This window comes from Kaistella yananensis (assembly GCF_026107505.2).
Taxonomy (GTDB): Bacteria; Bacteroidota; Bacteroidia; order Flavobacteriales; family Weeksellaceae; genus Kaistella; species Kaistella yananensis.
In genome coordinates this window covers 1-57,671 of record NZ_JAPCHZ010000001.1, presented here as the reverse complement: position 1 = coordinate 57,671, position 57,671 = coordinate 1, and the positions used below count along the sequence as shown (strand labels likewise).

Annotated in this window: 52 protein-coding genes and 2 tRNA genes (1 of these 54 running past the window's edge); 25 read left to right on the top strand and 29 right to left on the bottom strand. The window is 39.2% G+C overall.

Features of this window, described 5'->3' with window-relative positions:
• The 9 genes from OK344_RS00270 to OK344_RS00230 form a co-directional block, all read left to right on the top strand.
• Nucleotides 1-1,670 carry the 3' portion of a SusC/RagA family TonB-linked outer membrane protein gene (locus OK344_RS00270; protein ID WP_265142911.1) on the top strand. Its footprint begins 1,246 nt before the window's first position, so the window shows 1,670 of its 2,916 coding nt (coding positions 1,247-2,916); its start codon lies beyond the left edge, outside the window; the stop codon is at nucleotides 1,668-1,670.
• 8 nt (nucleotides 1,671-1,678) lie between these two features.
• Nucleotides 1,679-3,277, top strand: coding sequence for a SusD/RagB family nutrient-binding outer membrane lipoprotein (locus OK344_RS00265; RefSeq protein ID WP_265142910.1), 1,599 nt, complete (start codon nucleotides 1,679-1,681; stop codon nucleotides 3,275-3,277).
• A gap of 80 nt (nucleotides 3,278-3,357) precedes the next feature.
• Nucleotides 3,358-5,136, top strand: coding sequence for an arginine--tRNA ligase (argS, locus tag OK344_RS00260; RefSeq protein ID WP_265142909.1), 1,779 nt, complete (start codon nucleotides 3,358-3,360; stop codon nucleotides 5,134-5,136).
• Nucleotides 5,136-6,179, top strand: coding sequence for an AMP-binding protein (locus tag OK344_RS00255; RefSeq protein ID WP_265142908.1), 1,044 nt, complete (start codon nucleotides 5,136-5,138; stop codon nucleotides 6,177-6,179). The genes argS and OK344_RS00255 overlap by 1 nt, the downstream gene beginning before the upstream one ends.
• A gap of 10 nt (nucleotides 6,180-6,189) precedes the next feature.
• Complete coding sequence (gene arfB / locus OK344_RS00250) at nucleotides 6,190-6,582, top strand: alternative ribosome rescue aminoacyl-tRNA hydrolase ArfB (RefSeq protein WP_265142907.1); 393 nt, start codon at nucleotides 6,190-6,192, stop codon at nucleotides 6,580-6,582.
• Between the two features lie 334 nt (nucleotides 6,583-6,916).
• Nucleotides 6,917-7,297, top strand: coding sequence for a GreA/GreB family elongation factor (locus tag OK344_RS00245; protein WP_088468680.1), 381 nt, complete (start codon nucleotides 6,917-6,919; stop codon nucleotides 7,295-7,297).
• A 157-nt stretch (nucleotides 7,298-7,454) separates the two neighbouring features.
• A complete protein-coding gene (locus tag OK344_RS00240) occupies nucleotides 7,455-8,429 on the top strand; it encodes a deoxyhypusine synthase family protein (RefSeq protein ID WP_218248468.1) in 975 nt (324 codons plus the stop codon).
• Between the two features lie 89 nt (nucleotides 8,430-8,518).
• Nucleotides 8,519-9,787, top strand: coding sequence for an S-adenosylmethionine:tRNA ribosyltransferase-isomerase (locus OK344_RS00235; RefSeq protein ID WP_265142906.1), 1,269 nt, complete (start codon nucleotides 8,519-8,521; stop codon nucleotides 9,785-9,787).
• 14 nt (nucleotides 9,788-9,801) lie between these two features.
• The gene (locus OK344_RS00230; RefSeq protein WP_265142905.1) at nucleotides 9,802-10,107 is read left to right on the top strand and encodes an MGMT family protein; all 306 of its coding nucleotides are present in this window, start codon (nucleotides 9,802-9,804) and stop codon (nucleotides 10,105-10,107) included.
• Between the two features lie 178 nt (nucleotides 10,108-10,285).
• On the opposite strand, the gene htpG is transcribed toward OK344_RS00230, so the two are convergent.
• Nucleotides 10,286-12,181: a molecular chaperone HtpG gene (gene htpG, locus OK344_RS00225; protein WP_265142904.1), complete on the bottom strand. Its 1,896-nt coding sequence runs from the start codon at nucleotides 12,179-12,181 to the stop codon at nucleotides 10,286-10,288.
• A gap of 141 nt (nucleotides 12,182-12,322) precedes the next feature.
• Entirely contained in the window at nucleotides 12,323-13,324 is a 1,002-nt protein-coding gene (gene recA, locus OK344_RS00220; RefSeq protein WP_088468150.1) for a recombinase RecA, read from the bottom strand.
• A 149-nt stretch (nucleotides 13,325-13,473) separates the two neighbouring features.
• Here recA and OK344_RS00215 point away from each other — a divergent pair.
• Nucleotides 13,474-13,544 (top strand) — tRNA-Gln (locus OK344_RS00215).
• 93 nt (nucleotides 13,545-13,637) lie between these two features.
• Here the strand turns inward: OK344_RS00215 and OK344_RS00210 are convergent.
• Both OK344_RS00210 and OK344_RS00205 read right to left on the bottom strand, forming a co-directional pair.
• Nucleotides 13,638-14,519, bottom strand: coding sequence for an SDR family oxidoreductase (locus tag OK344_RS00210; RefSeq protein ID WP_265142903.1), 882 nt, complete (start codon nucleotides 14,517-14,519; stop codon nucleotides 13,638-13,640).
• A gap of 143 nt (nucleotides 14,520-14,662) precedes the next feature.
• A complete protein-coding gene (locus OK344_RS00205) occupies nucleotides 14,663-16,000 on the bottom strand; it encodes a dihydroorotase (protein ID WP_265142901.1) in 1,338 nt (445 codons plus the stop codon).
• 140 nt (nucleotides 16,001-16,140) lie between these two features.
• Between OK344_RS00205 and OK344_RS00200 the strand changes: the two genes are divergently transcribed.
• The 9 genes from OK344_RS00200 to ribA all read left to right on the top strand — a co-directional run bounded on the left by OK344_RS00200 (nucleotide 16,141) and on the right by ribA (nucleotide 23,524).
• Nucleotides 16,141-17,598, top strand: coding sequence for a lipopolysaccharide biosynthesis protein (locus OK344_RS00200; RefSeq protein WP_265142900.1), 1,458 nt, complete (start codon nucleotides 16,141-16,143; stop codon nucleotides 17,596-17,598).
• A gap of 7 nt (nucleotides 17,599-17,605) precedes the next feature.
• Nucleotides 17,606-18,037: a dUTP diphosphatase gene (dut, locus tag OK344_RS00195; protein ID WP_265142899.1), complete on the top strand. Its 432-nt coding sequence runs from the start codon at nucleotides 17,606-17,608 to the stop codon at nucleotides 18,035-18,037.
• A gap of 65 nt (nucleotides 18,038-18,102) precedes the next feature.
• Nucleotides 18,103-19,122 (top strand): sugar phosphate nucleotidyltransferase, encoded by a 1,020-nt coding sequence (locus tag OK344_RS00190; RefSeq protein WP_265142898.1) that lies wholly within the window; start codon nucleotides 18,103-18,105, stop codon nucleotides 19,120-19,122.
• Nucleotides 19,123-19,224: 102 nt separating this feature from the next.
• Nucleotides 19,225-20,019, top strand: coding sequence for a lipoprotein insertase outer membrane protein LolB1 (gene lolB1 / locus OK344_RS00185; RefSeq protein ID WP_265142897.1), 795 nt, complete (start codon nucleotides 19,225-19,227; stop codon nucleotides 20,017-20,019).
• Nucleotides 20,016-21,599: a M23 family metallopeptidase gene (locus OK344_RS00180; RefSeq protein WP_265142896.1), complete on the top strand. Its 1,584-nt coding sequence runs from the start codon at nucleotides 20,016-20,018 to the stop codon at nucleotides 21,597-21,599. Before lolB1 ends, OK344_RS00180 begins: the two co-directional genes overlap by 4 nt.
• Nucleotides 21,600-21,632: 33 nt before the next feature.
• Nucleotides 21,633-21,836: a Sec-independent protein translocase subunit TatA/TatB gene (locus OK344_RS00175; protein WP_088468157.1), complete on the top strand. Its 204-nt coding sequence runs from the start codon at nucleotides 21,633-21,635 to the stop codon at nucleotides 21,834-21,836.
• An 8-nt stretch (nucleotides 21,837-21,844) separates the two neighbouring features.
• Entirely contained in the window at nucleotides 21,845-22,471 is a 627-nt protein-coding gene (locus OK344_RS00170; RefSeq protein WP_265142895.1) for a DUF4254 domain-containing protein, read from the top strand.
• Nucleotides 22,452-22,919, top strand: a complete 468-nt coding sequence (locus tag OK344_RS00165; RefSeq protein ID WP_265142894.1) for a hypothetical protein — start codon at nucleotides 22,452-22,454, stop codon at nucleotides 22,917-22,919. Before OK344_RS00170 ends, OK344_RS00165 begins: the two co-directional genes overlap by 20 nt.
• A gap of 5 nt (nucleotides 22,920-22,924) precedes the next feature.
• Complete coding sequence (gene ribA / locus OK344_RS00160; RefSeq protein WP_265142893.1) at nucleotides 22,925-23,524, top strand: GTP cyclohydrolase II; 600 nt, start codon at nucleotides 22,925-22,927, stop codon at nucleotides 23,522-23,524.
• Nucleotides 23,525-23,569: 45 nt separating this feature from the next.
• On the opposite strand, the gene deoD is transcribed toward ribA, so the two are convergent.
• Together deoD and OK344_RS00150 are read right to left on the bottom strand one after the other, a co-directional pair.
• Entirely contained in the window at nucleotides 23,570-24,286 is a 717-nt protein-coding gene (deoD, locus tag OK344_RS00155) for a purine-nucleoside phosphorylase (RefSeq protein WP_265142892.1), read from the bottom strand.
• A gap of 173 nt (nucleotides 24,287-24,459) precedes the next feature.
• Complete coding sequence (locus OK344_RS00150; protein WP_143332912.1) at nucleotides 24,460-24,963, bottom strand: hypothetical protein; 504 nt, start codon at nucleotides 24,961-24,963, stop codon at nucleotides 24,460-24,462.
• A 107-nt stretch (nucleotides 24,964-25,070) separates the two neighbouring features.
• Here OK344_RS00150 and OK344_RS00145 point away from each other — a divergent pair, with 107 nt between their 5' ends.
• The 4 genes from OK344_RS00145 (at nucleotide 25,071) to OK344_RS00130 (ending at nucleotide 31,050) form a co-directional block, all read left to right on the top strand.
• Entirely contained in the window at nucleotides 25,071-26,801 is a 1,731-nt protein-coding gene (locus OK344_RS00145; RefSeq protein ID WP_265142891.1) for a glycoside hydrolase family 3 protein, read from the top strand.
• 37 nt (nucleotides 26,802-26,838) lie between these two features.
• Entirely contained in the window at nucleotides 26,839-27,987 is a 1,149-nt protein-coding gene (bshA, locus tag OK344_RS00140; protein WP_265142890.1) for an N-acetyl-alpha-D-glucosaminyl L-malate synthase BshA, read from the top strand.
• A gap of 30 nt (nucleotides 27,988-28,017) precedes the next feature.
• Nucleotides 28,018-29,286: a DUF2851 family protein gene (locus OK344_RS00135; protein ID WP_265142889.1), complete on the top strand. Its 1,269-nt coding sequence runs from the start codon at nucleotides 28,018-28,020 to the stop codon at nucleotides 29,284-29,286.
• Nucleotides 29,287-29,361: 75 nt separating this feature from the next.
• Nucleotides 29,362-31,050, top strand: coding sequence for a putative transporter (locus OK344_RS00130; RefSeq protein ID WP_265142888.1), 1,689 nt, complete (start codon nucleotides 29,362-29,364; stop codon nucleotides 31,048-31,050).
• Nucleotides 31,051-31,098: 48 nt separating this feature from the next.
• Here OK344_RS00130 and yajC read toward each other — a convergent pair whose 3' ends face one another.
• The 3 genes from yajC to nusB are packed head-to-tail and all read right to left on the bottom strand — an operon-like array spanning nucleotide 31,099 to nucleotide 32,849.
• Entirely contained in the window at nucleotides 31,099-31,428 is a 330-nt protein-coding gene (gene yajC / locus OK344_RS00125) for a preprotein translocase subunit YajC (RefSeq protein WP_088468167.1), read from the bottom strand.
• 19 nt (nucleotides 31,429-31,447) lie between these two features.
• Nucleotides 31,448-31,933, bottom strand: coding sequence for a DUF1573 domain-containing protein (locus OK344_RS00120; protein ID WP_265142887.1), 486 nt, complete (start codon nucleotides 31,931-31,933; stop codon nucleotides 31,448-31,450).
• Between the two features lie 10 nt (nucleotides 31,934-31,943).
• On the bottom strand, nucleotides 31,944-32,849 hold the full coding sequence (nusB, locus tag OK344_RS00115; protein WP_265142886.1) for a transcription antitermination factor NusB: 906 nt from the start codon (nucleotides 32,847-32,849) through the stop codon (nucleotides 31,944-31,946).
• Between the two features lie 160 nt (nucleotides 32,850-33,009).
• Between nusB and OK344_RS00110 the strand changes: the two genes are divergently transcribed.
• Both OK344_RS00110 and OK344_RS00105 read left to right on the top strand, forming a co-directional pair.
• Nucleotides 33,010-34,671 (top strand): ABC transporter ATP-binding protein, encoded by a 1,662-nt coding sequence (locus OK344_RS00110; protein ID WP_265142885.1) that lies wholly within the window; start codon nucleotides 33,010-33,012, stop codon nucleotides 34,669-34,671.
• Nucleotides 34,672-34,784: 113 nt separating this feature from the next.
• The gene (locus tag OK344_RS00105; protein WP_088468170.1) at nucleotides 34,785-35,120 is read left to right on the top strand and encodes a DUF3276 family protein; all 336 of its coding nucleotides are present in this window, start codon (nucleotides 34,785-34,787) and stop codon (nucleotides 35,118-35,120) included.
• A gap of 129 nt (nucleotides 35,121-35,249) precedes the next feature.
• Here the strand turns inward: OK344_RS00105 and OK344_RS00100 are convergent.
• From OK344_RS00100 to OK344_RS00005, 20 genes are all read right to left on the bottom strand, one after another.
• Nucleotides 35,250-35,325, bottom strand: a tRNA-His gene (locus OK344_RS00100).
• 34 nt (nucleotides 35,326-35,359) lie between these two features.
• Nucleotides 35,360-36,079, bottom strand: coding sequence for a bacillithiol biosynthesis deacetylase BshB1 (gene bshB1 / locus OK344_RS00095; protein ID WP_265142884.1), 720 nt, complete (start codon nucleotides 36,077-36,079; stop codon nucleotides 35,360-35,362).
• A gap of 14 nt (nucleotides 36,080-36,093) precedes the next feature.
• Nucleotides 36,094-36,786 carry a hypothetical protein gene (locus OK344_RS00090; RefSeq protein ID WP_265142883.1) on the bottom strand — a complete coding sequence of 231 codons (693 nt, stop codon included), beginning with the start codon at nucleotides 36,784-36,786 and terminating at the stop codon, nucleotides 36,094-36,096.
• A complete protein-coding gene (rfbD, locus tag OK344_RS00085) occupies nucleotides 36,783-37,646 on the bottom strand; it encodes a dTDP-4-dehydrorhamnose reductase (RefSeq protein WP_265142882.1) in 864 nt (287 codons plus the stop codon). Before rfbD ends, OK344_RS00090 begins: the two co-directional genes overlap by 4 nt.
• Entirely contained in the window at nucleotides 37,643-38,131 is a 489-nt protein-coding gene (locus tag OK344_RS00080; protein ID WP_265142881.1) for an acyl-CoA thioesterase, read from the bottom strand. The genes rfbD and OK344_RS00080 overlap by 4 nt, the downstream gene beginning before the upstream one ends.
• A 62-nt stretch (nucleotides 38,132-38,193) precedes the next feature.
• Complete coding sequence (locus OK344_RS00075) at nucleotides 38,194-38,688, bottom strand: OmpH/Skp family outer membrane protein (protein ID WP_265142880.1); 495 nt, start codon at nucleotides 38,686-38,688, stop codon at nucleotides 38,194-38,196.
• A 33-nt stretch (nucleotides 38,689-38,721) separates the two neighbouring features.
• Nucleotides 38,722-39,363, bottom strand: coding sequence for an OmpH/Skp family outer membrane protein (locus OK344_RS00070; RefSeq protein ID WP_265142879.1), 642 nt, complete (start codon nucleotides 39,361-39,363; stop codon nucleotides 38,722-38,724).
• An 11-nt stretch (nucleotides 39,364-39,374) separates the two neighbouring features.
• On the bottom strand, nucleotides 39,375-41,912 hold the full coding sequence (bamA, locus tag OK344_RS00065) for an outer membrane protein assembly factor BamA (RefSeq protein WP_265142878.1): 2,538 nt from the start codon (nucleotides 41,910-41,912) through the stop codon (nucleotides 39,375-39,377).
• A 23-nt stretch (nucleotides 41,913-41,935) separates the two neighbouring features.
• Nucleotides 41,936-42,688, bottom strand: a complete 753-nt coding sequence (uppS, locus tag OK344_RS00060) for an undecaprenyl pyrophosphate synthase (RefSeq protein ID WP_088468177.1) — start codon at nucleotides 42,686-42,688, stop codon at nucleotides 41,936-41,938.
• A 4-nt stretch (nucleotides 42,689-42,692) separates the two neighbouring features.
• On the bottom strand, nucleotides 42,693-43,610 hold the full coding sequence (gene porG / locus OK344_RS00055) for a type IX secretion system protein PorG (RefSeq protein WP_265142877.1): 918 nt from the start codon (nucleotides 43,608-43,610) through the stop codon (nucleotides 42,693-42,695).
• Between the two features lie 156 nt (nucleotides 43,611-43,766).
• A complete protein-coding gene (locus OK344_RS00050) occupies nucleotides 43,767-46,256 on the bottom strand; it encodes an exopolysaccharide transport family protein (RefSeq protein WP_265142876.1) in 2,490 nt (829 codons plus the stop codon).
• Nucleotides 46,256-47,116: a polysaccharide biosynthesis/export family protein gene (locus OK344_RS00045; RefSeq protein ID WP_088468179.1), complete on the bottom strand. Its 861-nt coding sequence runs from the start codon at nucleotides 47,114-47,116 to the stop codon at nucleotides 46,256-46,258. The genes OK344_RS00050 and OK344_RS00045 overlap by 1 nt, the downstream gene beginning before the upstream one ends.
• Nucleotides 47,117-47,149: 33 nt before the next feature.
• Nucleotides 47,150-48,265: a glycosyltransferase family 4 protein gene (locus tag OK344_RS00040; RefSeq protein ID WP_088468180.1), complete on the bottom strand. Its 1,116-nt coding sequence runs from the start codon at nucleotides 48,263-48,265 to the stop codon at nucleotides 47,150-47,152.
• 6 nt (nucleotides 48,266-48,271) lie between these two features.
• On the bottom strand, nucleotides 48,272-49,402 hold the full coding sequence (locus OK344_RS00035) for an EpsG family protein (protein WP_265142873.1): 1,131 nt from the start codon (nucleotides 49,400-49,402) through the stop codon (nucleotides 48,272-48,274).
• 14 nt (nucleotides 49,403-49,416) lie between these two features.
• A complete protein-coding gene (locus OK344_RS00030) occupies nucleotides 49,417-50,406 on the bottom strand; it encodes a glycosyltransferase family 2 protein (RefSeq protein WP_265142872.1) in 990 nt (329 codons plus the stop codon).
• 9 nt (nucleotides 50,407-50,415) lie between these two features.
• Complete coding sequence (locus OK344_RS00025; RefSeq protein ID WP_265142871.1) at nucleotides 50,416-51,948, bottom strand: DUF8728 domain-containing protein; 1,533 nt, start codon at nucleotides 51,946-51,948, stop codon at nucleotides 50,416-50,418.
• Complete coding sequence (locus OK344_RS00020) at nucleotides 51,941-52,792, bottom strand: FkbM family methyltransferase (protein ID WP_265142870.1); 852 nt, start codon at nucleotides 52,790-52,792, stop codon at nucleotides 51,941-51,943. Before OK344_RS00020 ends, OK344_RS00025 begins: the two co-directional genes overlap by 8 nt.
• A 45-nt stretch (nucleotides 52,793-52,837) precedes the next feature.
• Nucleotides 52,838-53,914, bottom strand: a complete 1,077-nt coding sequence (locus OK344_RS00015) for a formimidoylglutamase (RefSeq protein WP_265142869.1) — start codon at nucleotides 53,912-53,914, stop codon at nucleotides 52,838-52,840.
• Nucleotides 53,915-53,998: 84 nt separating this feature from the next.
• Nucleotides 53,999-57,106, bottom strand: a complete 3,108-nt coding sequence (locus tag OK344_RS00010) for a T9SS type A sorting domain-containing protein (protein ID WP_265142868.1) — start codon at nucleotides 57,104-57,106, stop codon at nucleotides 53,999-54,001.
• 378 nt (nucleotides 57,107-57,484) lie between these two features.
• Nucleotides 57,485-57,671 (bottom strand): hypothetical protein (locus tag OK344_RS00005; protein WP_407936691.1); only part of this gene is annotated, 187 nt, incomplete at its 5' end.

Genomic DNA, 57,671 nt, shown 5'->3' with positions numbered 1-57,671 from the left:
ACAGGAGAAATCGATTTTTTGGTAATGTAGGTTTAACTTACAACATTACTAAAAACCTATATGCGACAGGAAATGTATATGGTGACACTTACGCTTTACAAGTACAGCAGAGAGTGGCAATTGGTTCACAGGCGCAGTCATCTTACCAAATCGTGCAGAGAAACTTTACGGAATTTAACTATGAAACAAGATTGCATTATGATACAAAATTCCTAGAAGATTTCACTCTAAATTCATTTGTAGGTGCTAACAGAAGAGAAAACAAATATTCTGCAATGTCAGGTCAAACTGTTGGAGGTCTGGTTGTACCTAACCTTTATAACCTAGGAAACGGATCTTCTCCCTCCACTGTAACCAATTATGAAGACAGAAGAAGAGTAAACTCCTTGTTTGGGTCTGTATCGTTAGGTTATCGTAACTTCTTTTTTGTTGACGCAACTTTAAGAAGGGATGATTATAGTACTGTATCAAAGGGGGATAACTACCCTTCAATAACAACAAGTTTTGTATTTTCTGATGTATTAAAAGCTGATTGGTTATCCTACGGTAAGTTAAGAGCTGGTTGGTCTAAAACAGCAAATGATACAGGACCATATCAATTAGATACTTATCTAGATACAAGACAGCCTTTCTATTACCCAAGATTTTCTTATCCTGACACCCAAAACAACCCAGAACTGATTCCTGAACAAAGAACGATTAAAGAGGTTGGATTAGAAATGAGCTTCTTTAAAAGAAGGTTCGGTTTTGACGTGACGTATTATGATTCAGTAACTGATGCATTATTAACTCCAGTACAGGTAGATCCCGGGACAGGGAATACTTCAATCTACAGAAATGCCGGGAGTATGCAGAATAAGGGCATTGAAGCTATCGTAAATTTAACTCCAATCAGAACTGACGATTTCTCTTGGGATATTGCCTGGAATTTTGCCAAAAACAATAACAAACTCTTATCATTATCAGGAGATAATAAAATTCTTCAGGTTGGTGCCGCGCCGTTTGGCTTAGCAACCATTCAAGCGGTGGTAGGCGAAACCTATGGCCAGATATATGGCTCAGATTACACTTATGACGCAGCTGGTAACAAGGTTATCGATGAAGATGGATTCTATGTTCCTTCAGAAGTAAAATCTTTAGGATCAATTATTCCAGAATACAATACGGGTCTAAGAAATACGTTAAAATATAAATCTCTTACCTTATCTGCTCTAATTGACAGACAGAAAGGTGGCAGTTACTACTCGATCTCTCACATGTTTGGAATGTATTCAGGTATGCTGGAAGAAACTGCTGCTAACGGAGTCCGCGAAAATGGAATTATTCTTCAAGGTGTTACTCAAAACGGTACACCAAATAACGTTTCCATCAGTGCACAGGAATGGGGTGAATCACACTATGGCACTGTGACCGCAATGAACGTATTCGATGCTAGTTATTGGAAGCTAAGAGAAGTTACCCTTTCTTATGCTTTACCAAAAACCTTCACCGGCCCTTTCCAGGGAATTACAGTTTCGGCATTTGGTCGTAATTTAGCAACTTGGGGACTAGCTTGGAAAGGATTTGATCCAGAAGCTGCTTCTTATTCTTCTGGAAATATACAGGGACTTGAAGGAGGCTCTGCTCCTTCAACAAGATCCTACGGATTAAATGTTCAATTTAAATTTTAATTAGAATTATGAAAAAAATAATATATAGCATATTGCTATTTTCGTCTGCAAGTTTTATGACACTTACAAGCTGCCGACAAAATTTTGACGAAATTAATACCAGCCCAAATAACCCGCTTACAGCCCCACCATCTGCAATTTTAAATTCTGCAACAAAAGAATTGATGGATGCTACTAGAGGAGTATTCTCTTCAGGAAGAATGTTTCTTCCTTGGGTACAACACTCAGCGCAGGTTAATTACACCGACGAAGATCGTTACAGATTCAGAGAAAACGTAAACCAGGCTTTATATCGAGATTACTACTTGGTAGCGCGTGACATTAAATTAATTCAGGATATGAACTCTAACCCTGAAACAGCCTCCGCCGCAAGTGCTTATGGATCAAATACGAATCAGATTGCAATGAGTCGAATTATGTTATCTTACATATTCTCTCAGTTAGCAGATACCTATGGAGACGTTCCTTACTACTCTTATGGTAATAAAGATGCAGATTTCCAAGCATTAGATGTATTAAAATATCCGAATCCTAAATTTGCTTCACAAGTCAAAATTTACACAGACCTTTTGAATGAGTTAAAGGGTGCGTCTGAAATGATTAATACTGCTCAGCCGGTATTTACAGGAACTTATGCAGCTGGGGACAGAGTATTTAATGGTAACTCTACCAGATGGAAAAAATTCGCAAACTCATTGAGGTTAAGAATCGCGACTAGAGTTAAAGGAGTAATTCCATCCGCTCAAACGCATATCAATGAAGCCATAGCAGCTGGTGTGATGACAAGTAATGCAGACAATGCAAAATTAACTTATCAGACTGTGGCTACTTTCGCTGCTCCGTTCTATGTAGGTTTCGTGGTGAATGCTAGATTAGACTTCCAGCCAGCTGATACTTTCGTAAAAGCATTGAAAGGTGAAAAAGGTCCTTTCGGTGTTGACCCTAGACTTCAGAAAATGATTGCGCCTAAAGGAACAAGTATAAGTGCTGTAGCAAACAACTCATATACACCATCTTCAAATCTAAATGACTACGTTGGGATGCCTTATGGTGTTACAAATCCTGAAGCTCCAAAACAGATTGAAAACAACAGAACGTCTAATTTTTCAAATGCTGTATTGAGAGCAGATGCTAGCCTTACATTTATGGAATATGCGGAGGTGGAATTCCTTTTGAGTGAAGCAAACAATTGGAACCAAACCAATTACCTGAATGGTATTAAAGCCTCTATGGAAAACTGGGGTGTTTCAACGTCAGACATTGCAACATATCTTTTAACTGTTCCGCCAGCGTCTGCTGAAAATGTAATCAGTCAAAAATGGATTGCTTTATACACTCAACCAATGGAAGCTTGGTCAGAATATAGAAGAACAGGTTACCCAGCATTTCTACTTAAACCAGGTCAAACTAACAACTATTTAGTACCAGATGAAAGCGGTAACATGACATATACGTTCGTCAGTCTAGTATCTGGACTTACGGATATACCTGCAAGAGTTACCTATCCTATTAATTTGGGAACTTTAAATCCAGAAAATTACGCAGCTGCACAAACTGCAATTGGAGGTGATAAAATGACAACCAAACTGATCTGGGATAAAAACTAATTAAACTTAGTTTATAATTCATATACCACTCTTCGGAGTGGTTTTTTTATTTCCGTATATTTGTCATTCAAAATTGTAACATGTATATTAAAGATATCATTGAAGATAAAATCGCGGAGGTTATTCAATCGGTTTTTCAGATTGATGATGTGAATCATCCGAATTCCATCAAGCTTGAAGTGCAGCAAAACAAATCGGAGTTTGAAGGCGACTTTACAATCGTGACCTTCCCTCTCGTGAAGGTTTTAAAGAAAAGTCCGGATCTCATCGCAATGGAACTGGGTGATGCTCTTTCCACGCAATCCGATCTTGTGGAAAGCTACAATGTGGTCAAAGGTTTCCTAAATCTTACCATTAAGAAAAGTTTCTTTTTAGAGAATTTTAAATCTACCAAAGAAAACTTCGATCAAGTAGCTCCAAAGAACGAAACCGTCATGGTGGAATATTCTTCTCCCAATACCAACAAACCACTTCACTTAGGCCACATCCGAAACAATTTATTAGGATATTCTGTCGCACAAATCCTTAAAGAAGACGGTTACGATGTGATCAAAACCCAAATCATCAACGACCGCGGAATCCACATCTGCAAATCGATGCTCGCGTGGAAGAAATACGGCAATGGAGAAACGCCGGAATCTACCGCCACTAAGGGCGATAAATTTGTCGGGAACTATTATGTAGAATTTGATAAAAATTATAAAAAAGAAATTGCTGAACTCGTTACACAGGGTTACGACGAAGATGCCGCAAAGAAACAGGCACCGATTATCTTAGAAGCTCAGAAAATGCTTTTAGACTGGGAAAAAGGCAACGAAGAGGTACGAAATCTCTGGAGCGAAATGAATACCTGGGTTTACGAAGGTTTTGGGCAGACCTATAAAAGACTGGGCGTCGATTTTGACCAGGTTCAATACGAGAGCAACACGTATCTGTTAGGGAAAGACCTCATCCAGGAAGGTTTGCTGAAAGGTGTCCTGTACCGAAAAGATGATGGCTCCATTTGGTGTGATTTAACCGACGAAGGTCTTGATCATAAATTATTACTGCGGTCCGACGGAACTTCGGTGTATATGACCCAGGATTTGGGTACAGCAGTTCAGCGTTTCAAAGAAAATAATATCCAGAAACTTATCTATACCGTAGGAAACGAGCAGGATTATCATTTCGATGTGCTGTTCAAAATCCTGAAGAAATTGGGCTATAGCTGGGCTGAAAACCTTTACCACCTTTCTTACGGAATGGTAGAACTTCCGGAAGGAAAAATGAAATCCCGGGAAGGTACCGTAGTTGATGCTGATGATCTGATGCAGGAAATGGTAGATACCGCCAAAGAAAAAGCTGAAGAACTTGGAAAACTCGAAAACCTTACGGAAGAAGAGAAAGAAAAATCCTACGAAACCGTTGGTTTAGGCGCACTGAAATACTTCATGCTGAAAGTAGATCCGAAGAAAAAAATGCTTTTCAATCCAAAAGAAAGTATAGATTTCAACGGTAATACCGGGCCTTTTATTCAGTACACTTACGCAAGAATCCAGTCGCTGCTCGCTAAGGCAGATTATCAGGAGCAACAGATTTCAGATTATGAAATCAATGATTCTGAAAAGGATTTGATTATGAACATCTTCAACTTCAAAGAGGTAGTTTCTAAAGCTGCGGAAACACTCTCGCCGGCGTTGGTTGCCAATTACATCTACGAACTGGTAAAATCTTACAACTCTTTTTATCAGAACAATCCGATTCTAAAACAGGACGATGCTGTTGCGAAGCAGTTCCGCCTTGAACTTTCAGCTTTAACCGGAAAAACCATTAAAAAAGGACTCGCACTTCTCGGAATCGGAACTGTCGACAGAATGTAATGATCATCGATTTTACTGAAAATATAAATCCGGAATCACTTTCTCCCCAAACTGAATTTGAGGAAAAAGTGATTTCCTTTTTGAAGGAATGGCAGTCGGATTCAACCAAAGTTCCGGTTCAGACTTCCGGTTCTACAGGAATTCCCAAGGTTTTTGAGATTGAAAAAAGCAAAATGCTGAATTCCGCCAGAATGACCTGTAACTTTCTGAACCTTAAAGAAGGAGACGCTGCCCTACTCTGCCTGCCGGTAGAATATATTTCGGGCAAAATGATGGTCGTACGCGCGCTGGAAAGAAAACTGAAACTATCTGTTGCAACCCCAGCGGCAAAACCTGTACAAAACCTGGATGTCACTATTGACTTCTGTGCAATGTCACCTTTGCAGGTTGAAAACTCTTTACACAAAATACATTTCATTAAAAACCTGATCATTGGCGGCGCTCAGGTTTCTCAAAGTTTAAAAAATAAAATCTCCCAAAGTCTGAAAGACAAAAATACCGAAACTACGGTTTACGAAACTTACGGCATGAGCGAAACGCTTTCCCACATTGGTTTAAAACAGATTTACCCAGTTTCTGAAGAATATTTTTCGGTTTTCAAAGGAATCGAAATTGCTTTGGACGAACGTAGATGTTTAAAGATTTCAGCACCGGCACTTCATCCGGAAATTCTGCAGACCAATGATTTGGTCGAACTTAAAGACGACAGGCACTTTAAATTTCTGGGACGGATTGATAATGTCATCAATTCCGGCGGACTGAAGATTCATCTGGAAGAACTTGAAAGCCTGCTGCACAGATATATCGCCCGGGAAGTTGCATTTTTAGGAGTAAATGATGAAAAACTGGGACAGAAATTGGTTTTGGTCATTGAAGGTAAGCAAACTAAAGATCTTACATCGCAGCTCGATGAAGCGCTGAAAGAAACCGAAAAAACATTTTCTAAAAACCATCTTCCGAAAACCATTCATTTTATTCCGGTATTCCCTCGAATTCCAAACGGTAAGCTGAACCGCAAAGAATTGCTACATTTGCTGCAATAATTTCTCCCTCATGAAAAACTTCACAAAGGAACTCACCTATAAAACCTCCCGCAGCAGCGGCGCAGGCGGACAGAACGTGAATAAAGTGGAGACCGCGGTTACGGTGATGTGGAACCCCTCAGAAACTGCGCATTTTTCTGCTGAAGAAATTGAACTTATTTCGCAAAAGCTGAAGAACAGAATTAATCTGGAAGGCATCTTACAACTCACGGTATCCGAAAGCAGAACGCAGCTTCAGAACAAAAAAATTGCCACAGAAAAGGTTATAGAGCTTGTAAATAAAGCACTTATAAAACCAAAAATCCGTAAACCTACCAAGCCTTCAAAACGACAGGTCGAAAAGAGAATTCAGACAAAGAAACAACTTTCAGAAAAAAAGGAAAACCGCAAATTCCGGTTTTAGGCAAAACGTTAATTTATGCTAAACAGTTGTTTAGTAAATACTTATTTCTTAAATTTGTAAAAATCAATTTATAAATACATGGTCACATCATTCTTTTTATCCGAAACCGGAATATCCAGACTTTTGCTGTCCTTGCTTTATTTGCATACTGATCCGTTCTTGAAAAGTTCCAAAGATTTCATCAATTAATCCCTGTCAGATCCAAGACAGGGCATTTCAGCATTTTTACTATTAATTTTTGATGTGTTTTCACAGGCAGAATATCTCCTGATATTTTCGGCCTGCATTGGATTGTATTAAACACGTCATCCAATTCAAAAAAATATAAAAAAAAATGACACAGAACATTATCTTAACAACAGGAATATACGATGCGATTAAAGATCACCTCAGAAGAAAAAAAGTAACCCCAAATGAAGAAGTAAGACTTACCTCGGAACTTAGGAATGCCGTGCAGGTAAGAAGAAGAGAACTTCCGGAAGATGTAGTAACGGTAGACCGAAAAGTAACGGTAAAAGACCATACTTTAAACAAAGAAGAAGAATATATCTTTGTAGGAGTTGCACAGGCAAGACCGAAAAAAAACAAACACTCTATTCTTTCCGACATGGCTCTGGCGACAATGGGATATAAAGTGGGTGATATCGTAGAATATCCTTTTAAAGACGGCGAAAGAAGAATTGAAATTCTGAAAGTTGAAAACTGGGAAGGCTAATTTACAATCCCAACCTTTACCATGATTTACATAAAAGTACAGCCTTTGCCCGCTGTACTTTTTTCTTTTCAAACAAAGGAGGTCGAATAAGTTTAAAATAGCTATTTCAAAATAAGTTCAGTCCTAAAATATTATCTTTGCAAAAACAATTAAAGAAATGAATAAACCGATTACAGAATTTTTAGAAAAATATTATCTGCATTTTAATGCAGCCGCTTTGGTTGATGCTTCCAAAGGCTATGTAGCGCATTTAAAAGACGGCGGAAAAATGATGATTACCTTGGCTGGTGCAATGTCAACCGCAGAGCTGGGCAAAATTTTGGCCGAGATGATCCGTCAGGATAAAGTTGATATTATTTCGTGTACCGGTGCTAACCTGGAAGAGGATGTAATGAATCTTGTTGCGCACTCTCACTACAAAAGAGTTCCTAACTACAGAGATTTAACGCCCGAACAGGAAAGAGAACTTCTTGATCAGCATTTTAACCGGGTAACCGACACCTGTATTCCTGAAGAAGAAGCGTTCCGCCGTTTGCAGACGCATTTGGAAGACGTTTGGCACGCCGCTGAAGAAAAAGGCGAGCGTTATTTCCCGCACGAATTCCTTTATCAGGTAGTAAATTCCGGAGTTCTGGAGCAATATTATGAAATTGATCCTAAAGATTCGTGGATTGTAGCTGCAGCGGAAAAAAACCTGCCAATTGTTTGCCCGGGTTGGGAAGATTCCACGACCGGAAATATCTTTACTTCAAACGTAATTAAAGGTAAACTGAACGTTCATACCGTAAAATCGGGTATTGAATACATGATTTATCTTACCGAATGGTACCGTGCAAATTCAGGTGGAAAAGGCGTTGGCTTTTTCCAGATCGGTGGTGGAATCGCTGGGGATTTCCCAATCTGCGTAGTACCGATGATGTACCAGGATCTGGAGTGGGAAGATGTGCCTTTCTGGGCATACTTCTGCCAGATTTCCGATTCTACAACGTCTTACGGTTCTTATTCAGGAGCAGTGCCGAACGAAAAAATTACCTGGGGTAAACTCGATATCGATACACCGAAATATATCGTTGAAAGTGATGCTACCATTTGTGCACCACTCATGTTCACTTATATTTTAGAGAATTCTTAAAATCCAAAAACAGATTAATAAAACTCCTGCAAAAAATTGCAGGAGTTTTTTTTCGCAGTAATTATCATTAAAAACAATAAATTTTTCTGGTGAAAAACTATAGATTTTCAGAGATTTGCAGCATGCATCCAAAGTACTTAAAAATCGAAGATTTCACTTACGATTTGCCAGCAGAAAAAATTGCTTACAACCCAGTGAATCCCCGCGATCAATCAAAATTACTAATCTATAAGGACGAAAGAATATCCGAAGATATCTACCAGAACATCAGTGAATATCTTCCCGAAAACGCTGTTTTGGTCTTTAACGATACCAAGGTTGTAAAATCCAGACTCTTCTTTAAGAACGAAAACGGAGCAAACATAGAAATTTTTTGTCTGGAACCCTACGGCGAAGCCATCGACTATGAACAGCATTTCCTGGAACAAAATTCCGTAACATGGATTTGCTTTATCGGCAAAGTTTCCAAATGGAAAGAAAAAGAGCTGTCGAAATATATTGATTTGGAAGGACTTAAGGTAAAGCTGTCCGCTGAAATTGCCGGCAAATTAGATGATGCTTACCTAGTGAAATTTTCGTGGTCACCGGGCGAAATTCCTTTCAGGAAAATTATGGATGCAGCCGGAGTTACGCCTTTGCCTCCCTATATCAAAAGAGTTGCAGAAAAAACAGACGAAGATGCTTACCAAACGGTTTACTCCGAAAACGAAGGCTCCGTAGCGGCGCCCACAGCCGGCCTGCACTTTACGGAACGCGTGCTGAATGATTTTTCGGAGAAAGGTATTTCATCACTATTCACAACTTTGCATGTTGGTGCAGGTACTTTTAAGCCTGTGAAATCTGAAAAGATGGAAGATCACATCATGCACGCCGAATACCTCAACATTACCACAGATTTTCTTGAAGATTTAAAAAGCAAAATCGGGCGCCCCATCATCACCGTCGGCACCACTTCTACCCGTACGTTGGAAAGTATCTACTGGATGGGCAACAAAATTCTTCAAAACCCAGAAATCACCTACGAAGACCTGAAAATCACCCAATGGCTTCCCTACGAAACCGAAGTTTTGGCAACCGCTGAAGAGGCCATCAACGCACTTTTAAACTGGATTAAAAGCACCGGGCAAAATCATTTATCAATCGAAACCGAAATCATCATCGCGCCGGGTTATTCCTTCAAAATCGTAAACGGGCTGATAACGAATTTTCATCAGCCGCAATCTACGCTGCTTTTGTTGGTTTCTGCCTTAATTGGAAATAACTGGAAAGAAATTTACACCCATGCTTTAGAAAATAACTACCGCTTTCTAAGCTACGGTGACGGAAGTTTGCTTTTGCCAAGAAATAAATACTCTTAATATAAAGTTTGATCATGGACCCGCAGTTTAAAAAACAGGTTTTTGAAATCATTAAATTGATACCAAAAGGCAGAGTTACCAGCTACGGTGCCATTGCAAAAGCGGTTGGTTACCCGAACCACGCTAGACACGTGGGGAATGCACTGCGGAAATACGAGGAAGATTTCCCGGCTCACCGGGTCTGCAATTCTTCCGGACACATCACTGCGAGCTGCCTGGATTTATTCACCGAAAGACTGGCACGGGAAGGCGTGAAAGTTCAGGGAAATAAAATCAAAGACTTTAAAAAAGTCTTCTGGATTCCATTGCACGAACTTTAACAAAAAGTTGGTCTTGCACAAATTTGGTCCCTACAGGCGTTTGCGGAATCGTTTCTGATATTTGCGGAACCATTTCTAACGCTTGCGCAACCATTTTCCGTACCGATGACTCATAAAAATCCCGCTTCAAATAAATGAAACGGGATTGCTATTATTAATTATTTAAACTCTTCACGAATTATTTCCCAAGCTGCTGATAGCTTCGTTGGATGAATTCGGTAAGCTCCTTACCTTTCAGAAGATTCTGCGACAGTTTCGCCAAATCTAAGGCTTGCTTAATGTGTGAAGTCTTCTCTTCGGCACTATCTGTGGAAAGAATTTTGCCGGCAAGGTCGCTGTTGGTATTCACTACCAGATTATACATTTCCGGGAAGTTGCCCATTCCGAACATTCCGCCACCGCCTGTTGCCTGCATGTCTTTCATTCTTCGGATAAACTCCGGCTGGGTGATGATGAACGGCGCATCGGTACTTTCCAGATCCTCGAGCTGCACGGTGAATTTGGTATCAGCAATACCTTCTTCCACGCTTTTTTTCAAGGTTTCCTTTTCGGTATCATTCAATTTGGAGATCGCAGGCTCATCTTTTTTAATAAGATTGTTGATGTGATCTGCATCTACCCTTGCAAACTGAATTTTCTCTTTCGAAGCTTCAAGTTTCTGAATCAAATGCGGCACGATGGGCGAATCGAGCAATAAAACTTCGTAGCCTTTATCCTGCGCTGCCTGAATATAACTGTGCTGATCATGTTCATTGCTTGCATAAAGAATCACAAGATTACCGTCTTTGTCAGTCTGGTTCGCTTTAATTTTCTCTTCAAGTTCATTCCAAAGGAAGTATTTTCCATCAACGTTCGGATAAAGCGCAAATTTGTCGGATTTATCATAGAATTTCTCTTCAGAGATCATTCCGTATTCAATTACGATTTTAATGTCATTCCACTTTTTCTCGTAATCTTCTCGGTTTTCATTCATCAGCGCCGCCATTTTATCGGCCACTTTTTTGGTGATGTAAGAAGAAATTTTCTTCACCGCACCGTCGGCCTGAAGATATGAACGCGACACGTTCAGCGGAATATCCGGAGAATCGATTACGCCTCTCAGCAACATCAGGAAGTCCGGAACAATTCCCTTCACCTCATCGGTAACAAAAACCTGATTCTGGTACAACTGAATTTTATCTTTTTCGATGTTCAGGTTGTTACCCAGTTTCGGAAAGAAGAGCACACCCGTTAAATTGAACGGATAATCAACATTCAAATGAATGTGGAACAAAGGATCTTCAAACTGCATTGGGTACAGTTCTCTATAGAAATTCAGGTAATCCTCATCTTTTAAATCAGCCGGAGCTTTCGTCCACGCGGGAGTTGGATTGTTGATGATGTTATCAACTTCTTTGGTTTCCGGTTTTGCATCTTCTGGAGCATCTTCCGGCAAAGGTAACGTCTCGGTTCTGGTTCCGAATTTAATCGGCACAGGCATGAATTTGTTGTACTTTAACAACAGTTCACGGATTCTCGATTCTTCCAGAAACTCTGTAGAATCTTCAGCGATATGAAGGATAATCTCAGTTCCTCTGTCGGTTTTATCTGTAGTTTCTTCCAAAGTAAACTCCGGGCTGCCGTCGCAGATCCAGCGCACTGCAGATTCGCCTTCTTTATAAGATTTTGTTAAAATCTCCACTTTCTCTGCAACCATGAATGCAGAATAAAATCCAAGCCCGAAATGGCCGATAATACCTGCATCTTTTGCACTGTCTTTATATTTTTCGAGGAATTCTTCAGCGCCGGAAAAGGCTACCTGGTTGATGTATTTCTCAACCTCCTCGCCTGTCATCCCAAGTCCCTGATCGATGATGTGAAGTTTTTTGTTTTCTTTATCGACTTTAACCTCAATCTGTGGATTTCCGTAAGCCACATTTGCTTCGCCCACATTGGTAAGATGTTTTAATTTCAAAGTGGCGTCTGTTGCATTAGAAATCAGTTCGCGAAGGAAGATTTCGTGGTCGCTGTAGAGAAATTTTTTAATGAGCGGGAAAATATTTTCCACTGAGACATTGATATTTCCTTTAGTCATAATTTTTGAAATTTAATTTGAACAGATTTTTTCAAAAAAAGTACCATCGCGGGGAAAGTGTCAAAATGTCATTTTCTTTCAGATTGCAACAAAAAAAGACAGCATATCGCTGTCTTTTGTGATAATAATTTTCCTTTCGAATTATTTTTCTCGTAAATTATCTTTAATTTTTGCTTCCAGTTCTTCTGCAAGTTCCGGATTGTCTTTCAACATATCGCGCACCGCATCGCGGCCTTGTCCGAGTTTGGTTTCTTCGTAGCTGAACCATGATCCGCTTTTCTTCACAACTCCGGTTTCTACCGCCATATCCAGAATTTCGCCTACTTTCGATACGCCTTCACCGTACATAATGTCGAATTCAGCCATTTTAAACGGAGGAGCTACTTTATTTTTTACGATTTTCACTTTTACACGGCTTCCTACAGCTTCGTCACCGGTTTTGATTGGTGCACTTGCCTTTCTGATATCAATTCTCACCGAAGCGTAAAATTTCAGGGCATTACCACCGGTTGTAGTTTCCGGATTTCCGAACATCACCCCTATTTTTTCTCTCAACTGGTTAATGAAAATTACGGTACATTTAGTTTTCGAAATTGTAGCAGTAAGTTTTCTGAGTGCCTGAGACATCAGTCTTGCATGAAGCCCCATTTTGGAATCTCCCATTTCCCCTTCGATCTCCGCTTTTGGAGTTAAAGCCGCAACAGAGTCGATCACCACGATATCAATCGCACCCGAACGGATCAGGTTATCGGCAATTTCCAAAGCCTGCTCACCATTATCCGGCTGTGAAATGATTAAGTCATCAAGATTAATTCCTAATTTGGAAGCATAATGCCTGTCGAATGCGTGCTCAGCATCAATAAATGCTGCAATTCCGCCCATCTTCTGAGCTTCTGCAATAGCGTGCAGGGTTAAAGTTGTTTTTCCCGAAGATTCCGGACCGTAGATTTCAATCACTCTTCCTTTAGGGTATCCGCCAACTCCTAAAGCGAGGTCGAGCCCGAGAGATCCGGAAGGAATAACTTCAATGGAAGTATCTACAGAATCATCTCCCAAAGTCATTACGGTGCCTTTTCCGTAGGTTTTATCTAGTTTGTCAAGCACCAGCGCGAGTGCTTTTTTCTTATCGTCAGTACTGCTCATTTGTAAAAATTATTTGTTCAAAAGTACGGAAATAAAATTTTATAAAAGACACTGAAAAAATGAAATGTTAATTTTTTTTTAAATTATTTTTAAAAAAGTTTTGTTCGATAAGAAAATATTTTTTAGATTTGCACCACCAAAATAAAGACAGACCCATGGTGTAACGGTAGCACTTCGGTTTTTGGTACCGCCTGTCGGGGTTCGAATCCCTGTGGGTCTACATTTTGATAATTAACGCTCTGATTTTCAGGGCGTTTTTTCATGTACTAAGCTAAAAAAACTCAGAATCAAAATCCTGAGTTTTTTATTTGACTTAATTTGATTTTTTCGCTTTAATCATCGCTTCAAGCATATCCCACATTTCCTGTGGAATTTCTTCGAGCATATTGAATTCGCCGGCTCCCTGAAGCCACTCGCCACCATCGATTGTTACTACTTCCCCATTCATGTAGGCAGAATAATCTGAAACAAGATACGCCGCAAGATTGGCCAGTTCCTGATGTTCGCCAACTCTTCTCAGTGGGACTTTTTTACGCATGTCGAATTTTTCCTGCAAATCTCCCGGCAGCAACCTGTCCCAAGCGCCTTTTGTCGGGAATGGTCCCGGTGCAATGGCATTGAAACGGATGCCATATTTCGCCCATTCTACCGCAAGGCTTCTTGTCATGGCTAAAACACCAGCCTTTGCACATGCAGATGGCACAACATACGCAGAGCCCGTCCAGGAATAGGTCGTTACAATATTCAGTACAGTTCCGGGAATCTTATTTTCGATCCAGTATTTTCCGATGGAAAGCGTACAGTTTTTTGTTCCTTTTAAAACAATATCAAGAATGGAATCGAATGCAGAATGTGTGAGTCTTTCTGTGGGAGAAATAAAATTTCCTGCAGCATTGTTGAGAAGAATATCAATCTGCCCAAATTCTTTTATCGCAGCGTCTTTCATGGCTTCCACATCGTCCCAGTTTCTCACATCACATGCAACACAAAGCACTTTACCTCCGGTTTGTTCTTCAAGTTCCGTGGCGGTTGTCTGGAGTTTTTCCAGATTTCTGGACGTGATGACCACTTTGGCGCCCAGTTCGAGAAAATATTTGGTCATGGCTTTTCCCAATCCGCTTCCTCCGCCGGTTACAATGGCAACTTTATCTTTCAGCGCTCCTTCCTTGAGCATGGGTTGTGTATAAAGATTCATATTCTTGGTTTTTTGTAAATTTATGGAAAATTATCTGTGGATATAAAGATTCGTTATGCAGAAAATAATGGATTGTTGCGCGAAACCGGTATAAAAATATATTTTCAGAGAACCGATCATCCGGTTTAATAGCATGAAAATTATTAATCCCGATGAAAAAGTAACCTTTCACCAAATTTTCCTTCAGAAACCTTTCCGTTTTCGAAAACAAGATGCCCGTTTACGAACGTATGGGTGACTTTGGAATGAAATTCTGTCCCTTCCAATGGACTCCAACCACATTTGTAAAGAATGTTTTCCTTGGAAACTGTGAAATTTTCTTTTAAATCAACCAGAACCAAATCCGCTTTATAACCTTCACGGATAAACCCGCGCTTTTCAATCTGAAACAGTATTGCCGGATTATGACACATCTTTTCTACAATTTTCTCGAGAGAAATCTTACCGTTTCTGAAATTTTCAAGCATAATAAGCAAAGAATGCTGAACAAGCGGTCCGCCTGAAGGCGCTTTAGTGTAAACATGCTGTTTTTCTTCCCAGGTATGTGGCGCGTGATCTGTAGCAATAACATCTATTCTGTCGTCCAACAAAGCTTCCCACAAGCCATCCTTATCTTTTTGAGTCTTTACAGCCGGATTCCATTTTATCAGCGTTCCTTTTGTTTCGTAATCAGCATCGGTAAAAGTGAGGTGATGCACACATACTTCGCTGGTAATCTTCTTATCCTTCAGAGGAATGTCATTTCGAAATAGAGCGGTCTCTTTTGCCGTAGAAACATGAAAAATGTGAAGTCGAGCTCCGGTTTTCTCAGCCAGTTCCACCGCTTTTGAAGAGGAGATATAACAGGCTTCCTTACTGCGAATCAAGTGATGGAACTTCATTGGAATATGGTCTCCATATTCTTTTTTATATTTCTCAGTGTTGGTTCTGATGGTTGCTTCGTCTTCACAATGAACAGCGATGAGCATTTTCGTTTTACTGAAGATTTCTTTAAGAGTTTCAGGATTATCAACAAGCATATTTCCGGTAGAAGAGCCGAGAAACAGTTTGATCCCAGCCACATTCCGCGGATTTGTTTTCAGAATTTCTTCCAGATTATCATTGGTTCCGCCCATCATGAAGGAATAATTCGCAAATGATTTTTCGGCGGCAATCCTGTATTTTTCTTCCAGAAGTTCCTGGGTTACGGCATTGGGCACCGTATTCGGCTGCTCCATGAAACTGGTAACTCCACCGGCAACCGCGGCGCGGGATTCACTTTCGATATCACCCTTCCAGGTTAAACCCGGTTCGCGGAAATGTACCTGATCATCGATAACACCAGGTAAAAGATATTTTCCTTCGGCATCAATAACCCGATCTACATTTCCTGCAGAAATATTATTTCCAATTTTTGAAATGAAATCGTTTTCTATGAGCAAATCGCCCTTAAATACTTGATTCTCGTTAACTATTTCAGCGTTTTTTATGAGCGTTCTCATTTATTTTTATTCAGTTTTATTTCACTGTAAATTTAGCGATTTCATTCCGAAAAAGTATCCGGATTTCAAAACAGATAAGTTTTACGGTGAGATTTTTTTGATTTTAATTAAAACGATACATTTGCAGAAATATCTGAATTTTGTACAAAAAACTGCTGGGACAAACTGCGCTTTATGGACTTACCACGGTAATCATCCGCCTGTTCCCGTTTATCATAAATCCTTATATTACCAATGCTTTTGGACCTGAAGCTTACGCGCCGTTCGCAGATTTCTATTCTGTTGCCGGTGTTATCGCTGTTCTGTTGACGCACGGCATGGAAACAACTTTCTTCCGTTTTGCGATTGATGAAAAGGATGATAAGAAGCTGATTTCTACTGCATTTTTCAGTGTAGCAGCCGCTACGTTGCTGTTTTTAATATTTTCTCTGAGTTTCAATAGAGAACTTGCTGTCGCGTTCAAAACACCGACTCAGGTCGATTTACTGACGATTTTAGTCGTTATTCTCTCGCTTGATGCTTTCTCTGCAATGCCTTTCGTGATGCTCAGAAAAAATGAAAGACCGGTAAAATATGCCACAATAAAAATCGCAAACGGTATTATCAACTTTTTGCTCGTTATCTTCTTTCTTCAGGTTTTACCACGTGTTCCGCAAGGAGTCCTGGGCTTGAAATACAATCCGGAATTCGGAATAGGCTATGTTTTTGTTGCCAATCTTGTTGCCAGTGGTGCCACTTTCCTTCTTCTGTTTAAGGATATTTTCATCGCAAAACTGAAATATTTTTCGTGGGAACTCTGGCGTAGGATGATTAAATATTCGTGGCCCATCATGATTGCAGGTTTGGCCGGAATCATTAACGAAACCATGGACCGGCAGTTCCTGAAATTTCTGCTTCCTGAAGAAATCGGGCGTCACCAGTTGGGTGTTTATGGCGCGGTTGCCAAGATCGTAACCTTTGTGGTGCTTTTCAGGCAGGCCTATGTATTGGGAATCGAACCGTTTTTTTTCAGCCATTCTAAAAGTGAAAATGCCGGAAAAACGTATGCAAAACTAATGGATGTTTTTATAGCAGTAAACTGTATGATCATTCTTTTCTTGTGCGTAAACCTGGATTGGATTTCTAAATTCTATCTCAGGAATCCAGAATATTACGAGGGAATACAGATTCTCCCGATTTTGTTTTTTGCAAATCTGTTTTTAGGAATTTACCTCAACCTTTCAGTTTGGTATAAACTTTCCGACAGAACAATTGTTGGCAGTTACATCTCGTTTATCGGTGCTGCGGTTACCATTGCGATTAATTTTTATTTTATTCCGAAATACGGTTACTGGGCATCTGCCTGGGCAACAATTGCATCGTATTTCGTCATGATGATCGTCTCTTATTTATGGGGGCAGAAAAAACACCCAATTCCGTATAACCTTTACAGCAATATTATTGTTATTACTATAACCATCATTGTTTCTCTGGCATATTATCAAAATTTCAAACATAATATTTGGCTGGGCAATCTAATCTTTTTAGTTTTAGCCATCATTTTAATTAAAACCCAAAAATTAATTCCGCAAAACCTGCTGAATAAAATTAAAAGATAAAGATTTCATGAAAATTAAAATCATTAACCGCTCAAAACACGCTTTACCGAAATACCAAACTGCACTTTCTGCAGGAATGGATCTCTACGCAAACCTGGATGCGCCTGTAACACTGAAGCCGCTGGAACGAAAATTGATAGCAACGGGTCTGCTGATGGAACTTCCACAGGGTTATGAAGCGCAGGTACGCCCAAGAAGCGGACTGGCTATAAAAAACGGAATCACTGTTCTGAATACTCCGGGTACAATCGATGCGGATTATCGCGGAGAAATAGGGGTAATTTTAGTAAATTTATCCGCAGAATCATTTACAGTAAACGACGGCGACAGGATTGCACAAATGGTAATTGCAAAACACGAAACCGCAATTTGGGATGAAGTTGACAAACTCAGCGAGACAGATCGTGGCGAAGGCGGTTTCGGAAGTACTTCTAAATAAATTTCTATTCTAAAAATAAAAAATGCTGTTGCAAACATTAAACAGCTTAAAAAAATAAACAAATTATGAAAATAATCGTTCCGATGGCGGGAAGAGGTTCCCGGTTAAGACCACACACATTAACGGTTCCCAAACCTTTAATTCCGATTGCCGGAAAACCAATAGTTCAGAGACTCGTAGAAGATATTGCGAAAGTTGCAGGAGAAAAAATTGATGAGATTGCCTTTATTATCGGTGATTTCGGCCCTGAAGTTGAAGCGTCTTTAATTCAGATTGCAGAAAGACTTGGAGCTAAGGGAAGCGTTTATACTCAGGATGAACCTCTCGGAACCGCACACGCGATTAAATGCGCAGAAGCATCAATGCAGGGCGATGTAGTAGTGGCTTTTGCCGATACCCTTTTTAAGGCAGATTTTGTACTCGACAAAAATTCAGATGGGGTGATCTGGGTTAAAAAAGTGGAGGATCCTTCCGCATTTGGTGTCGTAAAACTCGACGATTACGGTTTTATTACCGATTTTGTAGAAAAACCTAAAACCTTTGTTTCTGATCTTGCCATTATCGGAATTTATTATTTCAATTCTGCAGAAAAACTCATGGATGAGATTAATTATATCATGAGCAACGACATTAAACAGGGCGGAGAATACCAACTGACCACCGCACTGGAAAATCTTCGCCAGAAAGGCGCCAAATTCTCCCTCGGCAAAGTGGATGACTGGATGGATTGCGGAAACAAAAACGCAACAGTAGAAACAAACGGCAAGGTTTTGAACTACGAAAAAGAGAACGTAGCAAACTATCCTGCATCTGCAAAGATTTCCAATTGCCTTATCATTCCACCATGTTTTATTGGTGAAAATGTAGAAATTTCCAACTCCAAGATTGGCCCTTGTGTATCTCTCGGAAACAATACCAAAATCATCAATTCAAACATTGATAATTCCCTTATTCAGGAAAATACATTAATTGATCACGGCAATTTAAGCAACTCGATGATCGGTAATTCTGCACAGTATTTCGGGGTTGCGCGCGAAATTTCTTTGGGAGATTATTCCGTTCTGGATTTTCTTTCGAAAAGCTGATAACTTTATAAATAAACTTTTACCAAACCACACAAAAACAATTTGTGTGGTTTGGCGTTAATATTGCAAACTTTTTTCGCAAACAAAAAAGTAAAAATTCTTATGAAAAAATATATTATCATACTCATTGCCTCGATTTCAGTGTTATCCTGTAAAACACAAACTGCTACACATGTACCGGTAAGCACTAATGCTCCAATTACTGAAACAGCAGCATTTTTTAAAGAAATAAATAAAAAACCCAACTTTCAACAGGTTAAGATTAACTCCAGAGTAAATGTTGAGACCGGAAATTTTATTCCTACATTAGATGCAACCATTTATATCGAAAACGGACAGAAAGTATGGATGAACATGATTGCGGTTTTTTTAAATGTAGGCCGCGGAATTGCTACACCAGACGGAATTAAAGGTTACGAAAAATGGAACAAAACCTATATTGAATCCGATTTTTCTTACCTTAATAATTTACTGAATGTCAACTTTATCGATTTCAGTTCGCTACAGAATCTTCTTACAGGCAGAACTTTTATTCCCGTGAATGAAAAGGATTTTGTTTTGACGAAAAACGCTCAGGGTTATCAATTAACTTCAATAAATAATTTGAAATTTGAAAACGATGGAAAAACATCAGAATACGCAGTAGCAATAGATTACGACAACAACATGAACCTTTCAAAAGTATTTCTGAAAAATGCTAATTCGCCAGATAACCTTGAAGTTTCTTATACAAACTGGGCGAACTTTGAAAGTATGCAATTGCCAACAAATGTTAAAATAATAATAAAAGGTACAAAAACAAGCCAAATTTTATTGGAAAATACGAAATTTGACAGTTCGAAGATGGATACTCCGTATTCCGTTCCCAATAATTATACGAAAACTGAGATCAGATGATTAAGAAATTAAGCTTTTTAATAGGACTTTTTTTGTTCGGAATTTTATTCTCGCAAAAGAAAGAACAACTTCAAAAGCAAAATGCAGAACTTAAAAAACAGATTGCCTCCATCAATGCGAACTTAGCAAAAACCCAACAGCAATCGAAACTTTCTGTCGCTTATCTTAATGATGTTCAGAAAAAAATTCAGCTCCGCGAAAAAGTTTACACCAATACCCAAAAGGAAAAAAGACTCATTGAAGATGATATCTATCTCCGCCAGTTGGAGATTAACCGACAAAACAGGGAACTGGCTGTCTTAAGGAAAAATTATGCTGAAGTCCTCGTAAAAGCTTACAAAAACAAAGGCGTACAGAACAAAGTAACCTTTATTCTCTCCTCTAAAAATCTCGGTGAAGCCCTGCGCAGAGTTCAGTATCTGAAAGATTATAGTGATTATCAGGATAAAAAAGCCGCGGAAATCTCCAAAGCCGCACAGGTACTGCTCCAGAATATCGCATTAAAGCAGAAGTCGGTTAAAGACAAAGAAACATTATTATCGAATCAGCAAAAAGATCTGCTCACCATTGCTGCAGAAAAGAAACAGAAAGAGAATCTGCTTCAGGAATTCAAGAAAAATGAAGCTCAACTGACGGCAGAATTGAAGCAGAAACAAACTGAATCTAAAAAACTCGAAGGTCAAATCCGTTCTATCATTGCTGAAGAGATCAGAATAGCAAAAGCAAAAGAAGAACAAAGAAAAAAGGAAGAGGCAGAGAAAATACGTCTTGCAAAAATCGCCGCAGAACGTGAAAAAGCCAGAATTGAAGCTGAAAACAAAGCCCGTTTGGAAGCTTTAGCCTTAGAAAAAAAGAAGGCTGATGAAGAGGCAAAACGACTTAAAGATATTGCAGACAAAAAAGCAGCCGAGGAAGCCGAAAGGGCAAAAATAGCGGCTGCAGCCGATGCGAAAAAAACTGAAGATGCCCGAAGAGCAGCGGATGCAGAAAAAGCAGAAGCCCGAAGAGCCGCCGCGGCCAAAGATGCTGCTATCGCTGCTGCAAATGCAAAAGCTGCTGCAGAAAAAGCAGCCGACGCCAGAAAAGCCGAAGCCTCCCTCAGCAAAAAAAATGAAGATCAGAAAAAAGCTGCGGAAAATAAAGCTCTTACCAATTACGGTGTATCAAGTGCTGTAGGAAATAACTTTGCAGCGAACCGCGGCAAAATGGGAATGCCGGCTTACGGAACGATTACCCACCGATTTGGACGCCAACCGCACCCGGTTTTCAAAAATATTATTGAAGAAAATAACGGAATTAAGATTGCCGTTACAAAAGGAACTGTTGCCAAATGTGTAGCACCAGGAACCGTTTCCCGAGTGGTAGCTTCCGGCGACGGCTCTAAAATGGTTTTCGTGAAACACGGTGAATATTTTACTATTTATGCAAACCTCTCGAATACCATGGTTTCCGCTAACCAACAGGTGTCAGCAGGCACTTCGATTGGGACTGTAGGTGCAGACTTCGATGGAACCTATACGCTGGATTTCCAGATCTGGAACGGCACAAATCCAGTGGATCCGATGGGTTGGGTAAATTGAAAAATATATTTTAACTTTGTACAAAATTTAAACATGACTGCACTTACCATATTAGCACTTTCGTGGCAACACTTACTCATCGTTGCTGTAATAGTACTCATTCTTTTCGGAGGCAAAAAAATACCGGAAATGATGAGAGGTTTAGGTTCTGGTATCAAAGAATTTAAAGATGCTGTGAAAGAAGAAGACAAGAAAACTCCGGAAGACTCAAAAAATAATTCTAATCCTGCGAACTAATTTCAGCTATGAGCTTTTCCGAAAGTGCCTGGGAAATCTTTAATCAGTCGATTAATGATTATCACTTAAAAGATGATGTAGATACGCCGATTAATAATTCCTTCCAAAAAAACACTTTGGAATGGCTTTTGTATGCAAAGAACTGGATCGATACCGTTCAATGGCATTTGGAAGATATAATTCGTGACGAAAATATAACACCAGCTGAAGCCTTAAAAATTAAAAGAAGAATAGACTCTTCAAATCAGCAAAGAACTGATTTGGTAGAGTTTATCGACAGTTGGTTTCTACAGAAATATGAAAATATCACGCCGGATTACAACGCGAAAATCAACAGCGAGACCCCCGCATGGGCAGTGGATCGCCTCTCGATACTTGCACTGAAAATCTACCATATGTCACTTGAAGCCAACAGAGATTCTGCAAGTGAAGAACACAGATTGAACTGTACCAATAAACTAAATGTATTACTGGAGCAGAAAAAGGATCTGTCTGAAGCAATAGACCAATTGCTTTTTGATATAGAGAACGGTAAGATTAAGATGAAAGTTTACAAACAGATGAAAATGTATAATGATGAAAATCTTAATCCGGTCCTGTATCAAAACGTGAAAAATGACCAGACTAAAAGTTAGTTACATTTTACTTTTCTTTTTTATTTTTTCCTGTTCTACTGAGAAAATAAATCTCTCGCCCATAGGCGAAAATTCTGTTTCTTTAAATGGATCAACTGGTTCGTATTCATTAGGTGAGACAAAAAATCTTATTGTTTACTCCTCAGAAATTACCAGTTTGATAAGCTCGTTTCCAAAATTCAGGAATGATGCTGTAAACAGTGAAGTTCTTATCCTGAAATCTCATTTAAAGGATTATATCGGCGCAATGACTACGTACAATCTGGTAGGTATGGAAGATTCAAAAGTAAAATTCGAAAGATCTTATAAAAAGCTGCAAAAACTCAGAAAATTTCTTAACCGTGATGAAGACGAAGTGCTGAACAGATATCTGGTAAGAATCAAAACAAACATGAGCTTCCTGAACAGTACCATTCCTCAGGATTCAGTATCTACCTTTAAAAACTAATTTGCATGTTAAAAATTCAAGCAGAAGCCCAGGTTCCCACAGATTATGGGAATTTCAGGATGATTGCCTTTTCTGAGGATGAAAGCAACTGGATGCCCCACATGGCTATCATTGCCGAAAATACAGATTTCTCGCAGCCAGTAAATGTCCGTTTTCATTCCGAATGTATTACCGGGGAGGTATTTCATTCCAAAAAATGTGAATGCGGCCAGCAACTCGACGGAGCGATGAAATTCATCCACGAGAATGGCGGAATTATAATTTATTTACGCCAGGAAGGCAGAAACATAGGCATCATTAATAAACTAAAAGCTTACTCGCTGCAGGAACGGGGTTTCGACACCGTGGAAGCAAATCTTAAACTGGGCCTTCCGGCAGACGACAGAGATTTCAGCGAGGCCATCCAAATTCTAAATATTTTAGGAGTAAAAGAAATAAATCTTCTTACCAACAATCCCGCTAAAATTAAAATTGTTGAAAACAGCAATATACATCTGAACAAAAGGATTCCTTTACAGATTACCTCCACATCAGACAGTGAAGGTTACCTGAAAGTAAAAAAAGATTACTTCGGACATCTTTTGGAAGACGAAAATGAATCATAAAAATAAACGCTTTGAAAAATCAAAGCGTTTATTTTTTTAACCTGTTTAAGTTTTTATAAAATGTAAAGCTGTCTCCAGAGCCAACTCAATCATTGGAGTTAAGGCCTGTTCTCTCTGATCTGCCGAAATTTGTTCCTGTGTTGGAATAATATCCGATACCGTAAGAAGCGTAGCCGCATTTTTTCCTAAATGTTTGGCATTGGCAAAAAGCGCGAAAGCTTCCATTTCTACTGCGGTACAATTGTACTTCTCTGCAATTGCAGGAGTTCCGGGCGTTGCCCTGTAGAAAATATCGCTGGTATGGATGTTTGTGGATTTTACCGCTTGAGATAATTTTGCTGCGGTCTCATTAATGACACCAAATACATTCCCCTGATTTTCAATAATTTCATCTTCGATTCCCCATGCAAATTTTGCGTAAGTCGATTCGCTGGCTGCATTTTCAACATTCAACACATCAAATAAATTCAGCTCGGAGGTGTATCCACCGCAGGTTCCGATTCTTATGATGGTATCCACGTTATATTCCGTATAAAGTTCGTAAGAATAAATCCCGATACTGGGCGCGCCCATTCCGCTTGCACCTACCGAGATTTCTTTACCTTTATACAAACCGGTAAAATAATAAATATTGCGGGTTTTGCTTACCAGTCTTACCTCATTCAGAAAATTGTCGGCAATATATTTTGCACGAAGCGGGTCTCCGGGTTGCAAAACTGTTTTTGCGATTTCTCCTTTTTTTGCAGCGATATGAACACTCATAATTTTAATTTTAAAATGAAGTTTAAAAGTAAGAAATAATGTTCGATTTAAAAATTATGTTCAGCAAAAATTTCCCTGAAACTCCATAAAACGGACAAAAATCATACAATTAAAACCCGCTGATTTTTCAGCGGGTTTCATTTATAGGTAAAGATTTGAATGATATCTAAATATTAGTCACGGTCCGGAATATTGTAGAATTTAATTACACTGTTGTAATCACTGTAATTCACGCCCGCATTTTTACCCTGTGAAGCGGGAACCAAAACAATTCTGAATCGCTGGTTATTAAGATACTGTGTAGCTTCTGCAGCTGTAAAGGTAGCCTGGTCGAAGTTTGCTTCGGTATAAATTTCAATATTTGCCGTATCGAACAGGAAATTATAATCTAATTCTCTGCCGTTGGATAAATATTCGGTTTTAGGTAAAAGCTGCCAAACTGCAGTTCCAGAAGATCCTGAATTAATGTTTCTGTAAACCAACACTACATCTGTACTTGCAATGTTGATTCCCTGAGAAATCGTATAACTGTTTCCACTGTTGAAGGTTCCTGTAATATCTCTCATCATTGGATAAGTATCATTATCATCAACCAGCACTTCATCATTTCTATCCGTACAGCTCACTGCCAGAAAGCCAAAAATCGCCATAAGCAGTATTGTAAAGTAATTTTTCATTTTTATATAATTAAAGGTTTGTAAGCTACATCTCAATATGCATGCCAATAAATTAGAAATTTAAACTTTAAAAATTGTATTTTTGTTTATCATCTTAAATCTGATTAATGAAAACTGCAAAACATACAGTCCTTAGTATTCTTTTTTTATTCACTTACATCCATTTATTTGCCCAGTACCAACCAAAAAATCTCACCAAGGCAGATTTAAAAAAGGCAGAAGAATGGGTAAATAGAACCTATAATTCACTTTCTCAGGATCAAAAACTCGGGCAGTTATTCATTGTTGCACTGTATACCAATAAAGGCGAAAACTATATCAGCAACGTAAGAAGCATTGTGGAGCAGGAACAGATTGGCGGATTAATCCTGATGCAGGACGATGCAGCCAGAGAAATAAATTTAGTAAATGAGTTTCAGTCGAAATCCAAAGTTCCGCTCATGATTGGCATGGATGCAGAATGGGGACTTTTCCAGCGTATTTCAGCAGCTCACAAATTTCCCTGGGCGATGACTTTGGGAGCCATTCAGGATAAAAATCTGATCACCCAAATGGCTGCAAAAATCGCTGAAGATTCCAAAAGAATGGGAATTAACTGGGATTTTGCTCCTGTAGTTGATGTAAACACCAATCCGGACAATCCTATTATCGGAAACCGAAGCTTCGGATCCGAAGTTCAGAATGTCGTGAATTCTGCATTAGCCTACTCCAACGGTTTGCAGGATAACAGAATTTTGGCAGCGATAAAACATTTTCCGGGACATGGTGATACCAACACAGATTCTCACCTGGATCTGCCCGTGGTAGCTCATCATATCGACCGCCTGAACGCGGTGGAACTGGCGCCCTTCAAAACGCTTATGGATAAAGGAATTGGCGGGGTAATGGTCGCTCATCTCTATGTTCCTGCTTTGGAAAAGGAAAAGGGAATACCAGCTTCAATTTCCAAAAACATCATTACCGGCCTTCTAAAAGAAAAATTTGGGTATAAAGGACTGATCATTACTGATGCGCTCAATATGGGTGCCGTTGCACAACGCTATAAACCCGGCGAATTGGATGCACTTGCATTTAAAGCCGGAAACGACATTATGCTGTTTTCAGAAGGGGTAAAGGAAGGCAAAAGACTCATTCAGCAGGCGATTGACAAAAAGGAAATCACCCAGAACCGTGTTGAAGAAAGCGTGAAGAAAATCCTGCTGACAAAATATTATCTGGGACTCGATAAGTATGAACCCCGAAACCCGGAAAACATTAACTACCATTTGAACAATGAATCTCATACAAAGCTGGTTCAAAATCTTTACACCAACGCTTTAACGCTGCTAAAAGACAATAAAAAACTTCTTCCCTTAAATTGCAGTGAAGTTTACTATTATGTTCCCCTTGAAGAAGCTCCCTATCAAACTTTTGCGGATCAGCTAAATTTAAAAACTACTGTAATCGTAAAGAAAAGTTCAGAGATAGCTTCAATTCCGAAAAATTCAAAAGTGATTATCGGCTTCCACAAAGACAATTCTACCGCTTATAAACCGTATAAAATTTCGGACGAAAGCAAAAAAATCCTTGGGGAATTAAGCAAAAACCATCATGTAATTCTCAATGTTTTCGGATCAGCTTATGCTTTAAAAGATATTGATATTTCAAATGTATCCACTGTTTTGGTATCCTACGAAAATAATGATGACTCTATGACTGCCACGGCAAAAGCGCTCTCAGGAAAAAGTAAAATTACAGGACGTTTACCCGTATCAGTAAACGAAAATTTAAAAGCAGGAATGGGAACAGACCTTCATATGACTGCAGAAAACGAAACATCAAAAAAAGCAACAAAATAAAAGTAATTGAGTAATTCAATTTAAAAACAAAACACCTATGAAAATCGGAATTCTCTGTTACCCAACCTACGGCGGAAGCGGCATTGTTGCTACAGAACTGGGCATGTCGCTCGCAAACAAAGGCTATGAAGTACACTTCATAAGTTCAAACCTTCCGGCTCGGCTGGATATTACCAACCCCAATATTTTTTTCCATAAAGTAAACGTTCAAACTTATCCGCTCTTTCAGTATCAGCCCTACGACATTGCGCTTTCATCGATGATTTACCGCGTCGTAAACCTTTATAAACTCGATCTTTTGCATGCACATTACGCCATTCCGTATGCTTATGCGGCCTTCACCGCAAAACAAATGCTTAAAGAAGAAGGCAAAGATATTCCTTTGGTTACCACACTTCACGGTACAGACATCACGTTGGTGGGTCAGCATCCCAGCTACAAACACGCAGTAGAATTCTCTATAAATCAATCAGATACCATTACCTCAGTCTCCGAAAGTTTAAAAAAAGACACACTGCAGATTTTCAATATAAAGAAAGAAATTAAAGTCATCACCAATTTTATCGATAACACAGAATTTGATGAATTTAATGTATGCAGCAGAAAGCAGTTTGCCACAGATGATGAAAAAATCCTGATTCACGTTTCTAACCTTCGGCCTGTAAAAAGGATTATTGATGTTTTAGAAATCTTTAAAGATGTTGAAAAACACGTTAAATCAAAACTTATCATTATTGGCGAAGGCCCTGATATGGAAAAAGTAAACGAATTTCTGGAGAAAAACCCGAATCTTATCAATAAAATAAGGCTTTTAGGAAAGGTAAACGATCTTTACAGGATCCTGCAGCTGTCCGATGTATTTTTACTGCCATCCGAACAGGAAAGTTTCGGACTTGCTGCCCTGGAAGCAATGGCAGCGCAAACGCCCGTTATCAGCTCGAATGCAGGCGGAATTCCGGAAGTAAATATTCAGGGCGAAACCGGTTATTTGGCAGAAATAGGCAATGTGAAAGCCATGAGCAACTACGCCATCAAACTGTTGAGCAACGATGAGCTGCTTCTGGAAATGAAAAGAAATGCGAAAAAACAGGCCATTAAATTTGACCTGAAAAACATTCTTCCGCTTTATGAACAGATGTATGATGAAACGCTGAAGAATTTTAAAAACGATACTCCAAACCAATAATCACTTCATGTAACGATTAATACAACGGGGATGAACGAAAAGCTCCTTCAATATCTTTGGAATTTCAAGATTTTCAAAAGTTTTGATTTTAAAGATGTGGAAGGAAATCCTTTGGAAATCCTCGATTTCGGAAAATGGAATTTCGACTCCGGACCCGATTTCCTTTTGGGAAAAATAAGATTCAGAGATTTACTCTTAGCCGGAAATATTGAACTTCATGTAAAATCTTCCGATTACATTTTTCATCAGCATTCCGGAAATCCCGAGTTCGAAAATTTAATTTTACATGCCGTTTTTTATCACGATGTGGAGGTTGAGGAACTTCAGAACAGGAACATTCCCACGCTGGAATTAAAAAATTATATCGACGAAACAGTACTCTGGAAATACGAATCCTTACTCAAACAAAATCAGTTTATCGCCTGCGAAAATTTATTTTCACCCACTTTTATACCTTTTAATTTTACTGAAGAAATCCTCATTAAAAAACTCGATGAAAAATCGATCGTCATTGAAGAAGCACTACGGCTGAACAAAAATAATTATGAAGCCGTACTTTTTCACCAACTTGCTTATGCGTTCGGTTTAAAAATAAATGCTGAAAACTTTAAACAGCTTGCCGAAAGCCTCGACTTTTCTGTGGTGAATAAAATCCGCCAAAACCAAACTCAGCTCGAAGCTCTGTTTTTCGGAGCCTGCGGCTGGCTCGCAAAACCGGAAGATGAACAAATGAAAATCTGGAAGAGAGAATTCGATTTTCTCACCGTAAAATATCAGTTGCCAAAACTTAAAATCACCCCGAAGTTCTCGAAACTTCGGCCGCCCAACTTCCCCACCGTGAGGCTCTCACAACTTGCGTCGCTTTATTATTTGAACCAAAATCTTTTTTCGAAGCTTATTCTGGTAAAAAACAGTGATATTAAAAGCATTTTCAACAGTGCAAAAGCAAGTGAATATTGGGACAACCGTTTTAATTTCGGTAAAATTTCTCCTGTTGTATGCGAAAAATTTCTGACGGAAGAATTTATAAATCTTATTCTGATCAATACTGTTTTACCTTTTAAATATACTTATCACAAAAATGCCGATGAGCATATCAGTGATGAAATTCTGGATTTTTACCGCGCAATGAATCCCGAAAAAAACACCACCACCGAAAACTGGAAATCACTGAATGTAAAAATGAACAATGCGCTGGAAAGCCAGGCCTTTATTTATCATTACAAAAATTTCTGTGAAAAAAAGAATTGCTTAAACTGCAGCATAGGATATCAGCTTCTCGGCGTCAAAAACCCGTGAATCTCTGATATAATTCATTGTAAATTCATATGCTTTTGCCGTAAATAGTGCTAAATTTGAATAAAAATCAGCAAAATGTTCGATTGGTTAAAAGCACTTCTTCTTCCTGCCGAAAATCCTACGGTTACACAATCCATCGTTGTAATTATGTTGGCGGTGGGATCCGGAATTTTCTTCGGAAGGTTAAAAATGGGCAAAATTACTTTTGGTGTTTCGGCCGTAATGTTTACAGGATTACTTTTGGGCCATTTCGGTTACCGAATTGACGAAGGAATCCTGAATTTCATCCGCGATTTCGGTTTGATTCTTTTTGTTTACGGAATCGGTTTGCAGGTAGGGCCTTCATTTTTTTCTTCGTTCAGGAATGAAGGTTTGAAGTTCAATATACTCGCAGTCTCCACGGTCCTTTTCGGCGGGCTCATTACGGTTGTTCTTTTTAAAACTACAGGCCTTAAGATGGAAGATTTGGTAGGAATTATGAGTGGTTCGGTAACCAATACGCCTGGTCTTGGAGCCGCGAAAAACACCATCGAAGAAATAAAGAACTCCTTCCCCGAGCGGGTTTTCAACGATCCTACCATCGGATATGCGATTACTTATCCGCTGGGAGTTTTCGGAATTATCGGGACCATCATTGTATCGAAATTTTTGCTCAAGATTGATCCTGAAATTGAAATGAGGAAATTCCGGATGTCGAAAATCAACAGCGAGCTGCCTTTAATCCACAAAAAAATGCGCGTTACCAATTCTCTATATTTTGGGAAAACCCTGCATGACACGATTAAAAGTTTTGGACGCAATATTGTAATTTCGCGGCTGAAACACAGCGGTAGTGAAGTGGTACAGTCGCCAACATTAGACGTGCATTTAAGAGAACGGGATGTGCTGATGGTGGTAGGTTTAGAAAAAGATGTGGACGATTTTGTTGCAATGTTGGGAAGACCCTCCAGTGATTTATTTATTGAATCTGATTCTGAAATTCATAATAAAAATATTTTCGTTACCAAACCTTCAGTCATTCATAAAAAACTTTCAGAACTCGATCTTTACAACACGTATGATCTGAAGGTTACCCGTGTCTTCCGCGCGGGGCGGGAAATCCTTCCGCGACCATCTCTTGAACTTTTTTACGGTGATAAGTTGAGAGTAATTGGCTCTAAGGAAGCCATCGAAGAAGTAGAAAAGATTATAGGAAATTCAGAAAAAAAACTTCTGGAACCCGATTTCCTTTCCCTCTTCGGAGGTTTGCTTTTGGGAGTGATTTTAGGTTCAATTCCGATTGTAATCCCAAGTCTTCCGGTGCCCATAAAGCTGGGTTTTGCCGCCGGACCGCTTATTGTAGCACTTTTAATTTCAAGATACGGAGGGATTTCTTTCATCCATTCCTACATCAATAACGGTGCAATTTATTTTATGAAGGATCTGGGAATCTGTCTGTTTTTTGCAGCGGTGGGAATCCATGCCGGCGACGGTTTCTACGATAATTTTGTGAAATATAATGGCTGGAGTTGGCTGTTGTTCGGTTCAGCAATTACCTTTATTCCTTTAATCACAATGGTAATTGTGGGAAGATTTTTTATGAAAATTAATTTTCTTCAGCTTGCAGGAATTATGAGCGGAAGCTATACCGATCCTGCCGCATTGTCATTCAGCACGAATTATTTGGATTCTGATGTTCCGATACAGAGTTATGCGCAGGTTTATCCGCTGGTGACGATTTTCAGGATTTTCGTGGCGAGTCTTTTAATTTTGATATTCAGTTAATAAAAAAGAGCAACCTAACAGTTGCTCTTTTGATATTGATTAAGAAAATTATTTCTTGTCATCGGGTGTGGAATCCGGGAAACGCTGCTGCGTAAATTCTCTTGAAATTGCTGCTTTCTCGAATTTTAATTTTCCTGAAAGGGTTTCAATTACCACGCCATCATCCTGAATCTGTGCAATTCTGCCGTGCATTCCTGAAGTGGTTACTACTCTGCTTCCAACTTTCAGGGTTTCCTGGAAATTCTTTTCCTGTTTGGCCTTTTTCATTTGTGGACGAATCATCAGAAAATAAAATCCAACGAACATTAAGCCCATCATAATCATTGTAGGCATCATCGAACCTTCAGGTGAAGCCGCCTGTAAAAATATTGCTATCATATAAATTTAAATTAAATAATTAGGGCTGAATATCTGCCGTAAAACTCAGTACGATAGGCGCTTTTTCTACATTGGCATATACTTCTGCCTGTTTGCTTACCAGTCCGTCGAAACTTGCAGAATCAAATTTCAAAGTAATTTTACCTTTTTGTCCCGGAAGAATCGGTTCTTTTGTATAATCAGGAACGGTACAGCCGCAAGCCGGTTTAACTTCAGAAATTACCAGTGGATTTGTTCCGGTGTTGGTTACTTCATACACATGCTCTACTTTATCACCTTTTTTAATTTTACCGAAAGCAAAATTAGATTCTGATAAGGCCACCGTAGTTGCAGGTCCTGCCGCTGCTGCTACAGCCACTGCTTCAGGCGCTGGTGCTGATGCCTCAGGTGCAGCCGTTGCTTCTACATTTTCTTCAACTATAAGTTGATCGGCGGTTTGGTCTTTTTTGCAGCTTACTAATGTCATTGCCGCTACCAGGGGTAATAATTTTACTAAATTCTTCATAAATATTTTATTAATTTCTATTAAAATCTTTGGTGTATTTATCTAAAATTCCATTAATGAAAATGTTGGAACGGTCCGTGGAAAAAACTTTTGAAATCTCGATATATTCATTAATAATCACCCTGCCCGGCGTTAACGGGAAATAATCGAGTTCGCAGATTGCAGTTACCAGAATAATTTTATCGATAAGCGAGATTCTTTCGATATCCCAGTTTTCGAGTCGGCCTTCCAGTTTCTTCTCTGTTTCTTCCCAATGATTAAGGGTTTGCTTTAAAAGTTTTCGGGCAAATTCGCGGTCATCTTCATCTTTAATCATTTTGATTAAGGTGTGGCTCGGCTCATTTTCTTTAAAAAACCCGATGGTTTTCTGAATCATTGAATTTGAAATGTGAAAATCATCAGCCCAACTCAGTTCCAATCCTTCTACATGGTCGTGAAAATCTTCATTCTCTGCAATATATCTTAAAAATAACTTGCCGATGAATTTCTGGTCTTCTTCAAAAGAATATCCTTCTTCTTTCATAAAATCCTGGTAACGTTTTCCGGAAGTCATTCGCTGGAAGGTTTTTACCAAAAGTTCATCGTGCAGTTCCCATTTCAGTTCCTGATGTTTGGAAGTGAAAGAAAGCCTTTCGGTGTTTTCTTCCAACATATTGAGCACCCTATTGTTGATGAATTTCTGATTGGGATTAAGGTTGTCTTCAGTCTTTATATACTTGTTTTTACCAATCTCAATCTGCTTTTCGGCGAGTGCTTTCAAGGCTACCAAAAAATTGAGCTGATAAATATAAAGATGATAGATTTTCTCGATCTGCGAAAACATGTTTTTCTCTAAAACATCTGCCTTCACAGGGTTTTGGTAATAAGAATATACCGCTTCTACGACTTTTTCACGAATTTGTCTTCTTCCTAACATTTCAAAGAGCTTTTTATGCGTGCAAAGATAACATTTTTTTGCAAACTCCTGTTTCTGTTTGTGTTTTCGGTTTCAATAAAAACCTTCAATCCGTTTTCAATTTCTTACTTTTGCATCAGGAAAATTTTCCGGCAGAACCCTCATTGCCAAAACCCAATCTATGAACGCACTGAAAACCCTGAATCCATATTTCTGGAAACACCGCATCCTGCTGTTTTGGGGATTCCTGTTTATTATCGCCAGTAATTTCTTCAGCATTTATAAAGTACAGTTTGTCGGGAAATCTGTAGACCAGATTGCGCAGACTACCAACCTTGGATTTAACCGCCAGGTTTTGATTTATGTTGGAATTATCGTGGTATCATCCATACTTACAGGATTCTTCACTTTTATGATGAGGCAAACCATTATTGTAGCTTCAAGAAAAATTGAATATGAACTTAAAAATAAAATTTACAACCATTACCAGGAACTTTCTTTAACGGATTTCAAAAAAACCACAACGGGCGACCTAATGAACAGGCTGAGTGAAGACGTTGTGGCGGTAAGAATGTATCTCGGACCCGGAGTGATGTACATCGTGAACCTCCTGATCCTGCTCATCATTACCAGCATCTACATGCTGAAAACAGATGTTTCCATGACGGTTTGGTCGCTGATTCCGCTACCGATTCTATCCTACGTAATTTATAAAGTAAGTTCCATCATCAACAAAAAATCGAAAATAATGCAGAAAAGCCAGTCTGCAATTTCAACTTTTGTTCAGGATAGTTTTTCCGGAATACGCGTGGTGAAATTCTTTGCGCGGGAAAAGTATATTGAAAAAAATTACGGCATAAAAGTTAAAGATTATCAGGACAAAGCTCTGGATCTGGCAAAAACGGAAGCTTATTTCTTTACGATTATCCTTTTCGTGATCGGTTTGCTGAATGTAGTCATTCTTTTGATTGGCGGACAAAAGTACATGAACAACGAGCTTTCTGTAGGTAAAATCGCAGATTTTTTTATGTATATCAACATTCTTATCTGGCCTTTTTCTATGGTAGGCTGGGTTACTTCTGTAAATCAGCGGGCAGATGCATCGATGGCGAGGATTAATGAGTTTCTCGACATGAAAAGCGACATCATCAATATCAACTATGATAATTATCCCATTAAAGGCGATATTGAATTCAGAAATGTTTCTTACGTTTATCCGAATACGGGAATTAAAGCTTTAGACAATCTAAGTTTTACCATCGAAGCCGGAAAATCACTGGCCATTATGGGAAAAACAGGCAGTGGAAAATCTACAGTCGCCCTTTTGCTTTGCCGATTGATAGATCCTACAGAAGGTGAAATATTAATTGACGGAAAAAACCTGAAAGAGCACAATCTCGAAAATTACCGCAGACATATCGGCTATATTCCTCAGGAAAGCTTCCTGTTTTCGGATACTATCGAACAAAATATTGGTTTCGCAATCGATAATCCTACTTTAAAAAAGGTTGAAGAATATGCGAAAAAGGCTGATGTTCACAAAAATATTGTAGAATTTAAAGACCAGTATAAAACCATGGTAGGCGAGCGCGGCGTGATGCTTTCTGGCGGTCAAAAACAGCGGATCTGTATTGCAAGGGCTTTAATTAAAGAACCTAAAATCCTGATTTTCGATGATTCCCTGTCGGCGTTAGATACCGAAACCGAAGAAAACATCCTTCAGAATATTGAAAACGAAATCCAAAAAAGCAGTTCGATCATCATTACCCACCGCGAAAGCAGTGCAAAACGCGCAGATAAAATCCTGAATCTCACCAAAGTAGAAAATTCCGCTTCGGCATAAAATGCGGATTTGTCACCAATAAGTCATTTTTGTTAACAAAAAACAAATAATTATTTTGCAATTAAAAGAAATCTTTTATATTTGTTACACAAGATTTCAAAAAATAGCTACAAATGAGTGATTACAAGGAACGCCACGAAAATGAAATTTTCACAAAGGTGTTGAAAGCTGGCAGAAGAACATATTTCTTTGATGTGCGCGAGACTAAAGCGGGAGATTATTATCTTACGATTACCGAAAGCAAGAAAAACTTTGGTGAAAACGGAGAAGCTACCTTCGAAAAACATAAAATCTATCTCTACAAAGAAGATTTCAAGAGTTTTGAAGACATGTTTAAGGAATCTACAGATTTCATCATCAGCCAAAAAGGCGAAGATGTAATTTCTGAAAGACATGACAAGGACTTTAAAAGTCGCTCATTTACAATAGAATCTGACGACGAAGTTTAATAAAACAAAGGCATTCATTTATGGATGTCTTTTTATTTTATGTCTAAATGTATTCCTGCAGGTGAAATTACGCGGAATGAATTGCATAAAAATAAAGAAAACGCACTGAAAATCAATGCGTTTTAAAGTGGGTGAATGATGGGTCTCGAACCCACGACCTCCGGAACCACAATCCGGCGCTCTAACCAACTGAGCTACAATCACCGTTTGAGGTTGCAAATATAAAGCTTTTCGAGAAATTACAAAATTATTCCGTCAAAATTTTTGAAAGCAAGTAACTTTTCTGTCGTAAAACCTTCCGCGAACTCAACGCCAGAGAGTCTTCCCAGGTCCTGTGCTCTATAGGTGAGGCTTTCCAGAAAGTCTTTTGTAGCTATCGGCGTCATCGGTTCTTTAGAATCCGGATCGTAAAACTGGGTTTTATAAGCCAGACACGCTTCGATTTTCTTTTCCATAAAATTTGAAATATCAATTACAAAATCCGGCGTAATATTTTTCCACTGAATATAATGGAATACCTGTTTCGGGCGCCATTGCTTTTGATGCTCTCCATCAAGCTCAGTTTCGATCTTCACTAAACCAGAAAGAAAACACGCATCAGAAACCAGTTTCGCAGCTTTTGCATGGTCCGGATGCCGATCGTCTACCGCATTGGCAAGCACGATTTCGGGTTGGTATTTACGGATCATTTTCACGATCTGTATTTGATATTCTTCTGAATTGAGGATAAAACCATCCTTCATTTTTAGATTTTCACGGGCAGAAATACCCAAAATTTCCGAGGCCGAAGCGGCTTCCTGTGCTCTTGTTACATTCGTGCCGCGGGTCCCCAGTTCGCCTTGGGTTAAATCAACAATAGCTACCTTTTTTCCTTCCGAAATCATTTTCGCCAAAGTTCCGCCACAACCCAGTTCTGCATCGTCCGGATGGGCGCCTATTGCAAGAATATCTACTTTCATTTTGATTATTTTTTTTAATATTTCAGAACTGCCTCCTGATATTGATAAATCGTTGTTAGAAACTGCGCGTAAGACTGCTCGAGTCTCGTAATATCACCCGACTTCAAATTAATGCCCGCATTTCCATAAGGATTTGAATTCACAGAAAAAGCTGAAAACTGAAAAAACTGCACCGGCTGATTTTCCTGTGCGCCAAGCTTAACCGAAGAGCCTAAAAGCTTTCGGGTAGACACGGTGTAAATTTCACCAGGAGTGAGCTGAATCTTTGTGTAAGTTCTCGGCTCAAAACTGATCTTATCGTTATTTATGGCGATGGTCTGCTTTTTATACGGCGACGCGATGAGATAAATGATATTGTCTTCTCTTGGAAACTGTTCGGGCGACACATAATAAAGATTAAGCCTGTAATGGGCCGAGTCAAATTTCTGTATTCCCCCTTCGACAGACTCGAAAGGTAGGTAAGAAAATGCGTTGGCACCAATTTCCTTGGCTTTTTTATATACCATCCCGAATACTTTCACATCGTCATCAGAAAAGCCCTGTACTTCGATTTCGCCGAGATATTCCGCATTCACAGCTTCCGGATTTATTTTATACAGAAATTTATCCGCGTTGGAATGCGTCTTCTCAACTTTATTGAGGATTACATTTTGAGCCATGAAAAAATGACCCACCAAAATCATATATAAAACGAATATTTTTCTCATTTCTGTAAAGTTTCAATACAATCTTGCAGGGAATTCTCCCAATGGTTCAACTGAATGTTATAGATGTTTTCAATTTTATCCAAAGACATTGTGCTTCGTTTCGGGCGTTTCGCCGGTGTGGGAAAGTCTTCTGTTGTAATGGCATTAAGTTTAATGTTCGAACCTGAAAATTCTGCAATCTTCTGGGCGAATTCAAACCACGTTGTTTCAGGATAATTCGAAAAATGGAAAATCCCGTAGGTTTTCGGTTCGGCTTCGATGATTTTCATGATGGCTTCTGCCAAATCATTAGCATTGGTTGGCTGGCCAAACTGGTCGGAAACGATTCCCAACTCGTCTTTCTGAGAAAAAAGATTCAACATCGTTTTCACAAAATTTTTGTTGAATTCCGAATACAGCCACGAGGTACGGATTACAATAGTTTTAGGGTTAAGGTCCGTCGCCAATTCTTCTCCTTTCAGTTTTGATGCACCGTAAACTCCCTGTGGATTGGTGAAATTGTCTTCGGAATAAGATATATTGGTTTCGCCATCGAAAACATAATCCGTAGAAACATGAATCAAGACACAATTATATTCTTCACAGGCCTCCGCAAGATTTGCTACGCCTTCTGCATTTACAGCAAAGGCTTTTTCCGGTTCTTTCTCTGCCAAATCTACTGCGGTATAGGCAGATGCATTAATGCAGAAATGAGGTTTAAAATCGTAAAAGACATCAGAAACACTGTCCCGGTCGGTAATATTGAGGGTTTGAGAATCTGTAAAGTTAAATTTGTATTGGTTTTCGAAATCGGGAGCAATTTTCCGAATACAGTTTCCTAACTGCCCACTGGCTCCAACGATTAATATTCTTTTTGTCATTTCGCGGCGGATTTATTCAGTTTTCTAAAATAGGAGACTCTGCTCTGAAAATCTTTCTCCTCTAAATTTACCAAAAATTTAAGGAAGAGGTCTTTTGTTTCTTCCGGCTGCGATTCGGACCGGCGGGTTTTCATATTGAAATAAATTACCGTAAGCCACAGCACGCTGTGAATGGTGTTACCGTCTTCACTTTTCATCAGGATTTCAACTTTCGACAGACGGTCTCCCAGTTCGATTGTTTTACTGGAAATCTGCACTTTGGCATTGTAACGCACTTCTTTAAGGTAGGCAATCTCGTTCTGTACCGTAATCCAGGTGCAGCCCGTTTGCCGGGTATAGCCTTCGTAGGTAAATCCGTAACCGCTTTCAACATGATCTTCTCTGGCGTTGAGCATGTATTCGAGGTATTTTACATTATTGAGGTGACCAATCGGATCACAGTCGCTAAACCGGACTTTCTCTACCGATGAAATTTCTTTTTCCATTTTACAAAATTAAAAAAACCATCCTGAATTCTCGGGATGGTTTAGGTTTTAGAAAGGGTTTATTAAAGACCTAATTCTTTTTTCACTAACGGAGTTGCGTCCGGACCACCTTTATAGATTAAAGCTGTAGAATCGATGATGAAATCGAAACCGTTCGCTTTTGCTACTTTCGCTACTGCATTGTTCAGTTTGTCGATGATAGGTTTTACCGCTGCATCTCTTCTCTGAGCTAAATCGTTTTGTGCAGTTTGTTGAAGCTGCTGAAGGTTTTGCTGTTTTTTCTGTAATTCTCCTTCTTTAGCAGTTCTCTGAGCTTCGGTCAATTTTGCACCATCAGCTTGGTATTGTTGTACTTCTTTTTGAAAAGCTTCTGCCTGTTTCTGCAGTTCATCACCTTTAGTTTTGCTGAAAGTATCTAAATCTGTGGTCATTTTCTTAGTTTCGGGCATTGCTGCCAATACAGCTTCGTAATCCATAGATGCAACTTTCTGAGCGTTAACTGCTCCGGATGTTACCAACATCATTACTGCTGCAAATAATACACTTAATTTTTTCATAATTGGGGTTGAATAATTTATTGTTGTTTAAATTTATTTTTTTCTTCGCGACTGCGTGTTTGAATTGGAATCGGTTTTATCCTGCATCAGTCTTAATTTTTCCTGTTTGGCATCTTCTTCAGAGATTCCTCTCCTGTTTGGGGTTGAAGTATTTTTATTTACTGAATTTTTCAGTAACAAATCTAATACTTTATCTGTATAATCGTACCGTTTTTCGAGGAAAATTACACTTATGTTATTGCTTTTATCAAGAACTATGCCCAAACTGTTTTTCTCTGATACAGTACGGATTGCGTTCCATATCTGATCCTGAAAAGGTTTGGTGAGGTTTGATCTTGCATTGTTAATTTCGCCCAGCGTACCGAAACGGTTATTGATCATGCTTTTAATCTTCTTATCAAGATCATCAACTTCTTTTTGGCGCTGTTTCAGCTGCTCACCTACCAAAAGTACCCTTTCGTTCTCCAGCAGTAATTTCTTTTTATCAAAATCAGACTGAAGGTTCTGTATTTCAGTCTGCCAGCTTGCGATCTGCTCATTCAGCCTGTCCTGTGCTTCTTTGTACTGAGGCATTTTGCTGAGGATATAATCGGTATCAACAACACCAATTTTCTGTGCATTTAAAGCACCCGAAAAAATGAAGAACAGTAAGGCAAATAATTTGATGTGTTTCATTTCTATTGTCTTTATAATGATTGATTCATCAGGAAGTGTGTTTTCCATCCTGCTGGTTCTGTACCTATAAGCGTCTTATCGAAACCATAAGCAAAATCAAATCCGATAAGTCCAAATGCTCCCATGTATACCCTTACTCCTACTCCGGCAGAACGTTTCAGCTGGAAAGGGTTATAAGTTCCAAACGAGTTCCAGGCATTACCACCTTCAAGGAAACTCAGCGCATAAATTTTTGCAGTTTGGTTCATTGAAATCGGATATCTGAGTTCGAGCGCAAATCTGTTGTAAACTGTTGCTCCTCCGTAAGGGGTTACATCTTCTAATGTTCCGCCTGTTGAAGAGGCATTTTCATAACCACGTAAGGGCACAAGTTCGCGGCCATCATACCTTCCTCCGAACAAACCAGTTCCACCAACATAGAATCTTTCGAATGGCGGCGCACCCAATTCTTTGTTATAACCATTCAGAAAGCCCATTTCTGCAGTGCTTCTAAGAACGAGTTTTCCGACTACGGTATTGTAAACATCGGCTTTCATTTTTACTTTATAGAATTCGAGCCATTTGTATTTTTCTACATTACTCATGGCAGCATAATTCTTATCGCTGAAGAGCGAGTAAGGCGGCGTAAACTTAACAGACGCCTCCAGGTTGGAGCCCTGAGTTGGGAAAATCGGATCTAATCCTGCAGACATTCTGCTTAAGCCAACATTAAAACTGAAGTTTTTGGCAGAACCATTATATTCGGTTTCGTTACCAAACTGGAACGGATAATTGCTGAAATCATAGCTCTGGTACTGGATTCCGGTATAAAGTGAGAAATAATCATCCGGCCATCTCAGGAGTCTGTTTAATCCTGCACTTGCAGAGAAAATATTGAGTTTCTGGGTTTCTCCAAACTGATCAGAATATCTTACCAAAGACTGATTTACACTTACAGAAAGTGCCGTAGGTCGGGTTCCGAACAGCCATGGCTCTGTGAAAGAAATTCCGTAATTCTGGAAGTACTGCCCCGCTTGTGCCTGGATTGAAAGTGTTTGTCCGTCACCCTGTGGAACCGGTTTGAAATCTTTAAATTTCAGGAAATTTCTCAAAGAGAAGTTATTGAACGTAAGTCCTAAAGTCCCGATGAACGAGCCACCGCCGTAACCGGCCTGCAGCTGAACCTGAGACGAACCTTTTTCAACAAGCGTCCAGTGAATATCTACGGTATTATCCTGTTGATTCGGAACAATATTTTGCCCAACCTGCTGAGGATCGAAAAACTGCATCCCCGCTAAATCGAAATAGGTTCTTTTAATATCGCTTTTTGCAAATAAACTTCCCGGTTTTGTTCTTAGTGAACGCAGAATTACGTGGTCATGAGTCGTGGTATTTCCACTCCAGGTTACGCGGTTCCAGGTTGCTTTTTCACCTTCGTTGATCCGGATTTCCAGATTAATGGAGTCGCCTGCCACCGATTTCTCGATGGGCGTAACGTTAGAGAAAAGATAACCGTTGTTCATATAAATCGACTTGATGTCGGAATCATCTTCTTTCCCGCCATCTTCGCCCACTTTTTTGTTGAAACCCACAGCGTCGTAGATGTCGCCGGTTTTATATCCCAGAACCTTCTGTAGATAATCGGTTGAAAATGCGGTATTCCCAAGGAAATTGATATCGCCGATGTAATATTTTTTCCCTTCGTTCAGTTTTACGTTGATTTCGAAATCGTTTTTAGGATTTCTCCATACGGAATCTGAGACAATTTTTGCATCGCGGAAACCAAGGGAACGGTAATAATTGATCAGGTTGTCTTTATCTGCCTCGTATTTTTCTTCAATGAATTTTGATGGCTTTAAAATTCCCTGAATACCGAATCTTTTCTGCTTGGTGTCTTTGAAACCTTTTTTACGCAACTTATTGTCGGATACATTTTCGTTTCCTTCAAACTCGATGTGGCTTATTTTCACTTTTTTACCGCGTTCAACATTAATCGTCCAGTCCACCAATTCGGGATCCTGTGCGTTTACTTTGTCTTCGATGGTTACTCTGGCGTCTGCATAGCCTTTTTTAATATATTCTTTAGGAATATTTGTTTTGAGGTTCGAAACTAAATTCTGGGTGATTTTGGTTCCGGGTTTCAGGTTATTGTCTTTTGCGAGTTTTTCACTTTTCGATTTACCGATTCCTTTTCCTGTAAATTTCACTTCTCCCAAATCCTTAAGATCCTGAAGGTTGAAACGGAGGACAATCTGGTCACCGTCAATACTTTGAATATAGACCTCAACTTCTGAGAAAGATTGGGTTTCCCAAAGTTTTTTGATGGCATTACTGATTTTCTGCCCAGGAATTTCCACGCTTTCATTTTTATTAAGACCGGTAAATCTTAAAATCTGTGCGGGGGTATATTTTTTTACGCCATCTACCACAATGTCTTTTAGGATGTAGGTTCCTGTTTCGTTCTGTGCGTACACCGGGTTATTGTCCTGCGGCGTCTGCTCGGGAGTTATCTGACCATAGAAATGTGCCGAAGCCACAAACATGATGATGGGTAAGAATTTAAACTTCATTTTTTATCTTGCTAACTTTTCTTTTATATGTTTTCGTTGAGCTGTTCGCTTGTTTTTCCGAATCTTCTCTCTTTGTTCTGGTAATTGTAAATGCATTTAAAGAAATCTTCTTTCCCGAAATCCGGCCACAGAATATCCAGAAACTGCAGTTCGGCATAGGCAATCTGCCACAGCAGGAAATTACTTATCCGTACCTCGCCGCTAGTTCTGATTAATAAATCTACAGGGGGGAAATCTTTGGTATATAAATGATCTTCAAATACTTTTTCGTTGATTTCTTCTTCTGTAAGTTCACCACTTTTTACCTTGCTGCTGATTTTTTTAACAGCACTTAGAATCTCATGCTGCGAACCGTAACTTAAAGCCAGAATTAAATTTCCTTTTGTATTGTTTTTTGTAATATCAACCAAATGCTGCATGTGTTCGCGTACCTCTGCGGGCAGTTTTTCAGTATCGCCAATAATATGCATCCGTAGTCCTTTACTGAAAATTTCTTCGGCTTCTAAAATAATTGTTTCAGAAATCAAACTCATCAGGGTATCTACCTCATCCTCCGGACGGTTCCAGTTTTCTGATGAAAAAGTATAAAGGGTAAGGTAAGGAATATGAATTTCGTTGCAGGCGTTTACTGCTTCCCGCACGGCTTTAATGGCATGTTTATGACCAAAAGTTCTCTTTTCTCCACGGGATTTTGCCCATCTCCCATTGCCATCCATAATAATGGCGACATGCTGGGGAAGCTGATCCTGATTTATTTTATCTTTAAACGACTGCATTATTTTACTCTCCACAATAACAAGGGGGTCTGCCAAACGAATAGGTAAGTCCTACAGATATGGTATTTACCCAGTCTTTTGAATTGATATTTCCAATTTCACGGTTCTTCAGAAATTCTGCCGCTCTTTCTTCGGCTATCTGAAGATAAGGACTTTCTTGCAACAGGGATTTTGTAGATCCTGGCGCCAGAATATCTTTATTATAGGTAACCCTCAGGTCTTTATCATCAACCACACTATAGTCGATTGAATCTGAGAACGTTGGCCTGAACATGAACTCTCCGAAAAGCGCCCAGTTATAATTAAACTTATATTTCAGTCCTACGCCGAACGGGATTGCCATGGTGAGGCTATTACCGGATTGATAGGTAGGATTAGTTTCGAAATCTGTACTGCTGGTAGGTGCTATTGCATTTCCGCCTGCATCACGTCTGAAATCATTTACAAGAGAAACCCTAGTAGAATTCGCTAGCATCCCCCCGATTCCGCCGAAGATGTAAGGACTCGCAAGGCTTTTCTGCTCGTCGTTTACCGGGAAAAAATTATATTCAAAGATTAAATCAGCTTCCATAATGGAGTTGGTGCCCCACAGATTTCTGTTTCTTCGATACTGCTCTTTGGCCACGGCATCTATAAATTGAATATGGCTGTACCCAATGTTTAATCTTACCGTTTGGTAAGGGTTAAAATTCATGCGGTACAAAATTCCTCCATAAAACGGGATTCCATAATCAGCAATATTGCTGAGTACAGGTTTCTGCAGTATATAATTGGTTTTACCAATGTCTCCAACCAAGTTACTCATACCTAACTGCACCCCTATTTCGTGTCGTTGCCCTTTATAGAACCCCACCATTAATATAATCGCAAAAAAGGAATAAATCAGTTTGTTGTGCATGAATAGCCGGTCATCAATTTTCATAAATAATTTTGCAAATATAAAACAATTTTACATTAAGGAAATTCTTAATTTTTAGTTAAATAACCTCAAAAAAGCATAATTTATAGGAGTAAAACGACAATTAAAAGGTTTTATGATTTCTTTACCTTAATTCTCACTACTGCAGAGATTGAGGGGCTAACTTCTACCGAACAGTTTTCTCAATTTATTTCTTACTTTAATGAGCGTAGGTTCCTGATAGTTTTTGTCTTCATCGAAATAACCATAACCGTAACCGTAGCCATATCCGTAACCATAACCATAACCCTGCTGGTGCTGGTAATCATTATAAACCAATCCTAAATTCTGCACTTCCTGATTCTGGTATTTCTCGGTAATCATCTTAAGCATATACTTTTCGGTATACTCGTGCCGCACAACATAAATGCTGGCGTCAGCGTATTTCATCAGTTCAAAAGGGTCTGCAACCAAGCCAACTGGCGGCGAATCGATGACGATATAATCATAAATTTCTTTCAGATCCTGAATGAATTCTACATTCCGTTCACTCATCAGTAACTCCGACGGATTCGGCGGAATAGGTCCTGAAGTTGCCACATGAAGGTTGGGAATTTTTGTTTGGTTGATGATTTTATCCATTTCTACCTCACCGGTAAGATAGTTTGAGATGCCGTATTTGTTATCGATTTTAAAATCACCGAAAATCTTCGGCTTTCTTAAATCCATCCCCAATAGAATGGTTTTCTTCCCGCTCAAACCTAAAACAGAGGCAATGTTGATCGAAATATAGGTTTTACCCTCGCCTCCTACCGAAGAAGTAAGCAAAATAACCTTTGATTTATTGTCTTCCTTGTGCAAAAACCTAAGGTTTGCCCTTATTCCCCGGAAAGCTTCAGATATTGATGAACGCGGCTGCTCCAGCACCGTAAGATTATTATCGTGGGTATTTTTACCGATAACTCCCAGAAGCGGAATTCGGGTTGCCTGCAGCAATTCCTTAATGTTTCTTATTCTGTTATCCAGCGCTTCAGAAATGCCAATAATCAGTAACGGCAACAGAAGCAGGCCTCCAATGATGGAATATTTTGTTCTTTGCACGTCGGGAGCAATGGGACCCTGCCCAAGATTTTTTGCAGGATCGATTACGGTGATGTCCGATTTATTGGTAGCAACCCTGATCTGTGTTTCGTTCTGTTTAGCAAGCAAAGTGTTATAGGTGGCTTCGATCATGTTATAACCGCGCTCTGCATCGAGATATTTTCTTTCTTTTTCGGGATACGCTACTAAGTCCACACTTTCGTCCGCTATTTGGCGGTCGATTTTAGCAATTTCGTTAAGATAAGTATTGTAATAATTTCTAATCGAACCGGTTGAATTTCCTCTTGCCTCATTAATCAATCTGTTGATTTCCCGCATAGGCTCAGAATTTGGTGTATAAATGAGCGCTAGTTCGCGTCTTTTCAAATATAAAGCCTTCAGTTCTGAGACGGTGGCACTGAAGATCCCGTCTTCAATTCCGGCGGCATTCATGCTGATCATACGGTCCAGATTCTGTGAAGCAAGCGTATTCCGGATATTGTTTAAGGAATTAATACGTGTGAGCAATTCGGCTTTTTTACTTTCAAGATCTTTAATCCGTTCAAGCGCTTTCTCATCGCGGTCTTTGATATCATATAAACCTTCGCTTACCTTCATATGGTTCAGCACCTGCGCACTGGAATCTAACTTTTTACGGATTTTCGAGAGATTATCAAAAAGGTAACTTTCGGTATTTTTATCTACCGTATTTCTGTCGATGAGTCTTTTTTTCTGAAGTTCATCTACAGAAGTATTCAGGAAATTTACTGTACCATTAAGGTTGTAGCCACTTTTGGAAATAATCATGATGGTATTGATTTCCTTATCGAAATCTACCCCGATGGTTGAAACCAGGTCATTAACCGTTTGATTGACTGTAGAAAGCGTAAGCAGAATGTTGTCGAGCTTAATTGGTGTGGGCTGCGGATTCTTTACGAGTTTGAATTTCAGATTAGGTGAAACATACCATTCATTTAGAGAAATTACTTTATTTGCCGGTCTTGGGTAAGGTGACACGGTGTTGAAACTTTCCGTAACATACGAATAAAGCGAAGTAGATTCGCCTTCTTCGGGTAAAATTACCTCATATCGGTCGCCACCTTTCGGTATCAGCGTTATGGTATAATTCACCTGCTGCTTATGGTTTTTATCAACTTCCAGAAAAACCGGCGAATCATATTTATCAAGATAAGTCTGCTTTATTAATCCTTTGGTGGAATAATTAATGAAAAGATCGAGTTGCTTTACCAGATATTCATTGTGGGAACGGGAAAGAAGCATCTTTTTAAGATAAATCCCATCCTGGTTTCCGTTTTGTCCCCAAATAAAGTTAATCGACTGATTAGGAGTAAAATAACTGGCGGTATTATTTGAAATACTAAGTGACAGATTTGAAGCATAAATGCGCTGTGCGTAATATTTGCTGTACACCCAAGAAATGGCGTAACCCAAGGCTGCCATCAGTGCAAACCAATACCAGTTTCTTATTAATCTTCGGATAAAATGCTCTACATCGAAAAAGGCGAATGAGCCAACTTTTTCGGTTTGTGAAGATGTAGATTTACCTGTGTTTTCTTTGCCGGGAATCATTAGAGTCGTGTTAAGATTAAGTAAATCGACAATGCTGTAGTTAGCACCGAAACTCCGGTAGTTAGCGTCTGAATAGGATCTTTACCTAAACCGTTAAGATTTTTGGATCGGGTGGTGAGGAAGATTTCGTCGCCGTTTTGTACCCAGTAATATGGAGAATTCATTACATCTTCTCGGGTAAGATCTATTCTTGCGATTTTGATTCCTTCGGGTAGCTTTCTGTGGATCTTAATATTGGTGCGGTCTACAGTTCTGTTGAGCCCACCATTGATTGAAAGTGCTTCGGTTATGGTTAAGGTATTTTTATGTACTTTTTTTTCACCGCTGATTTCGATAGTTTCTACATCGCCTAAAATATAATAGGTAATTCCATCGGTATTTAGGCGGACTTCTGATTTGCCGTCAACAAAATTTTCGTTTACGCGGTTCTGGATTTCCTGGGTGATGTCTTCTATCGTTCGGCCTTCCGCTTTTACAAAACCAATTCCCATAATATTGATGTCTCCTTTAGAATCTACTTTCAAACCGTTAAAGTAAAAATTTGAGTTTCCGCCCTGGCCTATACCTGCTCCCATGCCAATGGGTGAAGATCCTGAAACTGCATTTGTAGCCGCTGGTGGAGGGGCATTTAATGTTGAATAAAACTGTGCAGCATCACCTTTTGGGGTGGTAACAATGTTAAGGTTCAGCATATCATTTTTGGTGACGCGGTAGACCGGAATATTATAGGGAACCAAACCTTCTTCGTTGATGACCAGACTTTCGTTTGGCTGCATATAGCGCACATCTTTGGTCGAGATGCAGGATGAGAGCAAAAAGGTAAAAAGTAGAAAAAGACCGGCTTTATGGGGTTTCATCATTTTCAAATGTAGTTTTTACAAAAATAACAATATTTATACAGGTTTTCTTAATAATAAGATAAGTTTCGGAAGATATGCGCCTATAAAGCCTAAGATTACAATAATAAGCAGCAATACATTCACATTAATATGGCGGTAGAAATAGGCCACGCTCACAATAAAAAGATAATACATCAGGATATAAGCGGTAGATCTTCTGTGAGTTAATCCCAATTTCAGCAACGAATGGTGTATATGGTTTTTATCTGCTACCAATGGCGATTTCCCATTGCATATTCTTATCATAAAAACATTTAAGGTATCAATAATTGGAAGAATAAGGATCGCCATTGCAATAGCAGGAGCCGACTGCAGATAATATCTTGGAATTTCCGGAAGCTTTTTGTCAATAAAAATATCAATAAAACAAATGGCGGTAAATGCCAGGAGAAAACCCAAAATCATTGAGCCGGTATCTCCCATGAAAATCTTATTGTTTCTGTAATTTGAAAGATTGAAGTATAAAAACCCGATTACAGAACCGATAATAACCCCCGAAAGCACAACCAAAGGATAATTGTATTCGCCAAGCCGGTAATAACTGATACCGAACATTGCGCTACAGAGAATTGAATAACCACCTGCCAGCCCATCTATTCCATCGATTAAATTGAAGGCATTTATCAGGACAATAAAAGTGAAAATACTCATTGCGACGCTGAAAAAATAATTCAGTTCATAGATTCCGAAAAGTCCGAAAAAGCTTCTGATCCGAACATCAGAACCTATCACCATTAGCGAGGTCACAACAATCTGCGCGAAGAGTTTTTTGTAAGCCCGCATCACCACAATATCATCCATCACTCCGATATAGAGCAAGATAACCAACGAAGCAAACAGAAATTTGTACAATTCGAACAACTCAAAAGCGAAAATCGATGCACACACCGCAAGCGAGTAAAACATTGAGATCCCGCCAAGATTCGGGATTTTTCTCAGATGCGAACTTCGTGCACCCGGCTCATCCATTAAATTTTTCCGTCTCGAAATCTTTACCACCGTGGGAATGGTATAAAAAGTAAGGAGAAAAGAACAAAGCATTCCCAATCCTAATTTTACATAGAATTGCGGTATTCCGAACTGAGCGAGTAAATCTTTAATTATATCCATGCGTTATTACCAAAGTGCGTTTTGATATCTTTCGGTTGTAAATCCGCCGCGATGCGCATTGCCGCTGCCAAAATAAAAAAACATCGCTACAAAATACATCATAAATCCCAAATAAAGCATCTGCCTCTCTCTCCCTTTCACCGCGTACACTAAGTTACTCAGACAAAACATCGTAACAAAAAACATATAAGCACCCGGAAGCCGTACGGCAAAAATTTCATTAGACCTGAAGAAATAAAACAGCGCCATCCCAAACACTGCAAGATTCCGCATGTATTCGTACCACCAAACCTCCTCGCAACCTTTCTTATCGTACCTAATTAAAATTGCAATAAAAATAATCTTTACCAAGTCATTCAATCCTGTTTCTACCTCAGTGCCGTAATAGCGGTCGTCCATATAACCGGTGTAAGCTCCTGAAATATCCTGTGGCGCAATAGAGCCGAAGAAATCACTACCCAAACGATACAGTTCAAAGGGTGAAGACAGCAGCGCAATGACCAAAACCCAAAAAATACGGGTACTGTTCATCGGGATTTTTACAATCCAATACGCCGGTAGAAATACAATTGCCGTTTTATGAAATCCCAACGCAATGTAAATACAGAGCAGAAACATAAATAAATTCCGTTCCTTAATGAATTTAAAAGAGGCCACGCATACCGCAATTCCTAATCCCTGCCGCATTTGTCCCGAATCCTCAAAGAACATAATCGGCATGAAATAAAAAAGCATTGCGATCGTAGGAAATGCCACATTTTTGTAAATAGCCGTAAATTTCAGCGAAACCGCAATTACCGCCATAATTAAAGTGACGATGTAAAACGGAAGACCAAAATCGAAAACAAGTTTGTTGATAAGTACAAAAATCCATTCGATTTCTTCGGAATTTGGCCGGAAAAGCGCTTTATCCAGCACATCTCCATAGGTTGTGTAGATTGCAAAGCCAGAAAAAAGCATTTTGTACACCGGGTAATCGGCGCCTACATTGATCCGGAAACCTATCGCAATAATGATAAGAATTGCAGTAACCCACACAAAAATGCTCTGTTTTTTCTCTAACCTGAATATTTCCCAGTAACTCGCAAAAGCAAGAAAAAGGAAAATCAGGATAAAAACAGGATGAAGGATGGGCATAAAGGACTTGTGTTTTATACCAATTTCTGCAGCAGTTTCTCCTGCCCCATGAAATACAGCAAATAATAAATTTTTTTCTTCAGAGGCAAATATAGCAGATAATTTCTTCCAAACCGCTGATACGAAAAGATTTCGAAGGTTGAAATGTTATTTTTTTGAATGAAAATCTTCAGTTCCTGAGACATTTTCTGATAAGTTTCTCCATCTTTAACAAAAGCAAGATAGGCGAGATAAGTATAAATCCCTTCAAGAATTTTAAAGTTCTTAAGCTCCTTTTCATGTTGAGAATACCGCGAATTTGCAAAAGCTGCTGCCACATCGTCAACCGCCCGAAGAATGTCAAGTCCTTTTTCAGTATGGGTTTTGGTAATGGAATCTTCGCGCTCAAGATATTGATAATGATAATTTTGTGTTTGCGAGATCACCTTACAATTGAGTAAAAGTTGCGGAATGAGCTGTATATCTTCGAAATGTATATTTTTCTTAAATCTTTTATCAGCAAATAATTCTTTCCGAAAGATTTTGTTGCAAGCAAAATATGATATGTCTGAGAAGACTGAAAAATGATTTTCCAGCACCATCATTTCGGGCATATTTGGAATTTGGGTAAGTTTCTGTTTTACAGTTCCGGCTTCATCTACTTTCTGCAGATTACAGATTACCATTTCGGCGCTGTGTTTTTTTCCAAGATGATACATTTCATCGAACATCTTTGCCGAAACCTCATCATCACTGTCAACAAAACCTATAAACTCACCTTGCGCACGATCTAGACCAAAATTTCGGGCATCGCTTAATCCGCCGTTTTCTTTAATGAAAGATTTAATTTTTGAAGGAAACTTTTCTTTAAACTCATCAATAATCTGTTGGGATCCATCCTTACTTCCGTCATTAATTACTAAAATTTCAATTTCCTGTAAAGTCTGATTAACCAAAGAATTCAAACATTTTCTAAGGTATCTTTCAACGTTATAAACAGGAACAATGACTGAAACTTTAATCATACAACTCTTCTATTTTCTCAGATGATACAGGTGATAATCCTGACCAATAGGCCTGATGCTGTAAATCCAGCGCAAAATTGCCGGGGCGTTCCGGTGAATTTCTGCAATTGGATAACTTTTTACAAACTGATAATGAGAGTCAAAATAAATATCGTCTGAAGCCGTCATTTTATAATAACTTTTTTCATCGCCAGGTTTATAAATGATGGTCACAATATAATCTGGACGAAACTCTTTAACTGAATTCATCCACCAGTGATTTTCGTCCTTCTGTATCTGAGCGGTAATTTTTTTATTGACCAAACCTACCTCATCGTACGTATAGAGATCCGTATAAAACGGAATTTTTCCGGCAGGTTCCAGAAGAATTGATTGGTCGATACCATGACTTTCGGTTTGAATATCCCTTGCAATCTGCATTCTCTGGGTCTCTTCCATATAGCCAATTGCCCAGGACTGCAGAATCTGGAAACCATAAAGACCAAGACAGCATATAAAAACCGCAGGTACTAAAAACTTTCGCCTCACCGGAACATATAAAAGCACATAATATAACACGATGATAAACAGAAAAACCCTTGGCAACCAATAATACCAGTCGAAGTACGCGCGCATAAAAGCAAAAACCGTTATTTTCAATAATGCAAACGCAAGCATCGCAAGCAAAATAACTTTAATGGAAAACTGGGTTTGGGTTTTATCCTTAATAATCTGTTTTACAGCGTAAGCAAGTGCAGCCAGAAAACCCATAAAGATTAAAAACGTAAACAGAGAATATTTTTTGATCAGCCCGCCGTAATATGCCCATTGGTAAAGCAAAAATTCTAAGCTGTTATTTCGGGTTAAATTTTTATAGGCAATTTTTTTAGCACTAATGGTGTGATTAACAAACTCTCCGAAATAAATAACGTTGAAAGAAACCACACTCACAACACCAATAATACCTCCTAAAATAAAAACCAGGTTAAGCTTTTTTCTAATGATTACATCTGCAATGAAAAAGACGCCGAGAAAAATCACGGTATCAATTCTCGTCCAGAGCAGCAACACCGGAAAAATAAGATATGCCCAGTTTTTACCTTTCCGAATTCCAAAATAAATAAGTCCGCTGTAGAGAAAAAACAGGATTCCGTATTCCATACCAAGACACGAAGCCGTGAGTGCCGGCGGAACAATATTTAGAAGAATTACGAATAGCCCACGGTTTATAACATCCTTACGGAACAGCACTTTCCCAAGCCAAAAAGAACCGATTCCAAAAAGAATACAGTTGAAAATGAGTAGCGGATAGATAAAATAATCTCCGAAATTCAACTGAAAAAAAGTAGACACCAAAACATAAAGATGCGTGGTGGACGCCGAAAGCCTTTCTTCCCCGTTAAATCCTACAACCCCGTAATTCAGCAGGTTTTTTGCGACCCGCCAGGTAATAAACGAATCCTCCTGAATGTGATTTGTAAAAAATACAGGTATTTTGATGAGCACCGTGAGCAGGACCAGCAAAAAAGGATTGGAGAAAATACGGGGTAAAGATTTACTCATAATCGTAATTAAGGTGATAACGGTTGTAGCGCGCATACATTTGGCTGATGTATGGATGGTGTTTTTCCTCGATAAACCAAAAAATATGAAGCCGCTTATATCCCTGGGATTTCAGAAACTCTACCAGTTTAGGAGATTTTTCAGCCCAAAGTTCGATAACAAAAAGTGGTTTATGGGTTTTTACAAACTCTTGCATACCTTCTATAACCTGTTCTTCGTAACCCTCAACATCCACTTTTACAATACAGAAGTCGCTGATATCAAAATCTTTATAAAGATCATCAAACCGAAGAATCTGTACCGCATCTTTGTTATCGCCGTTTTTTTCTGTGACCGAGGCTTCGCCGAGTTCCAAACTATTGAAATAAATAGTACTGTTTCCAGTTTTATTACCCAGTCCTGCATTGAAAATGCGAACATTACCGTTTGTATGATTAACTTTTAAATTATTTTCCAGGGCCTGAAAATTGGTTTTCAAAGGCTCGAAAGAAATCACCTGCCATCCCTGTTTTGCCATTAGTGTACTGAACCGGCCAATATGTGCGCCTACATCGATAAAAGTTCCTTTTTCACCATTCAGGAATTCCGTAAGAAATTGGGTAAGATCGGGTTCATAACTTTCGAGTGTGGCCCAAAAATCAATCGTGTCGGGGCGCGTTTCTAAAGTTACATTCTGGTACTTGAACTGAGCTTTCGGAAATTTGATGAAAACAGGAAGATTCAGATTCTTGGAAATATAATGATTATAAAAAGCCGCCAGAAAAAGTCTGCGGCTTCTGCGGTCGCCCACAAACTGGTTTTTGATGCTTTTTACCGTTTTTTTTAAGTGTTCTCTTCTAGTCATATAATTTTTGTTACCTGAATCGCATTTTTAGAATTTCAAAAAACATCAGTTTTTCAGGAAACGGCTGTTTAATTGTCCGCGTTTTGCCTCTTCATATTCCAGTCTCGAACATGGAATAAGATTTTCGGGCTTTTCATCATCGCCAAAATACCATAATCCGGAAAAACTGTCGCGCTGAAAGGCGTACTGGTCATCATCAATCATTACCCAAAATGTTTCGTACTGCCTTTCTTTCGGGTGCGAATGCTGAATATTGATCCCTTCAATCAAATGCCAGATCATCTGTGCCAAAAGCTGATGATTTATAAAAGTTTCGGATTGGGCGTTGAAGTTGAAAATCCCTACCGATTTCAGATTTTCGCTTAACCCGATTTCTTTCATATAGGCACAAATCTCGCGTCTGTTCAATCCGTTCACCTGCGGATTTACCGAGAACCCATCGCCCATACTTTCCACCGCATCGCAGTTTACGGTTACCAAATCGGCGCGCCGGAAAAAAGGTTCCGTTTTTTCGGTTGAATTCATCATTTCAGCGAGGCGAACCACATCAAACTCGACTTCTTTCATCAGCTTTACCGAATCGGTTTCGTTTAGATGCTTCTGATAACCGAGATGATGATAATTTTTAATGGTGAAATTCTTTGAACTCAAAATTCTGGAAAGAAAATTCTTCTCCGTGATTTCTTCGCCTTCATTTGAGAGCGAGATAATATTCGAGATCTGAGTATAATTAAGGTTTTTCTGATGAAAATTAAGGGCAGAAAAAAGTGAAAATGCCAAATCGTTGCTGCCGCCAATAATCACCGGAACAGCATTTTTGTAATGACACATCGAAAGCAATTCCTGTAGAACATAATGAGTGTCCTGATAAGTGCGCCCGGAAATTAAATCGCCCAAATCACAAACCGGAATTTCGAAATCGAGTTTCGAAAGTCGGTAAAGCTCACGTCTCACCGTTTTGAAATCGAGAATTTCGGCTTCCCCATTCTTAATCCCGCGGTAATCTGAACAGAAAATGAGGACTATTCCGTTTTCCTGAATTTCCTGAGAAACAGCATGGCCAAGTTGCCATTTTTCGGTATTGATTTTTCTTGGCGGAATAATGATGTCTTCAATGTTCATTTGGAAAATATAGGTTTTAGGCTCAACAAAAGTAACAAAAAAAGCACAACCTCGGGATTGTGCTTTTGGTTATTCATGATCCAGTTACTGTTTTATCATTTTCTTACTGATTGCAGAACCGTCTTTCATGATAATTTTAATTACATAGATGCCATTCTGCATCTTTTGAGCAGATACTTTCTGGTCATTAATTTTTCCTTTCAGCATAAGCTTACCGCTGAAATCATAGATCTCAAAACTCACAGCGTCATCATTCTCAACATAAAATTCGTCTTTGAAAGGATTAGGATAAACCTTCACCTCTTTGTTCTGAGGCTGCGAAATAATGGTTTGATTATTTTGAGTATTGAGGGTCTGGCTGTTTCGCTCCACCGCAACTCCCAGAAGTCTTTTATCATCTTTAGCACATCTCACACTCATGCCTGCCTGAGGGTAAACTCCGGTTCCAGACTGCATTTTATTACCTTCAAACTGCATTGCCAAAGCAAAACCTGTATTCATATCTGCCAATGCTGCTGTCCACACACCGGTTCTTTCCAGGGTCACCGAATTTCCTCCGAATTCCCCTCTTATGCCGTCTTTTGGGAAATTCCCGATATTGAACGAAGGGTTTTCGAATTTCCAGCCGTTATTAGCAGTTGCAGTACCTTTATAGAAACTAGCTATATCGTGCCATTGGTCCTGAATTACCCCCGGTTTGCCGTAAGCATCTACATTATAGCTGTTATACCAGGGCGAATTGCCTTTGGAACCTGTGTAAAGATGAGTAAAAGAAACATCGGGAACACGCCATCCGTCCGGACATGGATCGAAAGGCGATTTCTTGTCGGCATGTCCCCAGCGGTCCTCGGCTTTGCCACGATCATTCGAAACCCAGTCTTTTACTTTGTTCAAATCATTTGCATAATGGTTTCCACCGTTGTATATCTCGCCACTTCCTCTGTGATAAAGAAATTTGAGAGGATTCTGTACAGAATATTTAATATTGTCTCTTACTTTATCTCCAATATTAGCGCTTGAAGAACCGTACACTTCGTAAGAATCTGTGTAATCGTACTGGTATTCTTTACCATTGAGTTCAGTATAATCAATAGGTTCGCCTTTTAGAGTTAAGTATGGCCAGAAGACTTGTAAACCTTTTACCTGAAGATATAAAGTCTCATTTCTCACCGTAGAAAAAGATGGGATAGGATCTTTTCTTCCCCACTGATAATGCAGCCCGTTTGCCATACCGGAATTGATGTCGCTACTTTCTGCACCCAGGTTTCTGTCCATAAAAACTGTTTTTAATGGCGGCAGTTTGCTTACGGTAGGATTCACAAAATTATAATTTACAGGGATGGTAGATTCTGTAATGTACGTCACCGCATTTACCGTGGGATCTTCTTTAGTTGCCCAGATATGCCAACTCCAAAGCGCTGGATTATCTTTATTATTATTGTGAAGGGAGACTACCGCATTTCCGGTTTCAGATGGATTAAGTTTAAGGACGATCATCGATAAGCGCGCATCCTTAGGATGCAACTCAAGTTCAATATCCTGAATTAACGCGGTATTGGTTGTCCACAGGATATTAGCAGTTAAATTGTCATAATCCGGCATTTCCTGATCAGACAGCACTTGATTGTACACAGCGAACGCTTTGCTTACAGGAATTTTTAATTCTTCCTGATTTACCACAACGTAAGAGTTGGGATTATTTAAACCTTCAGTAAAAATTTCTTTGGTATGCGTAAAATATTGTGTTGCAAAGTCACCAATTTTTGAAATGTTCGGATCTCTCATGCATTTTACCGGATTTCCTGATTTTGTAGGATTGGTCTCATTATTAAAAATTGCATGAAGCCCCACACTCGTGTTAGTCCTGAAAGGGTCTGAAACCATTGAAAAAACCCTGGCACCATCGTACGCATAAGTTGCACTCCAGAGTGCGCCGTTTGCGCTTTCATCCTGAAAAGTAATTCCTACAGGAGCATTCGGTGCGGCAGCATTAGGGTAATAGACATAACCCCCGGAGACCGGTAGTATGCCTAAATTTCTTGCTCCGCCCTGTGCGTTGGTAAAATCCATTCCCAACCCTGGGTATACTTTAATGCCCTGCAGATTCGGATTTGCAGAATCAGGAAAAAGTTGGCGGTTTGCTACTACTGCATCATCGTTATTCCAGTCCCGTTTTCCAAAAAAAGCCAAATTATTGTTCTGGGTTTCCCTGCCGTAATACGAGGGAACCCGCCATCCGTTGGGACAAGGATCCAACTCAGATTTCAGTTCGTAGGAACGGCTTTCTTTCTTCAACGCCGCGTTGGAGCTGTTGCCGTTGCTGTTTCCGCCTTTGGCGTTATCCGACCATAAATCCCAGGTTACATAATTAGGACTTACACCTGGAACTTTGTATCTGCTACTCGAAAACCAGTTTCCGGTACCATCTGTATTTATAATATAGGTAATGGGATTGTTTACAGAATATTTAATATTTTTTTCAATTTCATTAAAAGGCCGTACCTGAACGGGAATGGTATTTACAGGATCGATCTGGCGATGTCTTAAAACCCCAACTTCGCCTGAGATTTCGTAGAAGTGGGCATCTTTGTACACCAACGGTGGAAACGGATCCTTTCGCCCCCACTCGTACATTAAACCCGAAGATTTCTGCCATTCATGATCAAGAAAACTTTTTGAAACCGCGCCCAGATTCCTGTCCATATATTCAACATTAATCAGGTTGCCATCGATATCGGTCTCGGTTCCCTGGGAGTAGGTTACTCCGTTCTCAGGATTATCGGTGACCCAAATGTGCCAGCTCCAGTAAATGGTTCCGTCAACTTTAAAGGCTATTACTGCATTTCCCTTGCCTTTGCCTTTATTGATTCCGACTTTGATTTTCGAGTCTGCGGGAGTTGATTCCGGTAGAATATTCACTTCAGTAACGAGCCCCGGAACATCTTCCCAATAAACAGATGCAGACTGAATGCCCGCGGGAATAGGTGTAGCCGTACCATTGGTTTTTAAATATTCGTATTTCGCCCACATTTCATAGGCTTTTTTCACGGGAATTTCAATGCCACCGTAATTTTTAGAATGGGCTAATTCTAAATCGTAAATATAACTGTTGGGAGCTTTTGCATAATTCGCTGTTTGAGAATATGCTGTAGTTGCTATAAAGCAAGAAACTAACAGATGAAGTTTTTTCATTGATAAAAAAATATTACAAAGATTTACTTGTAAATTTTTTTAACATCGTTTGTGTGTTTTTCCTTAAATCATTATGTATTTTTTTCCTAAATTCATCTGTGCGGAGGCAAATATATAAATATATCTGATATTTAAACTAAAATTTTTCATTTTTAACCACATGTGATTAAATATTTTTTTTAGTTACAAACCATTATGTCTTAGGTAAAAAACCTGCTGCAGACTGTTTGGTTACGATTATAAGCCGATGAAAATTTTTAACATCTGTAAAGAACACCGCATCATTCATTCAATCTCTTAATAAATTACGATCAATATCAGGAAAACTCTTTTCCTGTAATGGATAAAAAAAACCTGATAAATTTAATTAGTCGTTCCTTAACAAAACCCACTATTTAATTTATTTTTAAAAACAGGATTAGAAAACATCATAATTTGTATCTTATAAAATAAGAAAATAATTTTCTGTTTCAGTAGTTCCATCATTTTCTTCATGTTCCAAGCGGTTGCAGCTAGTAATGCATTGATTTGTGGTCCCGTTTCTCCCATGAAGTAATTTTTTGCC

What these genes read in the sequence shown, in the direction of transcription:
- OK344_RS00265 (WP_265142910.1), top strand. Translation starts at nt 1,679, where the DNA reads ATGAAAAAAATAATATATAGCATATTGCTATTTTCGTCTGCAAGTTTT.
- argS (WP_265142909.1), top strand. Translation starts at nt 3,358, where the DNA reads ATGTATATTAAAGATATCATTGAAGATAAAATCGCGGAGGTTATTCAA.
- OK344_RS00255 (WP_265142908.1), top strand. Translation starts at nt 5,136, where the DNA reads ATGATCATCGATTTTACTGAAAATATAAATCCGGAATCACTTTCTCCC.
- arfB (WP_265142907.1), top strand. Translation starts at nt 6,190, where the DNA reads ATGAAAAACTTCACAAAGGAACTCACCTATAAAACCTCCCGCAGCAGC.
- OK344_RS00245 (WP_088468680.1), top strand. Translation starts at nt 6,917, where the DNA reads ATGACACAGAACATTATCTTAACAACAGGAATATACGATGCGATTAAA.
- OK344_RS00240 (WP_218248468.1), top strand. Translation starts at nt 7,455, where the DNA reads ATGAATAAACCGATTACAGAATTTTTAGAAAAATATTATCTGCATTTT.
- OK344_RS00230 (WP_265142905.1), top strand. Translation starts at nt 9,802, where the DNA reads ATGGACCCGCAGTTTAAAAAACAGGTTTTTGAAATCATTAAATTGATA.
- htpG (WP_265142904.1), bottom strand. Translation starts at nt 12,181, where the DNA reads ATGACTAAAGGAAATATCAATGTCTCAGTGGAAAATATTTTCCCGCTC.
- recA (WP_088468150.1), bottom strand. Translation starts at nt 13,324, where the DNA reads ATGAGCAGTACTGACGATAAGAAAAAAGCACTCGCGCTGGTGCTTGAC.
- OK344_RS00210 (WP_265142903.1), bottom strand. Translation starts at nt 14,519, where the DNA reads ATGAATCTTTATACACAACCCATGCTCAAGGAAGGAGCGCTGAAAGAT.
- OK344_RS00205 (WP_265142901.1), bottom strand. Translation starts at nt 16,000, where the DNA reads ATGAGAACGCTCATAAAAAACGCTGAAATAGTTAACGAGAATCAAGTA.
- dut (WP_265142899.1), top strand. Translation starts at nt 17,606, where the DNA reads ATGAAAATTAAAATCATTAACCGCTCAAAACACGCTTTACCGAAATAC.
- OK344_RS00190 (WP_265142898.1), top strand. Translation starts at nt 18,103, where the DNA reads ATGAAAATAATCGTTCCGATGGCGGGAAGAGGTTCCCGGTTAAGACCA.
- lolB1 (WP_265142897.1), top strand. Translation starts at nt 19,225, where the DNA reads ATGAAAAAATATATTATCATACTCATTGCCTCGATTTCAGTGTTATCC.
- OK344_RS00180 (WP_265142896.1), top strand. Translation starts at nt 20,016, where the DNA reads ATGATTAAGAAATTAAGCTTTTTAATAGGACTTTTTTTGTTCGGAATT.
- OK344_RS00175 (WP_088468157.1), top strand. Translation starts at nt 21,633, where the DNA reads ATGACTGCACTTACCATATTAGCACTTTCGTGGCAACACTTACTCATC.
- OK344_RS00170 (WP_265142895.1), top strand. Translation starts at nt 21,845, where the DNA reads ATGAGCTTTTCCGAAAGTGCCTGGGAAATCTTTAATCAGTCGATTAAT.
- OK344_RS00165 (WP_265142894.1), top strand. Translation starts at nt 22,452, where the DNA reads ATGACCAGACTAAAAGTTAGTTACATTTTACTTTTCTTTTTTATTTTT.
- ribA (WP_265142893.1), top strand. Translation starts at nt 22,925, where the DNA reads ATGTTAAAAATTCAAGCAGAAGCCCAGGTTCCCACAGATTATGGGAAT.
- deoD (WP_265142892.1), bottom strand. Translation starts at nt 24,286, where the DNA reads ATGAGTGTTCATATCGCTGCAAAAAAAGGAGAAATCGCAAAAACAGTT.
- OK344_RS00150 (WP_143332912.1), bottom strand. Translation starts at nt 24,963, where the DNA reads ATGAAAAATTACTTTACAATACTGCTTATGGCGATTTTTGGCTTTCTG.
- OK344_RS00145 (WP_265142891.1), top strand. Translation starts at nt 25,071, where the DNA reads ATGAAAACTGCAAAACATACAGTCCTTAGTATTCTTTTTTTATTCACT.
- bshA (WP_265142890.1), top strand. Translation starts at nt 26,839, where the DNA reads ATGAAAATCGGAATTCTCTGTTACCCAACCTACGGCGGAAGCGGCATT.
- OK344_RS00135 (WP_265142889.1), top strand. Translation starts at nt 28,018, where the DNA reads ATGAACGAAAAGCTCCTTCAATATCTTTGGAATTTCAAGATTTTCAAA.
- OK344_RS00130 (WP_265142888.1), top strand. Translation starts at nt 29,362, where the DNA reads ATGTTCGATTGGTTAAAAGCACTTCTTCTTCCTGCCGAAAATCCTACG.
- yajC (WP_088468167.1), bottom strand. Translation starts at nt 31,428, where the DNA reads ATGATAGCAATATTTTTACAGGCGGCTTCACCTGAAGGTTCGATGATG.
- OK344_RS00120 (WP_265142887.1), bottom strand. Translation starts at nt 31,933, where the DNA reads ATGAAGAATTTAGTAAAATTATTACCCCTGGTAGCGGCAATGACATTA.
- nusB (WP_265142886.1), bottom strand. Translation starts at nt 32,849, where the DNA reads ATGTTAGGAAGAAGACAAATTCGTGAAAAAGTCGTAGAAGCGGTATAT.
- OK344_RS00110 (WP_265142885.1), top strand. Translation starts at nt 33,010, where the DNA reads ATGAACGCACTGAAAACCCTGAATCCATATTTCTGGAAACACCGCATC.
- OK344_RS00105 (WP_088468170.1), top strand. Translation starts at nt 34,785, where the DNA reads ATGAGTGATTACAAGGAACGCCACGAAAATGAAATTTTCACAAAGGTG.
- bshB1 (WP_265142884.1), bottom strand. Translation starts at nt 36,079, where the DNA reads ATGAAAGTAGATATTCTTGCAATAGGCGCCCATCCGGACGATGCAGAA.
- OK344_RS00090 (WP_265142883.1), bottom strand. Translation starts at nt 36,786, where the DNA reads ATGAGAAAAATATTCGTTTTATATATGATTTTGGTGGGTCATTTTTTC.
- rfbD (WP_265142882.1), bottom strand. Translation starts at nt 37,646, where the DNA reads ATGACAAAAAGAATATTAATCGTTGGAGCCAGTGGGCAGTTAGGAAAC.
- OK344_RS00080 (WP_265142881.1), bottom strand. Translation starts at nt 38,131, where the DNA reads ATGGAAAAAGAAATTTCATCGGTAGAGAAAGTCCGGTTTAGCGACTGT.
- OK344_RS00075 (WP_265142880.1), bottom strand. Translation starts at nt 38,688, where the DNA reads ATGAAAAAATTAAGTGTATTATTTGCAGCAGTAATGATGTTGGTAACA.
- OK344_RS00070 (WP_265142879.1), bottom strand. Translation starts at nt 39,363, where the DNA reads ATGAAACACATCAAATTATTTGCCTTACTGTTCTTCATTTTTTCGGGT.
- bamA (WP_265142878.1), bottom strand. Translation starts at nt 41,912, where the DNA reads ATGAAGTTTAAATTCTTACCCATCATCATGTTTGTGGCTTCGGCACAT.
- uppS (WP_088468177.1), bottom strand. Translation starts at nt 42,688, where the DNA reads ATGCAGTCGTTTAAAGATAAAATAAATCAGGATCAGCTTCCCCAGCAT.
- porG (WP_265142877.1), bottom strand. Translation starts at nt 43,610, where the DNA reads ATGAAAATTGATGACCGGCTATTCATGCACAACAAACTGATTTATTCC.
- OK344_RS00050 (WP_265142876.1), bottom strand. Translation starts at nt 46,256, where the DNA reads ATGATTCCCGGCAAAGAAAACACAGGTAAATCTACATCTTCACAAACC.
- OK344_RS00045 (WP_088468179.1), bottom strand. Translation starts at nt 47,116, where the DNA reads ATGATGAAACCCCATAAAGCCGGTCTTTTTCTACTTTTTACCTTTTTG.
- OK344_RS00040 (WP_088468180.1), bottom strand. Translation starts at nt 48,265, where the DNA reads ATGGATATAATTAAAGATTTACTCGCTCAGTTCGGAATACCGCAATTC.
- OK344_RS00035 (WP_265142873.1), bottom strand. Translation starts at nt 49,402, where the DNA reads ATGCCCATCCTTCATCCTGTTTTTATCCTGATTTTCCTTTTTCTTGCT.
- OK344_RS00030 (WP_265142872.1), bottom strand. Translation starts at nt 50,406, where the DNA reads ATGATTAAAGTTTCAGTCATTGTTCCTGTTTATAACGTTGAAAGATAC.
- OK344_RS00025 (WP_265142871.1), bottom strand. Translation starts at nt 51,948, where the DNA reads ATGAGTAAATCTTTACCCCGTATTTTCTCCAATCCTTTTTTGCTGGTC.
- OK344_RS00020 (WP_265142870.1), bottom strand. Translation starts at nt 52,792, where the DNA reads ATGACTAGAAGAGAACACTTAAAAAAAACGGTAAAAAGCATCAAAAAC.
- OK344_RS00015 (WP_265142869.1), bottom strand. Translation starts at nt 53,914, where the DNA reads ATGAACATTGAAGACATCATTATTCCGCCAAGAAAAATCAATACCGAA.
- OK344_RS00010 (WP_265142868.1), bottom strand. Translation starts at nt 57,106, where the DNA reads ATGAAAAAACTTCATCTGTTAGTTTCTTGCTTTATAGCAACTACAGCA.